Here is a 57,671-nt window from a genome sequence, read left to right as displayed (position 1 = left end):
TGTGGAAAACGACATAAGTGCTTGAATTAAGCCCCCACGGATTGATTTTCTAATGTTAAAATTAGCCAATCGCCGAAGTACCTTGATACGGATAATGCCCGCATTTAAGCCCCACATCAATATTTTGGCTAGAACAAACCTAATTAATATAAATGCTAGCCATGCAGGGAGTAAAAATGTTGCGTATTAACCGCCCCCACCCGCTATTTTGTAGCCTGATCGCCGCCGCGATTTTACAAGGCTGCGCCGCCACGCCCAGCGCAACTTACGAAGACCAACACTTTCAAGGATGGAACAAAAATCTACAGGCATTCAACGACAGTGTTGACAGAACGGTGCTTAAACCGATTGCCCAAGGCTACCAAAAGATCACGCCTAGTTTTGTTGACCAAGGCGTCAGCAACCTGTTCAGCAACGTCAATGACATTGGCGTCACCATCAACGACTTCCTGCAATTAAAATTCAGCCAAGGCAGCGCCGATGCCGGACGTTTGCTGATTAACTCATCACTGGGCTTGGGCGGATTGATCGATGTCGCTGATGCGGTTGACCTCACCAAACACAACGAAGATTTCGGACAAACCCTTGCCGTTTGGGGCGTACCCTCCGGCTCCTATTTTGTCTTACCGTTTTGGGGGCCAAGCTCCCCGCGTGATGCCGCCGGCTTGGTTGGCGACGCCATGTTCAACCCGCTCACCTACGTGTCCATCTTTGGCGGCACAACAGCCAATGCCGCCGTCTACGGGGCAAGAGCCATTGAAATCATCGACACCCGCGCCAATTTGCTGACCACCGAAAAAATCGTCAATGAAGCCAGCGGCGAAGACCATTACGACTTTATTAGAAGCAGCTACAAACAACGCCGCGAATTCTTAATTAACGATGGCAATACCAAAGACGACCTTGATCCGTTAGATATTGACACCACACCCGCCAAACCTTAACCAGCCCATTCATCCAAGCTATTTTTCCCTACAAAAATAGCTTGGAAACAAGCCCAAAACAACAACGGCTTAGCGCAAGCCCCGCAACAACCGCTTCACTGTTAAGCGGTTCGCCCAACCCAAATCGGCATCCACTATCCGCCCGCAACCCGCCAACAACGACACCATGAATATCTACCCGCTGCTTCGCCCATTATTATTTTCGCTAGATCCCGAAACCGCGCACGAAGTCACCTTAAAACTGCTCAAAACCGCGCATCAAACCGGCTTAAGCCGCTTGACCAATCCCCCATTAGCCGACAAGCCCGTCACCATCATGGGCTTAACGTTAAAAAATCCCGTCGGCTTGGCTGCAGGTTTGGATAAAAACGGTGATTATATCGATGCGCTCGCCGCTTTAGGTTTCGGCTTTATCGAAATCGGCACCGTCACACCACGCCCACAGCCGGGCAACCCCAAACCGCGCTTGTTCCGCCTGCCCGAACATCAAGCCATCATCAACCGTATGGGCTTTAATAATTTGGGCATCGACCATCTGCTGGAACAAGTCAAAAACTCACCATACCAAGGCATATTAGGTATCAACATCGGCAAAAACTTCGACACGCCCATCGCTAATGCCGCCGATGATTACCTGATCGGCCTACGCAAAGCCTATCCACATGCCAGTTACATCACCATCAACATTTCCTCGCCCAACACCCAAAACCTGCGCCAATTGCAACAAGGCGATGAAATCAAAAACCTCATCGCGCAATTGAAGGAAGAACAGCTCAAACTGCAACAAGAACACAGCCGTTATGTGCCGCTAGTGGTTAAAATCGCCCCCGATTTAACGGATGAAGAAATCAGCCACATCGGCAGATTATTATTGGAATACGCCATAGACGGCGTGATCGCCACCAACACCACCATCGCACGCGACGCCATCGCCAACCACCCGCTTGCCAACGAAACGGGCGGCTTAAGCGGTGCGCCTGTCAAAGAGAAATCGACGTACGTGGTTCGCGGCTTGGCGGCGGAATTGGGCGGAAAAATCCCCATCATCGCCGCTGGCGGAATTTTAACGGCTGAAGATGCCCAAGAAAAAATCGCCGCTGGTGCGAGCTTGGTACAGGTTTATAGCGGCTTGATTTATCGCGGGCCGGAATTGGTGGCGGATGTTGTGCGGGGCATCCAAGCTTAACAGGCCATTTGCTTATGAATAAGCTGTTCGATGACGCTTTTCTGGCGCAATGGTGTGAACTGTATGTGCGTTTTGTCTGCAAAGACAGCCAGCGGTTGGCGGAAAGTGTCAACCGCTGCGCCCCCAAACAACTACAAACCCATCTTCTACCGAAACAACCTAACATCAAGAAATTATTGACGAAAACCCAATTTTCCGATGACGATTATTTGACTGCCTACGGAATTTTGCTCGATTGGGATAAGCGTTTTTTGCAACAACCTCACCCACATTTGCTTTCAGGCCATATCGAACAGACGCTTAACCAATCACGCTTCCTACTGGTTCGACAAAGCAACAGCCCGATAGCCAATGCCATACCTAAAAATCGACGCTTTAAACCCAACTATAGCCTTGGAACGCAAGGCATTTTAAGCTTGCGCCACCATTGGCAAGAGATAGAGCTATCCACCGATCTACAGATAAGACGCAGCGACATTTTCGATACGCTATTTTCAGAAAAACAGCTAAAAATCGGTCTATCGCCTTATGCGGGTAAGAATGATATGGATTGGGAGCATAATACCGAAGCCGGACGATTGGACGGCAGCATTCCCTTTTGGTGTAGCGGCGCAAAAAATGCGGAAGAATTACAAGAACGCATCATTTCGATATTAACAGCCGCTCATCAACACGGCGTGCATATCCTCATCTTCCCTGAATTGGTGATGACCAAAACCTTGCAAACCACCATCAGCCAATGGCTTTTGCAAAACAACGCCTTCAGTCGCGTTATCCATTTGGTCATCGCTGGCACTTGCCATGTGTTTGAAAACCAAGAAAACAGCCATTACAGCAACCGCTGCACAGCCTTCAACCACATGGGCAAAATTGAATGGCAACAAGACAAACGCCAACGTTTTACATTGACTGCCGATGAAACCTACAAACTTTTCAAGCTTAAATCGCCAGCGTTTGAACCAACCCAGCTCGCCAACCATTTAGTGATCCGCCATTCCGCTTTAGGCAAAGTGGCAACACCGATTTGCTTGGATTTTTTGTGTGATGGGCTTTGGAAAACTATGCCCATTGAGCTGTTTTTAGTGCCTGCCATGTCCGCAGGTTTAAGCCGCTTTATAGATAATTGCCGGATAGCAGGCAATGAACACAGTTCAGCAGTTTTTATTTGCAATACTGACGGTAACAAAGAACCGCTGGTTGCCTATCGCCCCGAAAAACACGATACCTTGCAAATCCAAAAAATAAATCCATTATTGTTCATAGTAGACGTTGATATAACAATGAACCCTGCGTAATATACAATTTCAATTCACACTAATTTTTATAAATAAGTGAACAATGGACAAAATAACAGAACATTGCGATAGCTATAAAAAAGCCCTGCAAAATCAAGATGAAGCCACTTTACACCGCGAAAAGGCTTGGTTAACCGCAGCAGCCACTTCGGCCTTATTGCAACAAGATGCCCAAGCCATGCAGCGTATCAAAGCCTGTTGTGGCGAGTTGTCAGCATTAGCAGACCATTTTGATAATACTGGCAAACCGGGCGACCGTTGGCGGGCATTGGGTGACGTAATGACCTTAGCCTTAGATAGCGGCAAACCGTTGGAGCAATTGCGCTTGGTATTGCCATCAACCGTTTCGGGCTTATTGATGACCCATATCCAAAAAGAAGCTGGCATCACGCCAACGAAATTATCCGAACGTTGTGGCAAAGAAAAAAACCATGTTTCCAATGAAATCAAAAAATTGGAAAGCGCTGGCCTGATTTACCGCTTCAAACGCGGTAGAAACCATGAATTATTTTTGTCTGCTTTAGGCGCAGAAGCTTTGGCGGATGTCGCGCCAATGAAAACTATTATCGATAACCCAAACTTGCAAAAACAAAAACGCGAGTATCCATACATCGATAACAACCGCATAGCGCAAATGGGCAAACCACAACTGGTATTCGCGACAAACAACAAATGACCCCTTCCACAGAAAACCTCCCCAATCTCACCCGCTTCGTCGCCTTTTATTCCTACAAAGGCGGCGTGGGGCGCACACTGGCTTTAGCCAATTGCGCCAGAGCCTTAGCCGCTGGCGGTAAAAAAATCGTGTTGATGGATTTGGACTTAGAAGCCCCTGGCTTACTCAATTTTGATGCCTTCAAACCTAAAAGCGGCGAAAAAAAGCCTGCCGGATTTAGTGAATACATCAAAACTTGCTTACAAGAAGGCCCGCCAGAAACCTTAGATGGCTACATCCACGAATGCCGAGGCGAACCCAACGATGAAGGCAAAGTTTGGCTAATGCCCGCAGGCCGCCATCTGGATGCAGGTTATCTGGATTTTCTTAACGGCTCAACGTGGAACGATTTTTACACCCAACAAGAAGGCTACAAAATCCTCGAAAACCTGCGCGGTCATATCATTAACTGCTTTGAACCGGATTATGTGTTCATCGACTCCCGCACAGGCTTATCAGAAATCGGCGGCATCGCCACCCACCAACTTGCCGACATTATCGTGCTGGTGTTCAACTTAAACGGGCAAAATTTGGACGGTGCCAAGCGCGTGTTTGATTCCATCCGCAAACACGCACCGCTAAACCCGCAAGTGATATTAGTCGCCTCGCCGGTGCCTGTTGTACCGACTGAAAAAGGCACGCCGTTTTTCGACAAAATGCAAAAAATCGCCAAAGATTTTAAAGGCGCTGTTAACCACGAAAAGCCCTTGGTAATTCCTTACCATCCATTATTGGCATTTGCCGATCGCTTACTGGTCGACGAAGGCGATCTATTTAGCACCGATGCACCATATCGACAATTGGCTAAAACCATCCAAAAAATATCCGACGATGCCGATATTTATCTGCAACATATTGGTAAATCGCTGCAACGCGGGGATTTTCAGGAAGTTATAGCCATTGCCCAACAGGGGCTGCATAAAACTCCGGCAAATTTTTATTTATTAGGGAATTTGGCAACGGCCTATTTTGTTAGTGGTTCATTAGAAAAAGGCATCACAGTTACAAATGAATTACTGCAACATCATGGAAACAACAAAGAACCACGTCAGCTTGAATTAATATCACACTCTATGTTCAACAAAGGCTTTGCTTTGGGTCAATTGCAACGTCTTGAGGAAACGATTGCAGCTTATAACGACCTAGTGGAACGCTTTGGCGATGCCACAGACTTAGCTTTACAGGAAGATGTCGCCGCCGCATTAGTCAATAAAGGCGTTGCCTTGGGGCAATTGCATCGGCCTCAGGAAGCCATTGCCACTTATGACGACCTGCTTGGACGCTTTGGCAATACCACAGCGGTGGCTTTAAAGGAACAGGTCGCCAAGGCATTAATCAACAAAGGCGTTACCTTGGGGCAATTGCAACGGCCTCAGGAAGCCATTGCCGCTTATGACGACCTGCTTGGACGCTTTGGCGATGCCACGGCGGTGGCTTTACAGGAACAGGTCGCCAAGGCATTATTCAACAAAGGCTTTGCTTTGGGACAATTGCAACGGCAAGAGGAAGAAATTGCTGCGTATGACGACCTGCTTGGACGCTTTGGCGATGCAACAGTGGTGGCTTTACAGGAACAAGTCGCCAAGGCATTAGTCAACAAAGGCGTTACCTTGGGACAATTGCAACGGCAAGAGGAAGAAATTGCTGCGTATGACGACCTGCTTGGACGCTTTGGCAATACCACAGCGGTGGATTTACAGGAACAAGTCGCCAAGGCGTTAAACAGTAAAGGCTTTATCCTGCTATTAGATGCAAAAAAACACCGTAACAATCTGGAACAAAGCAATCAGCTATTACAAACAGCATTAAGTCATTTTGAACAAGCCATCAATCGTTCAGCACACGAAAATAAAGCGATAAAGCTTGGCAACCAAGCCTACACATTGTTTTTGCTGGGAAAAATAGAAGAAAGCGAAGCGATTTTGAAAGCTGCCTTAAAACAAGGCGGTCAAACACTTTACGATGCTGAATTGGCAGACAGCCACATCAATGAAATCCCCGAAGATGAAGCCTTCCGGGCTTTGCTAGAAAAATGTTGGCAGGCAACCAACACGGATAAACGCGCTTAAGTTAGATGGCGCTTGTACGGCAAATCAAAACCCATCTGGGATTATTCAATAGCGATTGTGCCAGGCTCATTTAATGCGGCTTGCAACAACCCCAGCACTTCTTCATTATCAACCCGGTCATAAATTTCAGCCACAGTCAGGGTCATGCCGACAGACTCAAAACTCACGCTATCGCCCCAGAAATAATGCTCAGACACCCAGCCTTGGCTTTTCCGGCACACTTCCACATCGACAAAATCTTGCTCGATCAGCACATATTCTTGCAAGGTGGGGATGCTTTGGTAAGCCATGCGTTTGGTGGTTTCATCCATACGCCGTGAGGTTTTCGACAACACTTCCACGATGAGCGTAGGCGATTGGCTGTAATAGCTGTGCGGGTTGGGTTCATCACAAACCACCATCGCATCGGGATAGAAAAATTTACTGCCGACTTTGACTTTCAGGTCAGAGCTGAACGGTTCGCAGGGTTTGCCTTGTAAATGGTTGCCTAAGTGACGATAAATATTGCCCGCAATGCGTTCATGGTTACGGCTGGCGCCCGCCATCGCGAACACTTCGCCGTCGATATATTCATGCTTGGTTTCGCTGATTAACTCACCTTCCAGGTATTCCTCTTCACTGATCCAAGTAGCTTTAGCTTGTAAATTGACGGACATGGTTTGCTCCAAATCTTGAAAATTTATTCCCCCGCCACCGACATTTTTTCGACCAATATCGAACCAGTGCGGATATTGCCGCGATAATCCACATCGCTGCCGATAGCGACAATTTGTTTGAACATTTCTTTTAAGTTTCCGGCGATGGTGATTTCTTCAACCGGGAATTGGATCACGCCATTTTCTACCCAAAAACCCGCCGCACCGCGCGAATAATCGCCGGTGACGTTGTTAACGCCCTGCCCCATCAGTTCGGTCACCAGTAGGCCGGTATGCATGTGTTGCACCAAAGCTTGAAAATCCAACGCGCCGGGCGTAATCGTCAAGTTACGGACACCGCCGGCGTTGCCTGTACTTTTTAAACCCAGCTTGCGGGCAGAATAACTGGCTAGCACGTAGCTACGCAGGATGCCATCGCTGACCAGATCGCGGGTTTGCGTGGCGACCCCTTCGCCATCGTAATTGCCGCTACCTAAGGCGCCGCGCAGATGCGGCTGTTCGTAAACATGGACAAAATCGGGAAAAATTGGCGTATCCAATGCATCCAACAAAAAGGAAGATTTACGATACAAGGCACCGCCACTGATGGCACCAATCAGCGACCCCAACAAGCTGGTGGCAATTTCGGCACTGAACAGCACGGGACATTGTTGCGTGGGCAAACGTCTGGCTTCCAAGCGGCGCAACGTGCGTTCAGCGGCTTTTATGCCAACGTCGTTGGCGCTTTCCAAATCGGCAGCATTGCGGGCGACGGTAAACCAGTAGTCGCGCTGCATACTGTCGCCGCGTTGCGCCAATACCGAACAGCTAAGCGAGTGGCGGGTCGATTGATAGCCTTGCAGAAAACCCAAGCTGTTGCCTAAAACGCGGATACCTTGGTGGGTGTTGACCGTCGCGCCTTCGGAATTGCTGATGTCGGCATGGTAAGCGCGGGCGGCATTTTCGCATTCGATGGCAATGGCGATGGCTTCATCGGCATGAATGCCCCACGGATGGTTAACGTCCAAATCGGGAAATTCCGTTGCTAGCAGTTCGGGGTCTGGCAAGCCGGCAAAACTGTCTTCGCTGGTGTAACGGGCAATGCTGCACGCTGCGCTCACGGTTTCTTTGATGGATTCGGGCGACAAATCACTGGTACTGGCAGAACCTTTGCGCTGACCAAAATAAACGGTAATGCCCAAACCTTGGTCGCAATGGTGTTCGATGGTTTCCACTTCGCCCAAACGCGCAGAAACCGACAAGCCGTCCTCTTGGCTTAATCCCGCTTCGGCGGCGGTTGCGCCTTGTTTTTTGGCCTCGTCCAACAAGCTTTGGACCAGGTTTTTCAGATGATTGATGTGTTCTTGGTTTTGCACGGTGTTCCCTTTGTGTAGGTTGGGGTGACGAAGGAACCCCAACACGTCGATGCGGCAATCGTTAGGGATCCTTCGTCACCCCCCGACTGAGTTTTCTCTAAACGCCTGTTCCGCCCACGGTAATATTGTCGATTTTTAAGGTCGGCTGCCCTACCCCGACTGGCACGCTTTGCCCGTCTTTACCGCAAGTACCGACGCCGGTATCCAGTTGCAAATCGTTGCCGACCATCGACACTTTGGTCAGCACATCCGGGCCGTTGCCGATTAGGGTTGCGCCTTTGACCGGGCGGGTAATTTTGCCGTCTTCAATCAGATAAGCTTCGTTGGCGGAAAAAACAAATTTGCCGGAAGTGATGTCCACTTGTCCGCCTGCAAAATTTTTCGCATACAGGCCGTTTTTGACCGATTTGATGATTTCTTCAGGGTCGTGCTGGCCTGGCAACATATAGGTATTGGTCATCCGTGGCATCGGCAAGCAGGCGTAAGATTCACGGCGACCATTGCCGGTGGGCTTGACGCCCATCAAACGGGCGTTGAGCTTGTCTTGCATGTAGCCTTTTAAAATGCCGTTTTCAATCAAGACCGTATTTTGTGTTGGCGTGCCTTCATCGTCCATGCTCAGTGAGCCGCGCCGACCCGCTAACGTGCCGTCATCCACCACGGTGCATAAGCTGGAAGCCACGCGTTCGCCGACGCGTCCGCTAAACGCCGATGTGCCTTTGCGGTTGAAGTCGCCTTCCAAACCGTGACCTATCGCCTCATGCAACAAAATACCGGGCCAACCAGAACCCAGCACCACAGTCATATTGCCGGCGGGCGCTTCACCCGCTTCCAAATTGACCAAGGCTTGTCTGACCGCTTCGCGGGCATAGCTTAAAGCGCGGTCATTTTCAAAGAAGTAGCTGTAATCGCTACGCGCGCCGCCGCCCATGCTGCCTTGCTCACGTCGTCCGTTTTCCACCACGATGACGCTGACGTTCATGCGCACCAAAGGCCGGATATCCGCCGCCAATGCGCCTTCATGGTTGGCTACCAGCACCTGTTCGTAAACGCCTACCAAGCTGACGATGACTTCTTCAATGCGATGGTCAAGCTTGCGGGTTTCCGTATCGACATAGTTCAGCAAGTCAATTTTTTGCTGGTCTTGCAGTGACTTTAACGGGTTGAGCGGTGCGTAATAGCTGATAGGACTGGCTTGCGGGTGTAGTTTGACGCTGGCGTTTTGGCCTTGGCGGACAATGGCTTTGACATTGTTGGCGGCTTCCAACAATACAGGCAATTCAATGCGGTCGCTGTAGGCAAAACCGGTTTTGTCGCCGGACACGGCACGCACACCGGCACCTTGTTCGATGCTATGGCTGCCTTCTTTAATGATCCCGCCTTCCAACACCCAAGATTCGGCATGGCTGGATTGGAAATAAATGTCCGCCACATCCACCGCCGAGCTGAGCAGGCAGTTCATAATTTGTTCTATATCGCTGTCCTGAAGGCTGGCGGGTGTAAGGATGGCCTGTTTGGCAAGTGTCAGTAGTTCCATTTTGCAAATAAGAAAGTGTTCCAAGAAATCAGTCTTACAACCGCAGGGCGGTGAAAACCGGACGTTTTACTCTTCTTTTAAGTCGTCGTGCAAAGTTTCGTACAGGTCACGCAATAAGGATTCTTGGTCGCTGGTGGCAAATCCATCGGCCTCATCCCGATCGGACACGGTAACGGGGATTGCCTTCACTTTCACGAGTCCGTCTTCCGGCTCTACGGTCAGCATGACATTGGCATCATGATGTTCGTCTTTACTGGCAAGCAACACGCTGAACAAACCTTTTGAACTGTAATAGACATAATATAAACCGCGTTCGCGATTGTGGTCGGTTATCTTAATTTCCCTTTGCTTAAGGGCAAGGCCGATGCTGCGCCAAGCGGTTTCGTAATCTTGCCGTATCGTAATGCGCATTGGTTCCGATTCAACAAACGCCACCGCATCACGCAAACCGGGTTTGCTGGATTTTTTAGGGATGACGCTCACATCGGGTTCAACGGCGGGTTCGTCGATGCTTTTTTCAATCGCCAATGTGGGTGGGCGTTCCAACAGTTCGGTATCGCGATAACGGCTGTCTTTACCGCCGCAAGAAGCTAAAACAAGGACGATGACAACAGCTTTCAAGATCAATGGCATATTATTCACAAAACAAACGACGGTGGTTTAATACAGGGAAACTGGCGCGGACTTTTGCCACGCGCTCCCTATCAATATCGGCACAGGCAAAACCATTGCCGGTTTTATAGCAATCCAAGACAATGCCCCAAGGGTCGATCACCATGCTGTGCCCAAAAGTTTTACGGCCATTTTTATGGAATCCGCCTTGGTTAGGGGCTATCACATAGCAGAGGTTTTCCACCGCCCGCGCCCTTAGCAGCAATTCCCAATGCGCCGCGCCGGTTTCGGCAGTGAACGCCGACGGTACGACCAAAATTTCCACGCCTTGTTTACCCATGTTTCGGAAAAACTCAGGGAAGCGCAGATCGTAACAAACCGCCACGCCCAACTTACCAAACGGGGTGTCAATAACCAAAGGCTGGTCTCCTGCCTCGATGGAATCCGATTCGCGGTAGACTTCTTCTGTGCCCGGCACATTGACATCAAACAAATGCATTTTGTCGTAACGCGCCACACGTTCGCCTTGATCGTTGTAGATCAGACAGGCGGCGCGGACTTTATTGGGCGCATCACCCGCTATCGGCATGGTGCCACCGACAATCCAAACACCGTATTTTTTGGCGGTGCTGGCTAAGAAATCTTGGATTGGGCCGGTGCCGTCCGCTTCTTTGACCTTAACTTTGTCCAGTTCATGATCGCCCATTAAGGCAAAATTTTCCGGCAATGCCACCAAGGCGGCTCCAGCTTTAGCTGCTTCGGCAATTAGCCGCTCGGCAATCAATAAGTTGGAGCTAATTTGTGGGCTGGAAGCCATTTGGATCGCTGCACATTTGCTCATTGTTATCTCCCTGTTATTTTTTATTGGCTTCGCCTAACCAAGGAAACGTGGTAATACCTGACCAAGTTTTTTGGAGTAGGCCATCATTCTCGTGTTCGGGGATCACCACCAGATTATCCCACTTGCCTTTGACCTCATAGTGCGAGCCAAAAAACCAGCCTTCTTGGTTTTTACCGGTCAATGTGCGGGCCAGGATAGATGTCACCTTGCCCATGATTGTACCAGCAATGGGTAAGGCATCGGCACTTTTCGGGACGACTTCCACCTGATAATCCATGATGCGTTTTCCAAAATCGGTGTCGCCTTTTAAGGTGATTTTTGCCGGCACGGCATCGACCTGCAAATTGTTGCTGTAGGCTTTCCCTTTGACCATATCGAAATGTCCGCTGATAACGTTAAAAGTCAAGCCTTCGCCAAAAACGTCGCTAAAATCCAGCTGCAAGCGTTTGGTCCATTGTTCCAAAGCCAAAATGCCCAAAATGCGCCCAAAACCGGGTTCAACACTGAGCAAACGCCCTTCCTTAAGTTGCACATCGATTTGCCCCATCAATTTTTTAACGGCAAATTCATGGGGTGCGGCGGCCCAATTGAAAGCAAAATCGAGTTTGCCGCTGGTTTCAGCGACATCTTTGGTGATTCCCAAATCTTTCAACAATTGCCCGACTTTCGCGCTTTGCAATTGCCCACGCCATTGGCTCTGCGATTGTCCGTTGTTAATTTTCCAATCGCCGGTCATCGCCAATTGCTGGCGGATGCCCATCAAATCGGCTTGAGTGAAAGCCAAACCGTCAGGTAAGCGTTCAGTTTCGACTGACAGGCTACCCAAATCTAAACCCTTCCATAAAGTTTGCGCACTTTTAATGCTGATGAGCGGCAAATTTGCCGGTGTAAAGCGGGCTTGGCTGGTCGATGAAGAAAAGTTGGCTTGAACATTAGGCGTTTGCAATTGCTTTAAGGCCGATAAGTTGAGCATGTCCAAATTTAGGCTGACTTTTTCGCTACCCTGAAAATCAACCGGCAGTTTGGCAGTGCCCGAGCCAAAAGCACTTTCAATTTGCGCCGACCAAAAAGAGCCTTGTGGCTGCAACAACATATCCAAACGGCCTAAGGAACTGTCTTGCCATTGCACATCTTGGCTGCGGATATGGATTTGTTTGATGATAGGCAACAGCGCTTTGCCATTGGCGGCATTGTTATTGCCCTCCTCCACATCATTCGGCGACGGCTTTAACCATTCATCCATTTTTAGTGGGGTTTGGTTGAAGGCAATCCAAAGGCCGTCTTTTTCTGGCAGGCGGGCTTCGCCTTTACCGACAAGGATATGGCCTGATTGTATGGTTTGCCCTGGCATGGCAAGTTTGACAGCCGCTTTTAAACGCTGGTCGTAGTTGACGGCAATCGGCAAGACTTGATCCTGATCGAGATCAATCCGTAACCACAATGGTGTTTTTTGGGTACGGGTCTTTGCCAAATCGCCAGGCAAGCGCAGATCCACACCTTGCAGATCCGATTCAATCGTCACACTGGCGTGTGTCGGGTTGGTCTCGCCCACAGCACTATCGGGCAACAGCAACTGCAACTGGTAAGCCAATTCGCCATTCGCCAATTCCCAGCCCGGCATTTTAAATTGCTGCTGCAATTGTTCGATGCCCGCCGAACCTTTGGCATTGATTAAAATACTGTCGGGGTTGGGCGTGCTGAATTTGATCTCGGTGGGCTGACCAAACACTTTGGCGCGGATGTTATCGCTGCTGACGGCATCGCTGGTAAATTTCAACTCACCGACAATGTGTTCCAACCATAAATCCACCGGCTTGACTTTGAAAGCCGCGCCGTTCAGTTGGGCGTTGACCGCTACGCGGTGATCGCCGATACCGCCTAGCGGTATTTCCAAATCGACATTGATGTGGGTGTCGCCTTTAGGCGTTAAGGCGTTGACAAACATGGCGGTCGTGTCTTTCAACTCGGAGTCTTGCAAAAAACCGAACACATCGGTGATGGCCCCATGCAATCCGCCTTTGATGGTGATGGTTTTGCTAATCCCCATATTGGGGTTGACCATCGTAGACTTTTCCAAGCTTAATCCGTGGCTATTGGCGGATTGCAGCTCGCATCGGAGTATGCGATTGTCGATAAAGACGCTGCCGACAATGTCGGTCATGACAGGCCATTCCGGCGCATAAATCAATTGTAATTTCTCAACATCCAATTGCACATGGAACAAACCTTCGTCGGGTTTATTAGGGAATTTGTCCAAATGGCTGGCAAACTGCAATTCGCCGTTTTTAACCACACCGCTTGGAAAGGCCCGACCAAACCAAGTAATGTCATCTTCTTTCATGATTTTGATGGGCAAATAATCCCTCAGCGGGCCGGTGTCATCGCTGGCAAATTGCATTTTGAAATCTAAAAACGGTGGTTTATCTGTTTTTGGCAAATGCAGCCAAAACCGGCTTTGGGTCGTCAGATGGGGTAAGACCAGTTCCATTTCGGGTGTGGAGATTTGCCAATCGTGGGTTTGTTGCCGCCAATGCAGACGTGTTTTCAAATGTTCCAACGGCAACGGTTTTGGCAAAGCGGCAGGAATCGACAAGCGGGTTTTTTCCATAGCCAAGTCGATAAAACCGGCTTGCTCGGTACCCTGCAACTGACCGGACAAACTACTAAAGCCTGGTAGGTTTTCAGTAGCCGTCATTGCCAAACCGTTAAATTGACCGGTCACGGCAAACTGGGCCTTTTCAGCATCCACAAAAGCGCGGACTTGTTGCAGCAGGCCAGTCGGTTGCGCCTGCGCCAAGACGGCTTGATAAGCTTCAGGCAAGCCATCGGCAAATTGCGCCATAGCCGCCAACGCTTGTAAATCTAACTGATCGGCAACCAAAGCCAGTTGCCGCCAACGTCCATCCTGCGGATTTTGCGCCGCGCCAATACTGAAACGGGTTTGAAAGCTTTGGGCTGGCTGACCGACGTCACTCCATTGCAAATCCTTAAAATCAGCCCGCTGCCAATGGCCTTTATGCGTCCATTGCAAACCGGTATGCAAGCTACTTACAGGCAGCAACACATTATTTTTATTGATTATTTTCAGCTTCTGCAAATCGACTTTGGCCTTTAAGGTCACTGCTTGTGAGGCTTCCAGCTTTAACCACGCCTGCAAACTACCCACGCCCGATGCCACCTTGACCGATTCGGGCAGATAGCTTGCCAACCATTGCGGCAAATTCAACTGGTCGCCATCGACAAACACCCGCCCGGTCACCGCTGCTGGCTGGAAGAAGTTGCCGTTTAGCGACATGCTGACCCGTAAAGACTTTCCCCATGTTTCCGGCAAGCGCATCAACATATTGATACGGTGTTGGTCGCCATCGTTAAAGATCGCCATATCGACCGGTTTGATGGTCAGCGGGCGGGCATGCAGCTTGGCATCCAGCCAAGTGATTTCACTGTGCAACAGCTCGTATTGTCGGCCTTGTAGAAGCCAGAGAGGATCACCTTCGGAGGCTTTTAAACCGGCAACACCGATGCTGCCGTCGGCTTTGCGGATGATGGTGAGCTTGACACCCACTAAAGAAACCCATGTGGACGGCAACAAAGCGCGGGTTTGCAGCACATCCCAAACATTAATGCCCAGACGGATTTCTTTCAGCTGGATAACGGGTTTATCAGCTGCATCGGCGAAGGTGATGTCTTTCAGCAAAAGCTCGGGGTTGAAACCGCGCATTTTTGCGCTTAAACGCCCAATTTTGACCGGCAAGCCGACTTTTTCGGACACCTCTTCGGCAAGCAAGGCTTTGTAACTTTCGATGCTGGACAAACTCAGGCGCACCGCCGTCAGGCTGATTGCCAGAGCCAATAAAGTCCAAAAAATGAGATGCCGCGTGGCACGCGTTATATGGTGGATCACTCAGAACAAAGGCAATGGACAGAAGGGCAAAGTTTAGCCCAATTCGAAAAGGCGGGGAATTTACAGCAGCACAACATCGTATTGCTCCTGGTTGTACTCGGCTTCCGCCCGAAACTTGATTTGCACACCCAAAAAAGTCTCCAATTCAGCCAGCATATCGGCTTCTTCATCCAGCAACATCTCCACAACGCCATTTGAAGCCAGCACCAACAGGTTTTTGACTTTATACAAACGCACTTCGCGGATAATTTCACGGAAAATTTCCAGACACACCGATTCAGCAGTCTTCAACACGCCGCGCCCGCCGCAAGCGCTGCACGGTTCGCAGAGAATATGTTCAAGACTTTCGCGGGTACGCTTGCGGGTCATCTCCACCAAACCCAATACCGACACTTCGGTGATCTTGGTTTTGGCGCGGTCTTTTTCCAAGTTGCGTTCCAAGGCCTGCAACACTTGGCGTTTATGCTCATCGCTTTTCATGTCGATGAAATCGATGATGATAATGCCGCCCAAATTGCGGAGGCGCAATTGCCGGGCAATGGTTTGCGCGGCTTCCAAATTGGTCTTGAAAATCGTTTCTTCCAAATTGCGCCCGCCGACATACCCACCGGTATTGACATCAACCGTGGTCATCGCTTCTGTTTGGTCGAACACCAAATGCCCGCCAGACTTGAGCTTAACTTTGCGTTCCAAGGCTTTTTTGATTTCATCTTCGACACTGTAGATGTCGAACACCGGACATTCGCCGGCATAATGCTCAACCACCGGCACAATTTCCGGCACAAACACCTCGGCAAACTCCAGCAAACGCAGGTAAGTTTCGCGTGAGTCGACCCGTATCCGCTCAATGCCTTCTTTGTACACATCCCTTAGGGTTCTGACGCTTAACGGCAAGTCTTTATGGATGAGCTGTTTGGGCTTGGCTTCTGGAATTTTGGCGAAAATAGATTCCCATAATTTGACCAGAAAAGTCATATCCGCCAGCAATACCGATTCTTCCACACATTCGGCAGCGGTACGGGCAATAAAACCGCCGCATTGGTTTTCTTTACGGAAATTGTCCAGACAAGTCCTCAGGCGCAAGCGCTCGGCTTCTTGTTCAATACGCTGCGATACGCCGGACGAGCTGGAGTACGGCATATAAACTTGAAAACGCGACGGGATGGAAATTTCTGTCGTCAGGCGCGCGCCTTTGCTGCCCAGCGGGTCTTTAACCACTTGCACCACTAAGTTTTGACCTTCGTGCAGGTAATGCTCGATATTTTCCGAACCTTTCTTTTCCAAATCTTTGGCGCATAAGTCCGACAAATGCAAAAACGCCGCCCGTGGCAGGCCAATATCGACAAACGCCGCCTGCATCCCCGGCAAAACTCGGCACACCTCACCTTTGTAGATGTTACCGACCAAACCGCGTTCGCGGGTGCGTTCGATAATCAGCTCTTGCAACACGCCGTTTTCAATGACCGCAACGCGGGTTTCCGGCGGGGTGACGTTGATTAAAATTTCTTCACTCATGCAATACGGGAATACCTTGTTGGGTTAATAAAGCGGCAGTTTCAAACAGCGGCAAGCCGACCACACCCGAAAAGCTCCCTTTAATGGATGCAACAAATAAGGCGCCACGACCTTGGATGGCGTAGCTGCCTGCTTTATCGGCCGGTTCACCGGTTTGCCAATACGCCAGCATTTCGGCTTCAGTTAAAGTTTTAAACGTCACCTCTGTGACGCTAACAACTTGACCATGTTCAAGTCCTCGTAAAGAAACCGCCGTGTAAACCTGATGGCTTTTGCCGGACAAGCGCGCCAGCATAGCCAAAGCCTCGGCTTGGTTTTGCGGTTTGCCCATTATCAGCCCGTCTTGTACAACGGTGGTGTCCGCCGCCAGCACTGGCAAATCGCTGCCGATACGCATTTGGCAAGCCAAGGATTTTTCTGCCGCCATGCGTTGGACATAAGCCAAAGGTGGCTCGCCAACCAGCGGCGTTTCGTCAATATCGGCGACATGGACGCGGTAACGGACATTGATTTGTTCAAGCAGTTCACGACGGCGGGGCGAGGCGGAAGCCAAGATAATCTGTGCGGACATTAGCGATGATAAGGATGGTTGTTAAGTAGGCTCCAAGCGCGGTACACCTGTTCGGCAACCACGACCCGCACCAAAGGATGCGGGAAGGTCAGACGTGACAAGCTCCAAGATTGCCGCGCCTTATCTTTGACGGCGTCAGCCAATCCTTCAGGGCCACCCACCATCAGGGCAATGGGTTGGCCTAGGTTTTGCCAAGCTTGCAGGGCTTGCGCCAATTCTTCGGTCGTCCACAACTTGCCCGGAATATCCAGGGTGACCACATGCGCAGCGGACGGCATGGCAGCCAGCATGCGTTCGCCCTCGTCTTTGACAATGCGTGCAACATCACTGTTTTTGCCGCGCTTACCGGCAGGTATCTCTTTTAATACCAGTTCGCACTCGCGGGGCAAGCGTTTGGCGTATTCTTCATAACCGGACTGCACCCAGCTGGGCATACGGTTGCCGACTGAAATCAGATGTATTTGCATGGCTAGGGAGGATACAGACAAGCGTTGCTGTATGCAATCTGTACGACAACGGTTATGGCTTTAACTGTAAGTGGCGCGGTCATGATGACCGCAGCTCACAACTGGATAGGCAGTTGCCGTGGATTACCCAACGGCAAAACAAGGGTAATTTTAGGCAGGTTGGACAGGAATCGCCGAAGCGGAACGGACGACTTCGTTTTTCTCGTTAAAATAAATCAGTGTCGGCGAGTGGCTATCGGCCTCTTGCTGATCTAATACTGCATAAGCACAGACAATAATCAAATCGCCAGGACAGGCCAAACGTGCCGCCGCACCATTTACCGAAAAAATGCCTGTACCGGCTTCGGCACGAATGGCATAAGTGGTAAAACGCGCACCGTTGTTGATGTTGTAAATTTGGATTTGTTCGTATTCTCTGATGCCTGATAAATCAAGGATCGCGCTATCAATCGCGCAAGAGCCTTCATAACCCAACTCCGAACGGGTTACGGTTGCCCTATGTAATTTTGCTTTAAGCATCGTAATTTGCATAATAAAACAATATAAATACGTTAAAAAACGCGTAATTATCCATTAATTTACGCACTGCATCAACATTTAGCCTTTTTATGTGATGGGTTTTGCATCAATAAGTTTTAGCGTTTGCTGATGCTTGCCTACAAAACGACAAAAATAATTTTTTGCAGCTCCTTAATAATCAACCGCTAAAGCACAAAATGCGCCAGTATCTTAAGTTTGGGCAGTATCCGTTAATTTTATGTGTCATGCCTTAAGCAACCCTGCAAAACACCCGACTTTTAGAAAGAGCAGCTTTGTCTTAAGTCAAAAACGGATAATCGGTATAACCGTGTTCGTCGCCCCCATAGTAAGTTGATGCATCGGGCTTATTTAACGGCGCATTTTGCTTGAATCGTCCGACCAAATCAGGATTGGCAATGTACAACTCGCCGTAAGCAACGGCATCGGCTAAGCCGTCGGCAATGGCCTGATGGCCTCGCGCCTGGTCATAACCACCGCAAACCAACAAACAGCCTTGGTACGCGGCGCGCAGTACCGCCAAATCGACCACTTTGGCACCGTGGCGGATGTCCGATTCCAGCGCGTCTACCAAATGCAAATAAGCCAAGTTAAAGCTGTTCAATTGTTCGACCACGTAAGTGAACAACGCGGTTGGATCGGAATCGCTCATATCGTTAAACGTACCGCTGGGTGAAAGGCGCAGGCCGACCTTATCCGCACCCCACACATCCACCACCGCTTGGGTGACTTCCTGCAATAAGCGGTAGCGGTTTTCGAAAGAACCGCCGTAGCTGTCTGTGCGCTGGTTGCTGCCATCGCGCAGGAATTGGTCGAGCAAATAACCGTTGGCACTGTGGATTTCCACGCCATCAAAACCTGCCGCTTTTGCCAATTGAGCCGCGTAACGATATTGGTTGACGATGCTGGGCAATTCTTCCAAAGCCAAAGCGCGTGGCGTTACAAAAGCTTGCATACCATTGAATGTGACCGCTTGGCCTTGCGGGGCAATGGCAGAAGGTGCAACCGGCAGTTCGCCGCCGTGGAAGTCGGGATGGGAAATGCGTCCTACATGCCAGAGCTGCAAAAACACCGTGCCATTTTCGGCGTGGACAGCCGAAGTGATTTTTTGCCAAGCGGCTACGTGTTCTTCGGTAAAAATGCCAGGAATATTCGGATAACCAATCGCTTGCGGCGAAATGGCGGTGGCTTCGGTAATGATTAACCCGGCACTGGCGCGCTGGCGGTAGTAAGTGGCCATCAAATCGGTCGGGGTCGCTTGCGGCGCGCGCATACGTGTCAACGGCGCCATGATGATACGGTTGGGAAGTGTATACGCGCCAACTTGCAGCGGGGTAAATAAAGTGTTTATCATGTTTTTACCAGTGAAATAGCCCGTTTTATCGGGCTGTTATAGGAAATTTACTAGGGGATAGAGCGGAAATCCTATGAAAAGTTTACATCGCTGCAAACAGATTTCCGATCACCCGTCACGCTTTGCCAATTGCCATGATTTAACTGAAGGCTTCTGCTTCATCGGTTGTACCCTCATCCTTCGGCAAGGTATGGGCAGAAGGCCAACGCCAGTTGCGGATTTCAGGCATATCTTCGCCGTATTGGCGGATGTAATGCTTATGGTCGACCAATTTATTCCGTAAAGCCTGTTTCAGATAAACCGCTTTATGCTGCAAAGCCGGAATGCGGTCAATAACATCCATTGCCAGATGGAAGCGGTCCAATTCGTTCATGACCACCATATCAAACGGCGTGGAAGTGGTGCCTTCTTCCTTATAGCCACGGGCATGGAGATTGGCGTGGTTGTTGCGGCGGTAGGTCAGGCGGTGGATCAGCCACGGATAGCCGTGGTAGGCAAAAATGATGGGTTTGTCCAAGGTAAACAAGTCGTCAAAATCGGTGTCGGACAAACCATTGGGATGCTCATTTTTGGGCTGCAATTTCATCAAATTGACAACATTGACGACGCGGATTTTCAGTTCCGGCACTTCACTTCGCAGCCAATCGACCGCCGCCAAGGTTTCCAAGGTGGGTACATCACCCGCACAAGCCATGACCACATCAGGGGCTTCACCAGCATCATTGCTGGCCCAATCCCACACACTGATGCCCGCTTCGCAATGCTTGACCGCCGCATCCATATCCAGCCATTGCGGCGCGGGTTGTTTGCCGGCGACGATAACGTTGACATAATTGCGGCTGCGCAAAACATGGTCGGTCACTGACAATAAGGTATTGGCGTCGGGCGGTAAAAACACGCGGATCACTTCGGCTTTTTTGTTGACGACATGGTCAATAAAGCCAGGGTCTTGATGCGAAAAGCCATTGTGATCTTGCCGCCAGACATGCGAGGTCAGTAGATAATTCAGCGAAGCCACCGGCCTGCGCCAAGGGATGCGGTTACAGGTTTTCAACCACTTGGCGTGTTGGTTGAACATGGAATCGACAATATGGATAAAGGCTTCATAACACGAAAAAAAGCCGTGCCGACCCGTCAGCAAATAGCCTTCCAGCCAACCTTGGCACGTGTGTTCGCTTAAGATTTCCATGACCCGACCGTCGTTCGCCAAACTGGTGTCATCGCTATGGATGGCTTCCATCCACGCGCGGTTGGTCACTTCAAACAAGGCATCCCAGCGGTTGGAGGCGGTTTCGTCCGGGCCAAAAATACGGAAATTGCCCTGCTCCAGATTTTGCCGCATCACATCGCGCAAAAACCGGCCCATGATCCGTGTCGCTTCTTCGTCGATGGCACCCGGTGCGGGAATCTCAACAGCATAATTGCGGAAATCAGGCATCCGTAAATCACGCAATAACAAACCGCCGTTGGCATGAGGGTTGTCGCTCAGGCGTTTATGGCCTTTCGGCACCAATTCACGCAATTTGGCGGCAGGTGCGCCGTATTCGTCAAATAACTCATCGGGACGGTAACTTTTTAGCCAGTTTTCCAATAAGCCGACATGCTCGGGCTTTTCCGCCATATTCGCCAACGGCACTTGGTGCGAACGCCACGAACCTTCGGTTTTTTTGCCATCCACCACCACAGGACCTGTCCAGCCTTTGGGCGTGCGCAAAATCACCATCGGCCAAGTTGGCCTCGGTGTCACTTCGCCGCTGCGGGCGCGCAATTGGATGGCTTTGATTTCTTCAATGCATTGGTCAAGCACGCTGGCTAGGCGGGTGTGGACAATTTCAGGATCATGGCCTTCCACCAAATACGGGCGGTAGCCGTAGCCGTCGAACAAGCTGATAAGTTCATCTTCGTCGATGCGGCTGAGGATAGTTGGATTGGCAATTTTATAGCCGTTCAAATGCAAAATCGGCAACACCGCACCATCAACGGCAGGGTTTAAGAATTTATTGGAATGCCAAGCCGCCGCCATCGGGCCGGTTTCGGCTTCGCCATCGCCCACCACACAACAGGCGATCAGATCAGGGTTGTCGAAAACCGCACCAAAGGCGTGGGAAAGTGCGTAGCCCAATTCGCCACCTTCGTGGATGGAACCGGGCGTTTCCGGTGCCACATGGCTGGGGATGCCGCCTGGGAAAGAGAATTGCTTGAACAGCACTTGCATACCGGCCTTGTCCAGCGACACGTTCGGGTAATACTCGCTGTAAGTGCCTTCCAGCCAAGCGTTCGCCACCATCGCCGGACCGCCGTGGCCTGGGCCACAGATGAAAATCATATTAAGGTCGTAAACATTAATCAGGCGGTTGAGATGGACGTTAATCAGGTTAAGCCCTGGCGTGGTTCCCCAATGCCCCAGCAGGCGCGGTTTGATGTGTTCCAAACTTAAGGGGTTGTCCAGCAAGGGATTGTCCAGCAAATAGATTTGCCCGACCGACAAATAATTGGCGGCACGCCAATAAGCGTCCATCGTCTCTAACATTTCAGCCGTTAACGTCTCTTCCATCATATATCCTCTTGCATGATTAGGCCTGCGCCTGAAAAACCTGGATTTGTCTGGCAATTTCGCGCTCTTCTTCGGCGCGGATCACCAAAATCCGGATTGTACCCGTGTGAGTGCTGATGTCACTGTTATGGCGGGCGACGGCATTGGCTGCCTCATCGAAGACAAAGCCCAACGGCTCCAAGCCCGCCAAAACTTTAGCCCGAATTATAGGCGCATGTTCGCCGACACCGCCAGTAAATATCAGGGCAGAAACCTCGCCCAATACCGCGCAATAAGCACCAATGTATTTTTTGATGCGGTAACAATACATCGCCAGCGCCAGTTTGGCAGCGTCATCGTTTTGTTCGGCACGGTCGATAATGGCGCGCATATCGGTTTCCCCGCAAATGCCTTGCAAGCCGCTTTGCTGATTCAAAAGCCTGTCAAGTTGTTCCGCAGACCAGCCCTGTTTTTGCAAAGCCAAAACAATGGCGGGGTCCAAATCACCGCAACGGCTTGCCATCACCAAACCTGCCATCGGCGAAAAGCCCATCGACGTATCCACGCTCACGCCCGCCTTGATTGCCGTTATGCTGGCTCCGCCGCCCAAATGCAAAACAATCAGGTTTAACGACGACACGGCACAGCCCAAACGTTTTGCCGTCGCCGACACGCTGTGTTGGCAAGAAATGCCATGAAAACCAAAGCGATGGAAATCCACCGTCGCGGACAGATGCGCCGGAATGGCATAACGGCTCGCCATATCCGGCATACTGCGATGGAAAGCCGTATCGAACACGGCAAATTGCGCAACATCAGGGAAGGTCTTATGCGCAGCCACCATGCCCAAGCGATTGGCTGGATTATGCAGCGGTGCATACGCATCCAATGTCGCCAGCTTAGCCAAAAAGCCATCATCAATCGCCGTCAACTGCCGGAACAAACTGCCGCCGTGCACCACCCGATGTCCAATAGCCGTTAAGGCAATCCCGGCTTTTTGCAACAAACATCGCCAATTGTGCAGGAAACTGGCGACAACATTGGAAACCGGCAGCAAAGCCGACTGGCTAACCGCAACCGGCAAACCATTCAAGCCTTGCCCGTCGATGTGCCACACGTGGCTATCATGGCTGGCATTAAGTGCGGCTTTCAGCTGTAAATCATCGCCAAAAAGTGCTGTTTTAACTGACGTGCTGCCAACGTTGATGACTAATGTCCAATTCATTTTCGCTCCGAACGCAACTTTCTGATTGAGTCAAGTGTAAAGGACATCCGCCTGCAACGCCATCAGGTCGCGTAGCTCGTAGGGCGGTTTCGCGAAGCAAACCGCCATCATTAATGGAACATCAAGGCTTCGAAATGGTGGATTGCTGGCGCGAATCCACCTTACGCGTTAGTGCGTCTTGGCTTCGATTGCATTATTCGGATAACCAATCAACCTTTATCTGTCCAAAAACTTCTAAATATCCACCAGTTATACGCAATATTAAACGTTGCTCATCTGCGTATGGGTGGATACTTCCATCCTCAATAGCACCTGCAAAATGATTTTTATTGATTTCAAAAAAATCCCCTATTAGAGAAATCCTAGAGCAATTATTAATAGTGATTACGCACTTGGTTCGATTCTGTACGTCAGCATTTTTGTACAACCCAAGGGTGACTTCACAAATAGATACGTTATCAAATCCCGATATTGAAATAGATACGAAATTACCGTCGTGAAAATATAAATCATCAGTCATATTTGTTTTCTCTGAAATGTTTGGGTTATGGTGCTATGAGTGTTGCAGCGCATACCCAAATAATTACGGTAGCTCCAGCTCGTAGGTTGGGGTGAGGAACGAACCCCAACACATCTGGATGCATCAATCGTTGGGGTTCCTGACGTCACCCCAACCTACGGGCTGACGTGCTGCCAACGTTGATGACTAAAATCCAACCCATTTTCCGCTCCGAGCGCAATTTTCTGATTGAGTCAAGTGTAAAGGACATCCGCCTGCAACGCCATCAGGCCGCGTAGCTCGTAGGGCGGTTTCGCGAAGCAAACCGCCATCATTAATGGAACATCAAGGCTTCGAAATGATGGGTTGCTGGCGCGAATCCACCTTACGCGTTGGTGAATGGGCATTTTGGCTCGTGCATACGGTTTTTGGTTTATCAATTGTCGGCGACCGATTACCGTTTGATTGATATACGCTCGACCATCGAAGCCGACGATGCGGAAGACCGAAGTTTGTTCCGTGCCAATTTAATCAAAGATTGCCATGTGTTGTTTGTGCAATCCATCGGCGGCCCGGCGGCGGCAAAAGTCATCCGCGCCGATATTTACCCGATTAAAGTACCGGATGTGGTTGATGCGGTTGAGCAGTTGAAAGAATTTCAAAGCGTGTTTGCCGCGCCACCCCCTTGGTTTGCTAAGGCGTTAGGGCGTTCGGCAGAGGAAAGCGTCAGGTTTACGCATGATGCGGGGTGTTGAGCAGATAGGCATTTGGTCCAGAAAACCACCCCAACCTACAAGCTAATGGAATATCAAGGCTTCGAAATGGTGGATTGCTGGCGCGAATCCACCTTACATTCATCCGACTTACGGGTTATTGCGCCTACAGCCTTAAGGCTCTGTCTGATTCTTTATATTCTGTAAATGCTCATGTAGACGTTGAGGGGATAAAGGGTCTAATTCTGGGCAAATATCCCCAATATTACTAAGTACGTCGCATGCAGATAAGTAAATGTTCCCCCAAAGACGACGATGTTCCTTAGCTTGCTTTGGGTCTAAGTTTGATGCTCCAATCACTGCTGCGGCCGCATTGAAGCATTCAAGTACTTGCTCGGCAATTTGAGCCAGCTCTGCTAATTCATTTTTTTGGTTCACTTTCACCTCGAATAATTGCAATCAAAAGATTCGGCACATACTGCTATACAGTTCTTGATTGCCTCGTTACCGTTGCTTCCTCCCCACTTTTGAACAAAAAGTGGGTCATCTACCCACTCGTCTACACATCCCTGCCGACATCCGCGTATGATCGTTTTGCACCGTTCCTCCTCATCTTCAGGAGGTGGGCAACTTCCGGATTGAGTTGATGGAGTCGAAATGTCTCTTCCTCTCTCATCATTATCCCTTCCCCTTCCTGTTCTGCCTCTCTGTAATCCATCAAGATCAATATAATTTACTGGATTGCCATTAACATACCCATAAGTATTAATCCCCCCCGCCAAGCCAATCGGGTCACTTTCAAGGTACCTGCCAGTGTTCGGGTCATAATCCCGGAAGTAATTGTAATGCAGGCCGGTTTCTTTGTCGTAATACTGCCCGGGGAAGCGCAGGTTGTTGGTGAAGGCCACGCCGTCACCGTCGGGGGTCTTCGTTGGGCTGGGCAAGGCCGAAGGCGTCGCTGTTGTCCCAACGCCAGACGGCTGTGTTGGCAGCGTTAAGGATAACACGCGGGGCGTTCAGGTGGTCGGCGTGGATAGGGAAGAAGCTGTATACCCCCGCGCTTTTCCTAACAACCGCCACCGGCAGGTCGCCCAACCAAAGGGTTTCTTGGACAACGGCGTTGCTTTTGTTGTATTCGCCGATCAGGTGTCCGGCGGGGTCGTAGAGATAACGGAAGGGGCTGGCTGTAAAACTGGTGCTGCTTTTGATGACCCGTTCGCCGCTTCCGTTAAAGTAGTAGTTGTGGGTGTTTGCGCCAGTGGTCACTGTTGATAGGCGACCATTGGCATTCCAGACGAAGGTTTTGCTGCCATCGCCCAAGGGGTTGCCGGCGGCATCGTAGCTGTAGGTTCGGGTGGCTGGCCCTGTTGTGCTGTTAAGGCGGTTGTTGGTGAGGTCAGTCAGGTAGTTGTAGTGGACATTGCCAACGGTGATGCCGCTGCGGTTGCCGTTGGCGTCGTATTCGTAGCCTTTGCTGACGGTGGTGTCGGTTTCGGTGTAGCCAATTAAGCGGTCATTGTCATCGTAATCAAAGATGCGGTTATTGGTTGTGCCATTGGTGCTGTAGCCGACAATGCGGCCTGCGTTGTCGTAGTTTACAGTACCAAAACTTGATGGATCAAACTATCGCCAACAGTTGACGGGCAAGTTCAACAATGGCCTGCTCGGCAATCTGTCCAATCGAAAAATCCTGCTTATCCAGCTTGTAGGGGTTGACGTGCGACGGCGATTTCAGCACTTTGTTGATGTCAGTTGTGTAGACGCGGCTAACCGGCGTTGGCCCAAACAAGGTAATCGACGGCCTGTTCAAGCCCCAAGCAAAATGGGTGGGGCCGGTGTCGTTGCCGATCAGCAAGTCGGCATGGGCGATCAGGGCTTTTAGGCTGTTCAAATCCAACTTGGGCAAGGCGATGATGTGGGGCGATTGCGCCGCCATCCATTCAGCGGTTTGCCGTTCGCTGTCGTTGCCCCAAACCACCAGGCAATTTTCTGCCAAGGTGTTGGCAACATTCACATATTGTTGCGCCGGATAATTGCGGCTTGGCCAGGTAGATCCGACGACCAACACGATGTTTTTGCGGTCTTTGGCGAGGTAATCGTAAAGCCGGACATCTTCGTTGGCGTAAAACAAAAACGGCTGTTTGGCGAGGATTTGCGCGGGGCTGATGCCAAAACCCAAGGGGGCAGACAAGATTTTGGCGTTGCGGTCGATGGTATTGGCATCGTAGGGGCTGGCGATTTTATCTTGATAAAACCACGCGGCGGCGGCTTCGCGGACAGATTGCTTATCAAAACCGGCAACCCGTTTACCGATCAGCCGCGCGGTGATGGCAGATTTCAGCAAGCCTTGTGCGTCAATCACTAAATCATAGTGGTTATCGGCATAGCGTTGGGTTTTGGCGATTTCAGAAAACAGTGCTAAGCGGTTTTTTTTTAAGGCTTTTAGGTTAACGGTGAGGATAGTGTCGATGTGCGGGTTATGCCTTAACACCTCGGCAAAACCTTGTTCAACCACCCAATCAATTTGGCAATCTGGCTGCTGTGTTTTGATAAATTGCAAGGCCACCATCGCGTGGACGATATCGCCCAATGCGGAAAGCTTAACGATAGCAATTTTCATGCGTGCGGGGTGCGGATGGTGATTAAATCCAAGACTTGCTGCGGCGACAAATCGACCAAACAACGGGTATGGCCTAGCGGACATTCGCGTTTAAAACACGGCGAACAGTCCAGATTTAGCGACAAGATATGCGCTTGGCTGTTAAGCGGCGGTGTAAATCCAGGATCGGACGAGCCGTACAAGGCAATCAGCCGTTTGTTGAGTGCGGCGGCGACATGCATCAGGCCAGAATCGTTGCTGACCACAGTATGCGCCAGCGACAGCAAATCGACCGCTTCGCCCAGCGTCGTCCGCCCAGTAAAATCTTGGCAAAAGCCGGAAACGTCGTGATTGATTTGTGCGGCAACGGCTTGGTCTTTTTCGGAACCGAACAGCCATACTTGCCAGCCTTGGTCGAGCTTGTGACGGGCAATTTCGGCAAAATGACTGGCAGGCCAACGCTTGGCGGGGCCATATTCGGCACCCGGACAAAGGGCGAGGATTTTCGGATGGACGGTATCAAGGTCAAACGTGTCGATAACCGCTTGTTGTTGCGCGGCACTAACGGTGAGCGCAGGTGTCGGGCATGTCGGTGGCAATGGGGCATCAGGCGCTAAGGCCAACGCGACAAAACGCTGCACGGTCATCGTCAGAAGTTGCTTGTCGAGGCTGCGGGCATCGTTCAGCAATCCCCAGCGTGCTTCGCCCAAATACCCCGTGCGTTTAGGAATGCCTGCAAAAAACGGCACTAAGGCCGATTTCCAAGAGTTGGGCAAGACAATGGCCTGATCGTAAGCCTCGGCGCGTAATTTTTTCCCTAAACTAAAACGCTGCCCTACCCCCAATTGCCCATGCGTCAGCGGCATGGCAATGGCTTTACGCACTTCGGGCATGCGCTCCAGCAGTGCGAATGACCAAGCCGGCGCCAACACATCAATTTGGCAATCGGGATCAGCTTGTTTTAAGGCAAGAAACAAACTTTGCGCCATCACCATGTCGCCCACCCATGACGGGCCAATAACTAAGATGGTGGGGGCGGACATGGTGGGCGCGTACTATTAAGCGATGTAAGTCAGCCAATCTTCATGGCCTGGCAAACGTCCATGAACAGCATCGAAATACAAGGTTTGCAATTGTTCGGTGATTTTGCCACGACTGCCACAACCGATTTTGCGGTTGTCCAATTCCCTGATCGGCGTGACTTCCGCCGCCGAACCAGTGAAGAAGGCTTCATCCGCGCAGTAGATTTCATCACGGGTGATGCGTTTTTCAACGACTTCGTAGCCGCATTCCCTGGCGATGGTCATGACTGTGTCACGGGTAATACCTTCCAAGGCGGATGTCGTTTCTGGCGTGTAGATTTTGCCGTTGCGGATGATGAACAGGTTTTCGGCGCTACCTTCGGCGGCAAAGCCTTCGTGGTCGAGCATCAAAGCTTCGTCATAGCCGTTCGCTAAGGCTTCCTGCAAGGCCAAAATGGAATTGATGTAATTGCCGTTAGCTTTGGCTTTGCACATGGTGCTGTTGTGGTGGTTGCGCGTGTACGATGAGGTACGGATGCGGATGCCTTTTTCGATGCTGTCCGCACCCAAATACGCGCCCCATGACCAAGCTGCGACCATGACGTGGACTTTTAAGTTATCGGCACGCAAGCCCATGCCTTCGGAGCCGAAAAAGCACATGGTGCGGATATACGCAGCATCCAAGTTGTTTTTACGCAAAGCGTCAAGCTGCGCCGCATTGATTTCTTCCTTATCAAAAGGCATCGGCATATTCATAATGTGCGCCGAGCGGAACAGGCGGTCGGTGTGGTCTTGCATTTTGAAAATGGCCGTGCCTTTTTCAGCATGATACGCACGAATGCCTTCAAACACGCCCAAACCGTAATGTAAGGTATGCGTCAACACATGGACTTTAGCTTCACGCCATTCAACCCATTGCCCATCCAGCCAAATAGTGCCGTCTCTATCGTCCATCGCCATCGTTTGTTCTCCACCTTGCAGTAGTCAAAGTCATAAAACGGCGTAGTTTACTATAAAGTGCAGGCAAGCAATACCGCGTTATCTTGTAAAACGGTTACGGTAATGCGATGGATGCCACTTTTTTTAAGGCATCAGGCTGCCAATGTAAAATAGCCCACGCCAACAACTCAGCGACCGGCGCTTGTTGTAATTCATCGGGTGGATTTTGCCTTAACCATTGCAACAGCCTAAAGATTGTCAGTTGCGGCACAAACTCATCAACGGGTGCCGCCAGTGTCTGTTTGCTGAGCTTTTGGCCTTGCTGGTCGACAATCACCGGCACATGCATGTAACCAGGCAAAGGCAAACCCAGCAATTGCTGCAAATAGATTTGTTTGGGGGTGGCATCAAGCAAATCGACACCACGGACAATATGGTTAATTTGCTGGCGGGTATCGTCCACGACCACGGCGAGCGGGTAAGCGATGATGCCTTCTTTACGTTTTAAAATGAAATCGCCATGTTGGCTAGCCAAATGATGGCTGACCTCGCCTTGTAGCAGGTCGTTAAAGTGGATTTGTCGGTGGTCGGTTTTGACGCGCCAAGCGAGTGGCTGGTCGGCGCTGTAGTTTTGGTTGCGGCAAATGCCGGGATAAATGGCAGACGATGATATTGCTGCCAATGATTTTCGGCTACAGACGCAGGCATAAACCTGCTGTTGAGCGCGAAGCGTTTCTAGCGCAGCTTGGTAGTCTTCCAGATGCTGGCTTTGGTAATCGACCGCACCATCCCAATGCAAACCAAAGTTATCCAGCGTTTTTAGGATGCGGTCAGCCGCACCGGCAACATTACGCGGTGTGTCCAAATCATCAATGCGGAGCAGCCATTGGCCTTGTTTTGAATGGGCTTGCAAGAAGCTGGCAAGCGCAGTGTACAGTGATCCGAGATGCAAGGGGCCGGTCGGAGATGGGGCAAACCGGCCTCGGTAGACGAGAGATTCAGGCACGGCAAACGCTTAGCCCATTTGTTTTTCCCTAATTTCATCTAAGGTTTTGCAATCAATGCACAGCGTGGCGGTTGGACGCGCTTCCAAGCGGCGGATACCAATTTCGATACCACAAGATTCGCAATAGCCGTAGTCGCCCGATTCGATTTCTTTCAAAGCGTCATCAATTTTTTTGATGAGTTTGCGTTCACGGTCACGTGTGCGCAGCTCTAAGCTGAATTCTGACTCTTGCGTGGCACGGTCATTAGGGTCAGGAAAATTAGCGGCATCGTCTTGCATATGATGCACGGTACGGTCAACCTCATGCATCAATTGGGCTTTCCAATTTTTTAGGATCGTTTCAAAATGTTTTAATTGAGGTTCGTTCATGTACTCTTCGCCTTCAACTTCTACATAAGGTGTAAAACTGAAAGGTGACGCACTCGATTTAGAACTTTCGGTCATCCATTAACTCCTGAAACAAGATTAAATAAAACCGCGCATTTTTAGCAGAATAGCCACCGCATAGCAAGGATTATTGATATGATTCTGCTTTTTTTGAATTGTTGTGAAAAATGGACGAAAAAACGGCAAATAGAATCGAAAACATTTCCCCATTCCATGTCATGGCGATACTGGAACGCGCCGGTCAATTAGCCGCCCAAGGCCGTGATGTCATCCATATGGAAATTGGCGAACCGGATTTTCCAACACCGCCTACTATTATAAAAGCAGGCATCGAAAACCTTGCCTCAGGCGCGGTCAAGTACACCCCGGCAGCGGGTTTACCGGCCTTACGCGAAAAAATTGCCGATTTTTACCAAAAACGTTATGGTGTGGCAGTCAACCGCCAAAACATCTTCGTGACACCGGGCGCATCGGGCGCGTTGCTATTGGCCTTAGGTGTCAGCCTGAACCCTGGCGAAGGTGTCATGATGGCGGATCCTTGCTACCCGTGCAACAGCAACTTTGCCAAATTGTTTGACGGCTACGCGCAAGGCATTGCCGTTGATGCCAGCAGCAATTACCAACTGACGGCAGAACTCATTCGCCAACACTGGACAACCTCAACCAAAGGCGTGTTGATTGCCTCGCCCTCCAACCCAACCGGCACCGTCATCGATGGCGGACAGCTTCAGCAATGCTTGCAAAGCATTGCTGACTTGGGCGGCTGTTTTTATTCCGATGAAATCTACCACGGCTTGGTTTACGATCAACCTGCCCACAGCGCCCTGCAATACAGCCGCAAGGCATTTGTCATCAACAGTTTTTCCAAATACTTTGGCATGACCGGTTGGCGCATTGGCTGGTTGGTTGTGCCTGATGCCTATATTGAAGCCACTGAAAAGCTGGCGCAAAACATCTTTATCGCCACCGCCACACCCTCACAATACGCCGCCCTCGCCGCTTTTGATGCCGACACCTTAGCCGAACTGGAAAACCGCCGTGCCGAGTTTGCCAAAAGGCGGGATTATCTCTACCAGAATTTACTCAATTTAGGCTTCAGCATTGCCAACAAACCCGAAGGCGCGTTTTACTTGTATGCCAACTGCGCGCGTTTTACCGACGACAGCTATCAATTTGCGCTCGATTTATTGGAAGCCGAAGCAGTTGCCATCACCCCCGGTAAAGATTTTGGTAGCCACCAAGCCCAACACTATGTGAGATTTGCCTATACCCAACCCATCGAACGCATGGCGATTGCCATGGAGCGCTTACAACACTTTCTAAAAAAGGGATAAACCATGCCGATCAAACAACTCACCGCACCGGAACTGCAAGCAAAACTGGCGCAGCAAGAGCCACTGCTGCTGTTAGATGTACGGGAAGCTTTCGAATACAATTACGCCCGCATCGAAGGCAGCGTGTTGATACCGCTTAACCAAATCCCGCAGCGCATGGCGGAATTGGACAACGAACAGCCAATCGTGCTGATCTGCCACCACGGTATGCGCAGCCAGCAAGCAGCGAATTTTCTTGACCATCACGGCTTTCAAAACTTGGCGAACCTAGTCGGCGGGATTGACGCCTGGTCTTGCCAATGTGACCCTTCCGTGGCGCGCTATTAACGCCCGTTAGGCGCAAAGCCCAGCACCAATCATGCAAACCCAACACTTTAGCCCCACCGACAGCGCGCTGCTTAAAGGCATCAACTTGCTCGAAGCCAGCGCCGGCACCGGCAAGACCTACGCCATCGCCATGTTGGTGCTGCGCTTTGTGGTCGAGCAAGGACTGCCTATCGACCAAATTTTAGTGGTCACGTTTACCAAAGCCGCCACGGAAGAACTCAAAACCCGTATCCGCGCCCGCCTTGCCGAAGCCAAAAAAGCCTTGCACGGCGCAACGGAAAACATCGACGACAACGTCTTGGCGTGGCTGGAGCGGCTAGAGTTGGAACCGGAAACCATCCAACAGCGCTTGGACTTGGCCTTGCTGGACATCGACCAAGCCGGTATTTTCACCATCCACGGTTTTTGCCAAAAAGTGCTGCGTGAACATGCGCTGGAAAGCGGGCAATTGTTCGATGCCGAACTCACCGACGACCTCAACCGCATCAAGCAAGCCTGCACGGACGACTTTTGGCGGCAACAGATTTATCCGCGCAATGCCTGGCAAGTCGCCGTGCTGACCGCCCACACGCCCACGCCCGATGCTTTGCTGGCGAACGTGGGTGCAATTGCCGCACAAATCGAGATCGTGCCGCCCAACCAAGCCTTGGACACCGTATTACAACAACTGCAACACGCCGCCGACCAAGCCCAAGCGGCACTGTCAACTTGCACCAGCGCCGTACAAGCGGCTTTAGCCGATCAAACCTTTAAACCTGCTTACGGCGCGGGCTTTGCCGTTAACAGCCAACAACTGCACGCTTGGTTGGCGGGCGAAACCTGCGAGCTGCCCAGCAGCGATGCCTTAAGCTGTTTAACCGCACAAGGCTTGCAAGAAGGATTGAACGGCAACAAATTCCGCACTACCAAAGCCATCAGCGGCGAGCAACGCAAGACCGATTATTTGGCGCAACTCAACATCAACACCGTGCCTTTCGATGCCTTAGTACAGGCGCTCAAGCAAATCCCCATCACCTTGCGCCGCAATCTGCTGGAAACCTTACGCCAAGATTTGGACAAGCGATTGCAACAGCTGAATGTGTTGTCGTTCGACGGATTGATTGCACGGCTTGCCGAAGCCTTGCAATCCGATAAAGGCGAGTGGCTGGCGGCGATGTTGCGGCAACGTTTTGCCGCCGCGCTGATTGACGAGTTTCAGGATACCGACGAGCAGCAATGGCTGATCTTCTCGCGCATTTTTGCTACCGACAGCCATTATTTGTATTTGATTGGCGATCCGAAACAAGCCGTGTACAAATTTCGCGGCGCGGACATTTATGCGTATCTGGCTGCCCAGCAACAGGCCGAACACACGTTTACCTTAGGCAAAAACTGGCGTTCGCATCCGCAATTGGTGGCTGCCGTCAATACCCTGTTTGCACGCGAACAGGCTTTTTTTCTTGATGATTTAAGCTTTCACCCCGTCGCTGCCGCCCGCCATGCCGAAGATGGCGAGCTGTATTTTAACGGTCAAGCCGTCGCGCCCCTGCAGCTTTGGCAATTACCGCCCAGTGACAGCAAAAACGGCTATTGGTCTGCCGGAAAAGCCGCCAATGAAATAGCCCTTGCCGTCGCCAACGAAACCGTCAACCTGCTCAACAACAACTTCCGCCTGCAACCGGATGGCAAAAAAGTGCAGCCGCACGACATTGCCATCCTCGTCCGCAGCAATAGCCAAGCGCGTGATTACCAAGAACTGCTGCGCCAAGTCGGCGTACCAGCGGTGCTGAACAGCACCGAATCGGTATTTGCCGCCACCGAAGCGTTCGACCTGTACACCCTGCTGCAAGCCATCGCCCATCCTGGCGATACCGGTTTGTTAAAACAGGCATTGGCTTTGGACTGGTTTGGTTTGGACGGACACACGCTACACCAGTTAAGCGAAGACGAAACCGCGCTGGACAGTTGGCTGACGCGCTTTTTGGATTATTTTCAGGCCTGGCAACAACATGGCCTGATGGCAATGATGCAAACCCTGCTCAAACACGAACACGTCAAAGCCACGCTGGCAAAACTGCCGCTCGCCGAACGGCGGCTGACCAATCTCCATCATGTGTTGGAGCTGGTACAACAAGCCGTGGTTGATGAGCATTTGGGCATCAACAAAACTTTAAATTGGCTGCAAACCGCCATCCACACCAACAGCAGTGCCGAAAGCCAGCAATTGCGCTTGGAAAGCGACGCCAACGCCGTGCAGATCGTCACCATGCACCGCGCTAAAGGTTTGGAATATCCTATCGTGTTTTGCCCTGTGCTTTGGCATCGTAACAACCGTATCGCCAGTGAAAAGGATTTGCTGATTTGCCATGTGAACGGCAGGATGGTTGCCGATTTAGGTTCGGATGATTTCGAAAGCCATCGCCAACAAGCCCTTAAAGAAGAGCTGGCGGAAGATTTGCGCTTGCTCTACGTTGCCATCACCCGCGCCAAAGCCTGTTGCTATCTGGCTTGGGCCGATGTCCGCAGCAATGACAAACCTAATGATTCAGCCCTAGCCTGGTTGCTGGATTTTGCCGATGCTGACTTCGCCGCCCAACAAAACCACCTGCAAAGCTTGGCGCAACAAACCGATACTTTTGCCTATCAACTGCTAACCTCGCCCGCCGAACTCGACGGCCTTTATCAAAAACCCACCAACAGCGCCGAACTGCGCGCGCAAAACCGCCGCCGTTCACTCTACACCACTTGGCAAATGAGCAGCTACACGGCCTTGTCGGCATTAAGCTTACAAGACACCCCCGAACTGCCCACCGACAAAGCCCGCGAAGCCGAACGCCCCGAACCTTCCATCGACGACTTGCCCAAAGGCGCGCACACCGGCAACGTCGTCCATGAACTACTGGAAACCATTGCTTTTAGCGATTTGGCAAGTGGCCTAGACATCAGCGAAGCGCGCGACAAAGCCTGCCAACGCTACGGCCTAAAGCTGGAACAACCCGCCGTGTTGGATGTTTTGCTGCAAACCATTGTGCAAACGCCACTCTCATCAGACGACCTTAATTTTTGCCTGAAGAACCTCAGCGCAACGCAATGCCTAAAAGAAATGCCCTTTTACCTGTCCATGCAAACCCTCGATGCCAGCCACATCAACGCTATTCTGCAAGACCAGCCCAGCTATCAATCATTAACCGCCAAAACCATGAGTGGTTACTTGACTGGCTTTATCGATTTGGTCTGTGAACACCAAGGCCGTTTTTATGTGATGGACTACAAAACCAACACCCTACCCGACTACCAACCCGACACCCTAACCGCCGCCATGCGCGAACATAACTACGGCCTGCAATATTGGCTGTACACCGTGGTTTTGCACCGCTACTTACAAAGCCGCGTGACCGATTATGATTTTGACCAACATTTTGGCGGAATCCGATATTTGTTTGTGCGCGGTATGCAAGCCGATGAACCGATGAGCGGGGTTTATGAAGACAGGCCGGATTTGTTTAGGGTTGAAGCGCTGGCGGGATTGTTTGGTTAATAATGCTCTTAAAGTTTTGTAGGTTGGGGTGAGGAACGAACCCCAACGCAAAGGCTGATGTTTCAGTTGTTGGGGTTCACAAGTTCACCCCAACCTACCTAACTGGCAATCAAACGCTTCACGCCTGCCACCACATTCAGCCAAGCCTCATTTTCATTCTGCCACTGCTTATCCAATACAGGCACACCCTTATTCGGCAAAGCGTTGTATTTGGCAAAATTCAATTCAGTCCAATCGCAAAAATCGACAATCACAGGAGCCAGCTTACATTCCTCAGCCTGACAACGGGCTTCAACCAAAGGCAACTCGACATTTTGAATATAATCAGTCGCCATGCTATGCGCGGAAACCAAATACAAAACCACATCCGCCTTGCCCAATTCTGCTTTAATCCGCGTATCCCACTCTTCCCCAGGCAATAAATCCTGATCGTTCCAAGTGATAATCTTGCCGCGCAAGCCAGATAAATGTTTGAGCAGCATGTCTTTGTGCTGCACGTCGTGTTTGGAATACGAAATAAAAATCTTCAAAGGCACTGTCATCGTTTCCCACTCCCCGTAAAATTTACTACGCTGTCTCAATTCTGGTCGTTTCACACCAGACACGCCAAAAATTTCATCAATCGGCACATCTTCACCGCTCTTTTTGCATTCAGAAGTCACCTTGCCTTTATCAATCCGTTTTTGCAAAGCATCAAACTCATGAAAACCAGGCTCTTCAGCCTTGGCGCACTCGACGCAAGGGCAAGGCACTAACTTTTCCACCTGCAAATTATCATACTTACTGTCCTTGTTAATGTCGTCCATCGTGCGGATGACTTCGTTCAGCATTTCTTCCCGCTTCTCGCCCGCCGCCCGCAATTCAATAATGTTTTCTGCATAAACTTCGCGCACAAACACGCGGCCTTTGTTGTTGGGCAAAGTGAAAATCACCGCATCCCGCCACACCCGCTGCCCCAGCGTCGGTTCGTTTGCAATGCGCGGATGCAAGCGGCAAATAAGCCGCGTCAAAATGCCCTTGGGCATGAATTTATATTCATAACGCACGGGCGTGTTGCCCTGATTATCCCAGCCATAGCTTTTGTTCTCGCTGGGCAGTTGTTGCGGCAGGATGAAAGTGTGGCTCTCGCCAGTAACGCGGTAACACAGCTCAAACTCTTCCATCATGCGGACTAACAAACTGCGCATACCTTGAAATTTCTTGCCCTGCCATATTTCAAAGGTGTCGTTTTCGGTGAAATGGCCGCGTTTGGCTTCCATCGTAGGATGCAAGAGTAAGGAAAACAGTGCGTCGATAATCCACTTCGGACGAAGGAACACATAATCACGTAAACTGGCATCATGGGGGAAATACTGGCACACGCCCAAAAAAGTGAAAGCATTTGCATAATCGCGCAGCAGTTCTTCGGACAGTTCCGGCATCAATTGCAGATAATCGCCCCAGCGCAAAAAATTTTCTTCCTTATCTGCCAAGGCTTCCAGTTGCTTACGCAATTCTGCAAAAGAAGCCAAATATTCGCGTTCAACATGCGGCAGCAGCGCAGCTTGGTGAACTATTTCTTTGTGTAAGTCGGCAAATACTTGCTCAGAAGCGGCTTGTGCCAAGTCAGTTTGGAACACCCGATTATGGACATTGCCAAAACGCGCCCGAATCGCCGCTTCGTTCAACAATGGCTGGCAATGCCCGCCGTCTTTGTTTTGCACCAATATCACCGGGCTTTTTTTGCCCAGCATTTCGATAATGTTCAGCCAATACGGCAAATGCACCGCGTCTTGAATGCGCTCATTAGTCACTAAGGCATAGAGAGAATTGCCCGTGAGGAAAAACTGGTGCGCGTAATGCTGAATGTCCTGCCCGCCAAAATCCCAGACATTGATACGCAAAGGTTCGCCAGTTTGTGGCATGGTCTCGTCCAAGTGGCTGATGACAATGCCGCGTGTGCTGTCGCCCGGTGCTGGCAGTTCGGCGTGAGGGTCGTGCAGTTTGCGTTTTAAAGTAGTCTTGCCCGCCTTGCCTTGACCGACTAAAAGCAACTTGGCTTCGCGGACTTTGATGGTGCCGCTGCGTTCTTTTTCGGCGAAATAACGTAGGATGGCTGCGTTGCCTTGTCGGACGATTTCTACAGGTGGGTTGGTGAGGGGGCAATCTTCAACACAAATACCGCCTTCCCAACTATCCCATTTTACGGGTATACCTTGTTTGATAAGTGGTAGCAGCGGGGACAAGTCGCTGACTTGCGTATGCGAGACATAAAGCGTTTGCAAAGCCACCAAGCCTTGCAGCGGGGACAAGTCGCTGACTGGCGTAAACGAGACATCAAGCGTTTGCAAAGCCGCCAAGCCTTGCAGCGGGGACAAGTCGCTGACTGGCGTAAACGAGACTTCAAGCGTTTGCAAAGCCGCCAAGCCTTGCAGCGGGGACAAGTCGCTGACTGGCGTATGCGAGACTTCAAGCATTTGCAAAGCCGCCAAGCCTTGCAGCGGGGACAAGTCGCTGACTTGCGTATCCCAGACTACAAGCGTTTGCAAAGCCGCCAAGCCTTGCAGCGGGGACAAGTCGCTGACTTGCGCATGCGAGACATTAAGCGTTTGCAAAGCCGTCAAGCCTTGCAGCGGGGACAAGTCGCTGACTTTCGTATTCGTGACATCAAGCGTTTGCAAAGCCGCCAAGCCTTGCAGCGGGGACAAGTCGCTGACTTGCGTATCCAAGACTACAAGCGTTTGCAAAGCCGCCAAGCCTTGCAGCGGGGACAAGTCGCTGACTTGCGTATGCGAGACATAAAGCGTTTGCAAAGCCACCAAGCCTTGCAGCGGGGACAAGTCGCTGACTGGCGTAAACGAGACATCAAGCGTTTGCAAAGCCGCCAAGCCTTGCAGCGGGGACAGGTCGCTGACTTTCGTTTCCGAGACATCAAGCGATTGCAAAGCCGCCAAGCCTTGCAGCGGCGACAAATCAATGACTTGCGTATGCGAGACATCAAGCGATTGCAAATCCTCCAAGCCTTGCAGCGGGGACAGATCAATGAGTTGGCTAGATTTTAGAGTGAGAGATTGCAAGGCAGTCAAACCTTGTAAAGGAGATAAGTTAGAAACTCGGGGATAATTTAACCAAAGTTTTTTGAGATTGCTTAGTCGCCTTAAAGAACTCAAGCCGCGGAAGGAATTAGCTTTACCTTTATTTTGAGATTTATGTTTATTGCCTTCATCCTTCCATTCGCCAGAAAACGACAACTCCTCCAACCAAACCAATTCGCCCAACTCTTCCGGCACAGAGGTCAAACCACAATTACCCAAATCCAAAAACTTGGCTCTGGTCTTTTTGTTTTCTGCAATTAATTTCAGGGCAAGTTCTGACATGGCGGGCTTTCCGTTGTGGGTTTAGGCCAGCCATTATAGTGACTATGCCCTTGGATCGCGACCATCTTGGTCGCCAGTCGCAGCTTTCAAACGTTCTGCTAGTTCCCAAGCTCCAGTCCCCTAAGCTCTAGCTTTTATCGTTCCCACGCGGAGCGTGGGAACGATAAAAACCAACACCCTAACCGCCGCCATGCGCGAACATAACTACGGCCTGCAATATTGGCTGTACAGAGTCGTGCTGCATCTTTACCTGCAAAAACGTGTCGCCGATTATGACTTTGAACAACATTTTGGCGGCATCAAGTATCTGTTTGTGCGCGGCATGGAAGCCGATGTGCCGATGAGCGGGGTTTATGAAGATAAGCCGGATTTGTTTAGGGTTGAGGCGTTGGTGGGATTGTTTTGTCAGGAAAATGGATAAGCGGCAAATCTGTTCGATCAGCGCCATTTCGCCAAGCCAAAATGGCGCTGATAACAACGCATGCTTTACATAATTAAATACTTAAGGCTTTTTCGCCCGATACGGTGTCACCACCACTCGCCGGTTCGAGGCGTAATCTTCATCGGTAGTCCCCATAGTGACCGGATGGGTTTCACCATACCATTTGATTTCAAACCGTGAATCTTCAACCCCTTTAAAGCTTAAATATTGCTGGATGGCGCGGGCGCGGTCTTTGGTGAGCTTTTCGTTAAAACTGAAGTCTGCCCGCTGGTCGGCGTGGGTTTCGATCAGGTAGTTGTAGTTTGGACAGTTTTTCATGGCCTCCGCCAGCTTATCCAAGACAAAATACTTTGACGGCATGATGTCCGATGAATTGGTTTTGAACATTTCGATATACATCATCAATGACGTGTTGCATTCCATATTGCCGGTTTCAGCGGGCGTAACCGCCGCTGGGGCTTGCGCCGGCGTTTGGGGAGCAGCCTGGGCGGTGCCGGTGGCAAACTGATCGCCTTTTTGTTTGTCGGCAATAAAATCGTCTACGGTTTTCAGCACAACCGAACTTAGCCAATTGGCAATATCAGTGCAATCGGTCGTGTCATGGCCTTCACCCCAAGTGGCTGATTTAAAGCGTGTCAACGGTGCACGTAAGACGCTGGCACCTTGCGAGAATGACGTCCAAATTTTGGCAAGGCAACAATCCGCCCGAAACGCAGGCACAGGCTCGTCTTTTTTGAACGGCCCCAAGTGTTTTGGATAACTGGGGAACATCCCCATTTCCGGCTGGCCTGGCGTTTTTTCCATTTCTTCCTTACTTAGCAGCCTTATCCCCGCCGCATTTAGGCGACGGGCTACTTCGGCCTTAAGATTTTCCTGTAATTGCAAATTGTGGCTTTTCGCACCTGCCAGCACGTCATCAATATTAATGTAAACGCCCTTCAATCCTTTCAGGGTTGCCACGTTCTTTTGGTAATTTTCTTCGCCAACCCGTAACGGGGTTTGGCTGGGCAAAGGATAATAAACAGGTTTGCCGCTTGGCGGTTGCGCTGCCGTTTCAGCAGCAAAACTAGCAGCTTGCCAAATCACTAAGAGTCCTGGCAAAAATAAAAATATGCTTAGCTTGATAAATAACGAGTTCATGTTAAGTCCTAAATTATTAAAGATTTAGCTAATACTAGCGTTGTTATACCAAACGGTAAAAAGATTTCGTAAGCCATTAGGTGATCGGGAAAACATTTTCATCACTTGCTTATAAGCCCTGGCTTTTCTTTGCTATATACTTAATCAACATCCTTACAGCTCAGCAAGATTACTAAAACTAAAAATAGACCTATCAACTAATAGGCAGTCACATTCGGGGAAGCTATCCACATGAAAACAATCGCCACATTTTTAACCATTGCCGCTCTTACTGCCTGCGCACCTATGCCAAACCGTGATTCGGCAATGACCCTCCAGTCCGGCGCATTTACTATGAACGCAGAAATTCCCAGACAATACACCTGCGAAGGCGCCAATATTTCACCACCACTCACTTGGAGCCACGTACCCGCTGGCACAAAAAGCTTCGCCTTAATTATGGACGATCCCGGCATCGCCCAAGCAGGCGAACCCGCCTTTAATTTTGTCCATTGGGTGCTGTATAACTTGCCAGCCAATACCACAGAGCTACCGGAAGCCATCAAAGCTTTGCCCAGCGGAACCGGCGAGGGGCTGAACGGCATGAATGCCACGGGTTATGGCGGCCCTTGCCCGCCTTCTGGTCGCCATCGCTATTTCCACACACTTTATGCTTTGGATATTGAACTACCTAAATCCATAGGAAAACCTACCAAAACAGAACTTGTCACTATAATGAAAGGACATGTTTTAGCCACCGCGCAACTGCTGGGTACTTACGAAAAGCAACTCAAATAGCGCCCACAGAATGGCTGGAATTCGGAACATCATAGAAACGTAAGGTTGAAATTATGAAAGGAATGGTCTTCACAGAATTTTTGGAAATGGTTGAAAACACCTTTTCTGCCGAAATGGTCGATGACATTATTGATGCCGCCAACCCGCCTTCAGGCGGCGCTTACACCGCAGTCGGCACCTATGACCACGCAGAATTGGTGTCAATGGTGATCGCTTTGTCAGAGCGTACCGGTATCGCCGTACCGGAACTGATAAAGGTATTCGGCAAGCATTTGTTTTCGGTGTTTTCGCAAAACTACCGCCAATTTTTTGAACATGTCCCTGATGCCTTTACCTTTTTATCGGGCATTGAAGACGTTATCCATGCGCAAGTCATCAAACTCTACCCCGATGCTGACTTGCCTAAATTTGAATGCCAACGTGACGGCAATGTGCTTTTTATGACCTACCATTCTTTGCGGCATTTTGCTGATTTGGCGGAAGGCCTCATCTTAGGATGTGCAGAGTTTTTTGCGGAAGATCTCAGCATAGGACGTGAAGAAATCGATGCCAACACCACCCGCTTTATCATCACCAAGCAATAGTGCTTATGAATCTGCAAATGGCTGATGACTTGGCAACGCTGGAAGCGAGATGGCAACGCCGTTTCGAGCGCGAGCGCAAGGCGCGCAAAGAAGCAGAGCAATTGCTTGAACAAAAAAGCATGGAGTTATACAACAGCAATATTCAACTGCGGGCTTTGGCAGATAACTTGGAAATGATGGTTTCCCAACGCACGCAACAGCTGGCGGTGGCCTTGCAACAAGCACAAAAAGCGACAGCGGCAAAAAGCGATTTTCTTGCCACCATGAGCCATGAAATCCGCACCCCCATGAGCGGCGTATTGGGCATGACCGACATACTTTTAGACACCGAATTAAACGAAGAACAGCTTTATTACACACGGGTCATCAAAAGTTGCAGCCAAACCTTGCTGACCATCATCAACGACATTCTCGACTTCTCCAAAATTGAAGCCGGTAAACTGGAGCTGGAACGCATCCCCTTCAACCCGAAAGAGATGCTGGGGGAACTGTTGGAAGTTTTTCGCCAGCAAACCCGCAACAAAGGCATACAGCTGCTGACCGAAATTGATTTTAAACTGCCTGAAACCTTGCTGGGCGACCCCACGCGCTTACGGCAAATTTTCTTTAACCTGCTTTCCAACGCCATAAAATTCACCAATAGCGGGCATATCCGCATTAGCCTACAAACCACCAATACGCCTGATTTAATCCAAGCAACCATCCAAGATACCGGTATAGGCATTGCCAAGCACGTACAAGAAAAATTGTTTACCGCCTTTAGCCAAGCCGATGCCTCCACCACACGCCAATATGGCGGCACTGGCTTGGGTTTGGCCATTTGCGCCCGCCTGACGCAAATGATGGGCGGAAAAATTTGGGTTGAAAGCGAGGAAGGCCAAGGATCAAGCTTTACTTTCAGCTTTATCGCGCCACAATCCCGGCAGGCCGCCTCTTCACCGGCTCCCAGCCTGGCAAGGAGTTCCTTGGCGCATTTGCGGTTGCTATTGGTTGAAGACAACCTCATCAACCGCACCATTGCCAGCAAAATCATCGAAAAACTGGGCATCATCCCCGACACCGCCAATGACGGCCTTCAAGCCCTGGAAAAAGCGCGGCAACACCGCTACGACATCATTTTGATGGACATGCAAATGCCCAATATGGACGGGCTGACAGCCACCAAACATATCCGCGCCATGGATATTGAACAGCCTTATATCATTGCCCTGACCGCCAATGCTTTTTACGAAGACCAACTCGATTGCCGCCAGGCAGGCATGAATGATTTTTTAAGCAAACCCATTAATTTGGATAAAATTGTTGAAAAATTAAGCTTTTACAACAAATCGTCTCTAAATCGATAAACAACAATGGCTATTTTTCAACCCTATTACACTTCCCCCATTACCAATTGACCCATGAACAAACGGCATAGCGCAACCCAGCAACTCAACCGGCGATTTTTGCTGTCGTTGTTGATGATTAGCTCAACCATATGCTTCGTCGAAGTTTTGGTTATGTTGTTTTTGGATTTTTATAAAGAAAACATAGGCACCTTATCCCCTTACCAAGAAGCCGGAATAGACGCACTATTAATGGCCTTGCTGAGCGCACCGCTGCTATGGTTTTTTGTGCTGCGCAAATTGGTTGTACAAATTGACTTGGAGCAAGGTTCAACGCTGAAACAAACACGACTAAACGCCGAATTACGGAATGCATTGGACAGCCATGCCTTGGTCAGCATCGCCAACGCCAACGGCCGCATCATCCACGCCAACCCTAAATTTTGCGAAGTGTCGGGTTACACCGAAGAAGAACTGATCGATCAGGACCACCGCATCATCAATTCCGGATACCACGACAAAGCCTACATCCGCAACATGTGGCAAACCATTAGCGAAGGCAACATTTGGCACGGCGTGTTTTGCAACCGCCGTAAAAATGGCGAACTCTATTGGGTGGACAGCACCATTACCCCTCTCAAAGACGAATACGGCCTAATCTATCAATACATTTCCATCCGCCAAGACATTACCCCACAAAAACTGGCGAATGAACGGCGCATTATGTTGGAGAGAGCCGTCAACGCAAGCGCCGATATGATCCTGCTTACCGATGCTTACGGCAGCATCCAGTTCGTCAATCCAGCCTTATGTCTCCATACTGGCTGGACGGAAGCCGCCTTAATCGGCAAAAACCCTGATATTCTCGACAGCCCCAATTGTGATAAAACAGCTACCGCCCAATTGCAAGATGCGCTGGTTCGTGGAGACAGCTGGTCAGGCCGTCTGTTACTGAAGCGTAAAGGCATATCGCCTGTTAACATCGCCGGACAAGCCACGCCCCCTAACCCCTTGGAGTTTTGGGTAGAACTCAACATCAGCCCAGTACGCAACTTCGACGGCAGTTTAGCGGGCTATGTGCAAATCCAACGCGACATCAGCGAACAAGTACAAGAAGAAATCGCACAGCAGATGGAAATTGCCGACTCTGCCGTCCGCCTTGGCATTGCCAGCATCCTGCAACAAGAACAGCCTTTGGCAGTCCGTTTTACACAGGCATTAGATATTCTCTTTAGCCTGCAAAACCTCGACCTGCAATGTAAAGGCGGTATCTTTCTGCGTTCACAAACAGACAATTATTTGGAAATGTTTGTCTTACGCGGCGAATTCAGCAAAGAATTCATCGAAAAAGAACAGCGTGTCGCTTTGGGGGATTGCCTATGCGGACGGGCAGCTGCCTCGGGTGAATTGCTGATTTCCGACGACTGCTTCTGCGACCCACGCCATGAACATACTTTCGAGGGCATGAAAGCACATGGGCATTACATTGTCCCCATTGTTGCCGCTGGCGAAGTTTTGGGTATCGCCTTTTTGTATACCATGCCCTACCCCACCCATTCATCAAAGCGTATCGGCATGCTCAAAGAAGTCGGAGAAATGCTGGGGCTTGCCGTATTACAAGACCGCGCCAAAACCTCATTAGAAAACGCCCGTGATATGGCGATGCAAGCCGCCCTATCAAAAAGCGAGTTTTTGGCCAATATGAGCCACGAAATCCGCACCCCGATGAATGGCGTTTTGGGCATGCTGGACTTGCTGCGCGACACAGACATGTCCAACACCCAATGGAATCTGGTGGAAACCGCTTATGATTCGGCAGAGGCTCTGTTAGCCATTCTTAATGACATTTTGGATTTTTCCAAATTGGAAGCCGGTAAAGTTGAACTGGAACAAATTGACTTTCACTTACTGGGTTTAGTGGAAGATGTCTGTTCATTATTGGCAAACCATGCCCATGCCAAAGAATTGGAACTCACTTGCTTTATCGCCAATGACATACCCTGTTTTTGGCAAGGCGACCCTGCCCGTATCCGGCAAATACTTACCAACCTAATCGGCAATGCCATAAAATTTACTGAACAAGGCGAAGTTTCCATCACCGTAAAACACTTGCGCGGCCCTAACGGATACAGCCGAGTGCTATTTGAGGTTTGTGACACGGGCATAGGCATTACCGAAACGGCGCAAGCGCAACTGTTCCAGGCTTTTTCACAAGCAGAAAGCAGTACCTCAAGACGTTTCGGCGGAACAGGCCTGGGCCTTTCAATTTGCAAAAAAATGGTTGAATTAATGGAAGGTGAGATTGGCGTGCAAAGCACCTTGGGGAAAGGCTCTTGTTTTTGGTTTTCCTTGCCTTTGACTTTAGGCCAAGCCATTGAAAACTACAGCACGCCCATAGACATAATTGGTAAGCGTGCGTTAATTGTCGATGACAACGCTACCAACCGCACTATCTTGCACCATTACTTAACGCACTGGGGTTTCATCGCCACAGAAATGGACGGCAGCCTTGCGGCTCTGGAAGAATTGCACTATACCCTCGCGAAAGACAAGCCCTACGATTTAGTGCTGATGGACATGCATATGCCACAAATGGATGGCTTAGCATTAGCGCGTACCCTTTCCGAAACGCCACTGTTAAACGAAATTCCACGCATTATGCTAACTTCCGGCAGCTTGCTCAGCGAGAGCGACCGCCGTCGCTTAGGTTTAGCACAAAGCCTGTTGAAGCCTGTTAAGCAAAGCCAATTGTTTGATGCCATCCTCAATGCTTTAAACCATTCAGAACAACCTATCACCGCCAGAAGCAAGCACCCGCCCATCAGCACAAAATATGAAGGCAAAAAAGTACTGGTGGTGGAAGACAACAAAGTCAACCAAAAAGTCATCATCGGTATGCTTGCCAAATTCAACTTGGTGCCAGAAATTACCGACAACGGTCAGTTAGCTTTTGATTTATTGATTCAAAACACTTACGACCTGATCCTAATGGATTGCCAAATGCCGGTTATGGATGGTTACCAAACCACGCGTGAACTGCGGCTAATGGAATCAGGATGTGGTTTTCCGCGTCAGATTGTGGTCGCTCTGACCGCCAACTCGAATACGGGCGAGCGGGAAAAATGTTTGGAGGCAGGTATGGACGATTACTTATCAAAACCTTTCAACCAAGAACAATTGGCAGCCAAACTGGAACGTTGGTTTAATCCGAACAACGCACCAGACCAAGAAATCGTCGCTGACAACTCTGCTGAACCAGTTGCACCATTAGACACTCTGGTTTGGGATAAGGCCGCCGCACTGGAAAACTTAACCGGCGATGAAGAGTTGTTACAGGCCATGCTGGGGGCGTTTCTTGAAGAAGCGCCAGGACAGTTGTCCGATGTTCAAACCGCTGCCGCCGCCCATAACTTACCGGAACTGGCGAAAGCTGCGCACAGCTTAAAAGGATCGCTCAGCTACCTGGGTTCAGAAACAACAAGAGCATGTGCCGCCAATATCGAAGCCCTTGCACGAACAGCCGAAAGCGCCGACTACCCACAATTGGCGGAAACTTTACTAAACGAAACAAATAGCTTAATGGCCATTTTCAGGCAGTTTTTAACTAACAAAAATAACTAAATTAAAAACGCCCCCAATCCTAGGGAATTGGGGTGAACACCTTAACCATTTATTGAGACCCGTTTATATGCGTATATTAATAGTCGATGATTCCGCAATGATTCGGACGATGTTAGCAGGCGCTTTAAAAAAATGGGGGTATGATGTCCTTAGCGTTGACAACATCGACAAAGCAACCGCCGCCATTGTGAATGAGAGCTTGCAGTTTGTGCTGACGGATTGGGTAATGCCCGGCGGCAACGGCCCGGAATTGTGCCAACGTATCCGCGACTTGAACCTCCCCTTCTATGTTTACATGATTCTTATCACGTCACTAGAAGGCTCCGAATCCCTCGTTGAAGGTATGGATGCTGGGGCAGACGACTTTATCCACAAACCCATCCAAATGGAAGAATTGCTGGCACGCATCCGTGCCGGTGAACGTGTCTTACAATTGGAGCGATTCTTACAAGAACGCAATGAAAAACTGGCGGAACTTAGCAATAACTTGCTGACGGCACAAAACCTCATCAATGCCGATTTAAAAATTGCCGAACGTATCCAACGCCGGCTTTTACCAACCGTCTACTCCAGCCTTTTAGGCGTCAAAATAGACGGTTTATTTTGCCCTTCCAGCCATGTTTCCGGGGATATTTACAACTTCTTCCGCCTCGACGAACACCATATCGGCTTTTACAGCATTGACGTTTCAGGACACGGTGTTGCCGCCGCCATGATGTCGCTTACCTTAAGCCAACTGCTGACACCCGAAATAAAACCTGGCAACCCACTAAAATACAGCTTGCCCGTATCGCCTTACTATGCAATTACCTCGCCGCCTTCATTAGTTTTAGATAAACTTAATGAACAATTCCAGACCGACACCACGAACACCTTGTATTTCACCATGGTCTACGGCGTTATCGATACGGAGGCGCAGACCTTGGATTTATGCCAAGCCGGACATCCCAACCCCATTTACTTGCCTAAAAACGGTCCAGCCCAGTTTTTTGGCGATGGCGGATTTCCAGTCGGCATCACCTTAATGGCTCAATACGAAACCCTGCACATCCAATTCCAAGCGGAAGACCGCTTCTATTTTTACTCGGACGGCATTACCGAATGCGAAAACAACGAAGGGGAAATGTTCGGGCAAGAGCGGCTGCTTCAATTTATTGAACAAACACGGGCATTACCGATAGCCGAGGTATTATCGGGGCTTGAAGAACATATCGCAGCATGGAGGGGCAACAAAAATTTCGATGACGACATTTCAATGCTGGCAATGACGATGGCTAGTAACTAACACCATTGTCAAAAATACCAATATTTATGGATACATTATTAACAAACAGGGGATTTTATATGCAAATGACAACCATCAATTTAAATGGCGTTTTGATATTAGCTATCGCTGAAAGCCGTTTAGATGCCAAACTTGCCGTCACATTTAGGGAAACACTGGAAAAACTGATTGATGAGGGTCAACATGCCATTGTATTGGACATGACCAAAATCATATTTATTGATAGCAGCGGCTTAGGTGCAATCGTTTCTTGCCTGAAAAAGCTAGGGCCAAAAGGAAAACTGGTGTTGTTTGGCATCAATGCCCCTGTTGCGTCCATGTTTAAACTAACCCGTATGGACAAGGTGTTCACTATTTGCCAAAACCAAGAAGAATCACTGCAAACTTTTGAAATTTAATTCCATCACGTTTATTTAACGGAATCTATGTTGCTCGCGGCAAATAGATTCCGTTAGGGTGGGCATCACTTTTTAGGCTTGCCGCTGGCGTGTTTGGGTTTCTCTGCTGGCACCGCCATTGGCATTACCGCTGGCGAAATTTTAGACTCGGCAGTGTCGTGGCTATCGCTGTAAAGGGCCAGCAGCTTGCCGTATTTTTTAAAGCACAATGCCTCCAAAATAATAGCGTTGGTATTGGCGGTAATCGCATCGTTAGCTTTTTTGCTCGTTTCAAAGACTCCCGAATACCACCCTTTTGCCGGATCGTATAAATTTTTAACCGCATCAATCAGATTGTTGCGGTAAGGCGTTTGATATAACACGCTCCAACCTAAAGCCGCTTTAGTGCTGATGGTTTTGTATTCGGATGCGTCCACCCCTTCTTCCGTGATGGCATTCCACACCTTACCATCGGTGTACACCGTGTTATAAACAAAGTATGGCGCGCCATTGATGTTATCTTCGCTAACCGCAGTAACTTGTCCGGTATTCTTAAAGCGCGCTTCTTGGGCTTGGTAGACGCGATAGGCAAATTCTTTAGAAATGGAATCCCAGCCATATTCCAAGCCGTCCAAAATATATGATTCACTGACTACATAGTTATGGGCATTAAATTGTTCGGGTGAGCGTTTGTCGATAGGAATTTTTAAGCCATACAATTCAACATAAGCAAGATAATCCTTATAGCTATTGGATTTTCCGACATCTAAAGCCAGCAAGTTAAATGATTTTGCACTGTACTCTTCGTACCCCAAACGGCCTTCCTGAACATAAACCGTTTTAGCCGCCGCATCCACCGTTGCTCCGTGTAACTCTCCCTCTTTTAAGGCTTTGGAAAGTTGCCAACGATTAAGAATGGCTTTTACTTGCGGCATAAATTTAGGGTAATTCCAAGTGATGATATTCATGGGAACCAAAATGCGCCCAATGTCGATGGCAGACCAACCAATACCACGTTCGGTAGCGACGTTTTTTAGCGTGACCATTTGTAGGTTTAAGGTGTTATAAGCCTTGTTGGGCAGCTGTCCATCAAACAGCGGCAGTTTATCCAATGCCGACAAGGCTTTACCCAATTTGTCTTCAAATTCTTGGGTACTGATAATGTCCAATCGGTAAGCGGAAATGATCGCCATCAGGTAAGAAGCGGTATCCCACATGGTAGAAACAGGGTATTTTTCCACCGAATCGACTAAACCGGTACTGGCTTGATAGTTGTTGGCAAAATACACCCAAGCAGTTTTGGCCCATTGCTTTTCTTCCTCGGTCAGATCACCATGTAAGGCTTGCGGAATACTGGGTGTTACGGTGATTTCTTCTTGATTAGGTGCTTTCAATTCAAGTTCTGCCGTTTCCAGCTTGTATACCAAACCGAAAGCGGCAAGCAATCCTAAAATGAAAATAATATGGCCACGGGCGCGGATTAATCCTTGTGTAAAAGTCATCGTGAGTCTCTCTCGCTAAAATTGATAGGTTTAACCAGCATCCGTGTCATCAGGCTTCCAAAACGCCGCCATCACTATGCCACTCATTGCTAAGACATTATTGAGCCCCCAAAAAGTATTGGTCATGACACCACCCAAGTTAGTGATGGTGCCAAAATAATAACCCAAGCCTGCATAAATAATACCCAGTAACGTCAATACAATAATTGCAAATTGTGGGATAACCAAATGGAAGAAGTTACCTTCTTGACGCTCTTTGGGTGTTGTAGGGAACTTGATTTGCTTACCGCGCAACACCGTCCAGATGGCTTGAAAATTGACCGCAAAAAATGACAGGTAAGACGCTTTGGCCTGATAGCCTGCAATTCCCCACATGCCGACCATCATACTCAGCTCGTTCAGCACCAAAAAAGGCAAAATGTGTTTGACGAAATCAAACGTGTAGCAAGAGACGGGGGAGGCTTGGGTAAACAGGAAAATGATCGGCGAAGTCAGAAACAGGAAATTCCAGATACCGCCAAAATATGACCAAAAAGTAGCGGTGTACATAATACGTTGCTTCCAATCCAGACCTTTTTGGAACACCGGATTATCGTTTAAACAAATATCCAAAGAGCCGCCGGCATATTTGAAGCGTTGTACCGTCCAAGTCTGTAAATCTTGTGGCGACAGCATCTTGCATTCCACCGTAGGGTGCATAACTGATTTCCAACACCTTTCGGTATCGGAATGTAAGACGATGGAGGTATAAATATCTTCGGAAACATGAAATTTATACGGTGTCATTTCTATTTCATGAATTATTTGGGTAGTCGCCACTTCGCGGATACGGTCTTTTAGGCGCATGTCAGCATCTTTTTTGCCCATGACCTTGGAAATCTTCGGCATGGCTTTGGCAATTTCCCCCATCACCTCGTCAACCGCTTTGTCGATGCTTTTGGCATAGGCTTTTAAGGCCGATTCCATAACCGCCTCGCGGCGATGGACAGAACCTGCGCCACAGCAGAAAGACGCGTTAGCCCAATTCCGGCGGCGTTGGATAATGTCGTAAAACATTTTTGGATCATTAACAAAAGGGTCTGCGCCGACATTAATCGGGCCACAGACTTTTTCCATCATCCAACCAAAAGCAAACCCCGGATACCACAAGTATTTTTTCAGCACGTCCCGTAAAGGCTTGCCTTCGGGCAAATCAAAAAACCATTGTGGCGTTTGCACCCAAGCCACTTCAGGGTCGCGGAAATAGCCTAAAGTATGCTCCAGCAAAGTAGGAAATACCCGTGTATCGGCATCGCAAATGACAATAAATTCACCGCCAGAGCGTTCCATGGCATTACGCATATTGCCAGCCTTAAAACCCACATTGTTATCGCGGGTGATGTAATTTACGCCTTCTTCTTCCGCTAATTGCTTCATAGAAGCCCGTTTGCCGTCATCCAAAATATGGATTTTGATGTCAATCGGATGCGGATACGTTAGCTTTTTAGCGTCAAGAATGCTTAATCTAACCAACTCCTCTTCTTCGTTATAGGTAGGAAAGAACACATCAACCGTGAGTGGGCGGTCTTCTGGCAAGGGGTAATCAAGGGTTTGCGATAAAAACTCTGGTGGTGGCTGTTGTGGGTAATCTTTGGTTTTCCATAGATTGACAGTGAATAATATCAGGCCAATGTAAGCGTAAGTTTCTGCCAACGCTAAGGGGATCGAAAACCATAAGGCATCAAAGTTTAAAGAATGCATCCAACGCCAGCCAATATACCAACCCCCAACCACCAGTGTGATGGTGGCAAGAAATTGGTATAACGATTCTTGTATGGGTGAATAAGGTAATGGATCGGGTGGTTTACGATGTTCAAATTTATCAAAATAGAATGACATGCTATTTTTCCCCTTAACTGATACGTTAGCTATTCCGTTTGAATTATTGTTTAGATCAGACATACCCTAAACTCATCTATTAGTTAGTATAGCTAATGATTACGGATCGACATTAAAAGTGTGGGTGTTGATACCTAAAGGCTTGCCATCGGCCTGCTCCACTTTGGCGACCAGCTCGTAATGGCCGGCGGGCAAATGTTGCCATGCCAAATTTTTTACCAACCGTCCACTATCATCGGCAATATCAATCTCCAATGTGGAGGTTTCCAACAAGGCTTTTGCGTTGCGCAGACTGTAGATCAAATGGGCATTCGGGAATGCCTTATGCAAATCGTTAATGACCCATAACCCTAAACTAACCACCTCCCCTTGCTTGAAATTTTCTTGCTGCCAAGCGATGCTTGGTAAAACCGGTTGATAAGCTTGTTGCAACGCGTAATAACCCGTTTTAGGCATTCGCCAATAATCCACCACACCCCAGTTCATCGATGGCCAGTCTTCCACAAACATGAATTGGAAAATACTGTTGACAGGCTGGTAACGCTGGCGACGGTAAGATTCTGCCGCCAATTTGATCACTTTTACTTGATAAGCTTGGGTGTTGTTGACAAATTCTGCAGGTGTTGCCCCCATTGGCACTTTGGCAAGCTTGAATGTCTCCTTACGTTGGAAATTGTGGTATTCCCATTTTTCCCACTGCGCTTCCTTTGTCGGCCATAACTCTTCTTCGGTAAAAATTTTGCGTAGCGACATCAGATTGGGTAAGGCTTGTGCGCCGTATTCGGTGATGATGTCGAAAGCGGCAGGTTTGTTGTAATCTTGCCAATCGCCCGAATACCAACCCAACCAAGGATGCTCCAAGGTTCCCGAAAAGGCGTGGACATGGCGCGTCCTATCTAATGGTTCAATAGTTGAATAAAGCTTATCAGTCAATAATTTGTTGTAATTTTCCGTATAGCTTTTGTATTTGTATTTCATCCATTTGGCATCCCAAGCAGGCTCGTTGATGAGGCTCCAAGCAATAATGGACGGATGGTTATAGTAGCCGTTGACCATATCTTTGGCCTGGCGTACGGCATTATTGCGGAATTCGGCGTCATCGACATAACCCCATTGCAAAGGGAAATCTTGCCAAACCAACACCCCTTCCTCGTCGCAACGGCGGTAAAACGCTTCGCCGGTAATGTGGGCATGGATGCGTACGGTGTTGATATTGGCAGCTTTCATCATCGCGACATCGTTAGCATAGCGGGATGGATTCATCTCGCTTAACCATTGCGTAGCAATGTAGTTGGTGCCCCTTAAAAACAGCCTTTTCCCATTAATCAGCCAAATTTTTTGCTTGGCATCGTAAACCACTTCGCGGAAGCCAAAGGTCTCGATTTTATTGTCGATAACCTTATCGCCCACCAGCACGGCAATTTCCAAAAGATAAAGGTTGGCATCGCCATGCTCCCAAGGCCACCACAACTTAGGTTCGCTAACGGTGATCGGCAGGCTTAGGTAATTGTTACCCGGCTTAAGTGTCTGTTCGCTTTGGCTGGAAAGGATGTCGGTTGCAGCAAAATTATACGGCTTGAGTGTCAAGCGCACTTTTGCGCCCACCGGGGCGGCTTGCTGGACATTGATTTGCAATGCCACATTCGCAGTGGCTTGGTGATGCGGCAAATCTAAAACCGGGCTGACTTTCGCTTGGCTAATGCTAACGGCGTCGTGGATTTGCAACGCGACTGAAGCCCAAATGCCGCCGGTATTATGTTCTTGCCCACGCGCCGACCACGCGCCGCCAGGACGCGTATCGTGATGACTAAAAATGCCTTTTATCAGGCGCTTATGCAAAGACCAATCTTCACCCGCCGCTTCCAATGGGCTATTGACCTTCACCGTCAGCACATTGTCTTTAACAAACAACGCCGCATCGGTGGCATCAAACTGGAAATGCTGGAAATAGCCTTCATGGAAGCCCAAGTAGCGACCGTTAAGCCAAACATCAGCCTGATAATCAACACCGTCAAAGTTCAGGCTAATACGCTTGCCTTTTAAAGTTTCGGGCAAACTGAAATGCTTTTTGTACCAAGCAACGCCGCTTATATCATAGCCTTGCAGATACCAATTGGCGGGGACTTGAATATCCGACCAACTCTTGTCCTTAAAAAAAACATCGTAGCGTTGCTCGCCTTTTGCCTCACCCACCTTAAATTTCCACGTGCCGTCCAGTGGAATTGTTGTGCGCACCGAACGCACTTCGCTTTGGAAAGGCTCACTGTGGATATTAGCAGCGGCTGAGGCCAGCAGCGGCAAGCCTAAGCACATACCCAACATTAAGAATTGGTATTTTGCCGCCCTTTTTTTACGATGTTTCATTTGTTCTCTCCTGATTAAGACGCGCTTTCCGCTGGCCGATATTTGACCAATATCCAACGGTTCTGATCTTCTGTATTTTGATAATGCACTTCATCCATGCAGCTTTTTATAATTTTTAATCCCATCCCACCTTCAGGCAAATTATCAAAATCCGTCGGATCAAAATCAAAATCTTTTTCCAATCCAAGCAAATAATCTGCCTCCAAAACCTTACCGCTATCCGATACCTCAATAGAAAGGCGGTCATCCGCCAATAAATAAGCAATGGTAATCTTATTTTCTTCCGAACCGGCACAAGCGTGTTCTATACAATTGTTGACGGTTTCAACCACTGCCACTTCAATTTCCGCCAAAGCTGTTTCATCGAAGGACGGACTGGCAATTTCCCTGGCGCACAACGCCGCTAATCTGGCATTAGCCAATTGGCTCATAATCGTAAGCGTTATTCGGTTCATTAATTTTACCTATATGGTTTAGCGATTTAGCCCGCCCTTAAGTCAAAGCAATATGCCGACATCGGCAAGTGCCAACCAATATTACCTTCACTATCTGCTAGATAATAGCTACACCCTAGAATTTTTCACGCTTTTGCCGGTATTTTATTCAATCCTTGTGCATCCTTTCACATCAAGGAGGACTTTGCCGGCAATCCGTGAATAAAGCCCGAATTTATCCATGCTGAAATTGATTTCCTAAGGGATGATGACTAAACTCAAGAAAGATTGCTGGTTTACCTTGAGTGCGGGTTGTTTAAACGGCTAAAAAATCTAACACTGTCGTTTCAAAAGACAAACAAATCCGTAAAGATGTATGGGAAGACCTGTAACCCACAATGTGCGGCTTCCCGCCGCGCCCCATTCAACCATCTCAATCGGGGACATTCATGAAACTAAGCCATCTCACCGCCATAATCGTCAATTCACTGGCAATTGGTGCGGTCGAAGCCAATAGCATTGCAGTCAACCAAGTCGGCTATTTACCCGCTTGGCCTAAAACCGCTTTGCTTATCAATCCCGACCAAAAGGCTAAAGAAGTCGAAATCATCAACGCCGACAATAAAAAAAGTGTTTTCAAAACAACCGTCGGGGCAGAACAAAAAGACCTGCAAACAGGTGACCGTATCCAAACTATCAACTTTTCAGCTTTCAACGCCAAAGGACGCTATTGGCTCCGTGTCGGCAAATTAGAGTCTGCACCTTTCCAGATTGCTGATGATGTCTACCAAGAACCCCTCAAACTGCTATTGCGATCCTACTATTTACAGCGTTGCGGCGTGAAAATTGACGATGCGGCAACCGGTTTGCGGCACGAAGCCTGCCATTTGCACGATGCCCGCATTAAGCACGATGACCCAATCCACAAAGCCGGTGACGAAGTTGGCAGTGTCGGTGGTTGGCACGATGCCGGGGATTACGGTAAATATGTCGCGACAACGGCGGTAGTTGTCGGGCGTATCCTTGCCGTTTATGAAGCCCATCCTAACTTCTTCACAGATATGGCGTTAGATATTCCCGAAAGCGGTAATAAACGAGCCGATGTCCTGAATGAAATGCAGGTTGGACTCGATTGGCTGTTGACCATGCAACGTGCCGATGGCGCGGTTTACCGAAAATTATCGGGCGAAATCTGGTCTAAAGGCTTAACACCCGACCAAGACCAGCAACCGCGTTTCATCTACGGCATTACCACGCCAGAAACCGCCAAAGCGGCAGGCGCATGGGCAATGGCGGCACGTATCTATCAAGCTAGCCAGCCCGAGTTAGCGGCGCGTTATATCGCCGCCGCCGAAAAAGCTTGGCAGTATTTGGCAACGGTAAAAGACCAGCAATTTGATTTTAAAGAAGGTGACAACAAAGGCTCTGGGCCCTACATGTACAACAAAACCGACAATGACGAATCGTTGTTGTACGACTGGGATGACCGTTTATGGGCTGCCAGTGAATTGCTGATCACTACAGGTAAAGATGTTTATAAAAGCTACGTAGCCGAGGTGTTGCCGAAAGCCCCGCTCACACCGTTTGAATGGAAAGACCCCTCCAGCATGGCATTTGCCCATGTTTTGTTCCATCCGGCGATGCCCAGTAACGAAGCTTGGCGTAACGATGCCAAAGCGAAAGTTTTGGAACGCGCCAAAGCCACGTTAGCCAACGTAAAAAACAGCGGCTACCGCATCGCCAATGCACGTTTCGTGTGGAGTTCCAATAAATTGACCATTGAAGAAGGCGTCATTTTGCTGTATGCCTATCGCCTAAGCGGCGACCGCGCTTATTTGGATGCTGCCATTGAGCAACTGGATTACATTTTTGGACGCAACCATTTCAAACAAACCTTTGTGACCGGCATAGGCACGAATCCGGTCAAGCATCCTAGCCATTTGTTCTTATCAACCATCAACGGCAAATTACCGGGATTATTGGTGGGTGGCCCTAACGAGTTGGAGCAATCGGGAATTGGCCCTAGAAATCAAGGCCCGTTAAGTTATGTGGACGATGCCCGCTCTTATGCCACCAACGAATATGCCATTGATCTGAATGCCTCGTTGATTGGATTGATTAGCCTATTGCTATCAACACCATACCCCTTATCACACTAACAGGGAGTGATTATTATGAAATTGTTCCCTAGCCGTTGGGCTTATCCAGAAACTGCCGCCACCCGAGATTTGCGCTTGGATTTAATGCGCGGCTTCGTCATTCCCTTATTACTGATTTCCCATTTCGACTATTTTTCCTTATACATGTACATCGGCTGGGAACGCATAGGCGTAGTGTCCACCGCCGAAATTTTCGTCTTGCTTTCAGGCATGGTCGTCGGGATGGTTTATGGCAAAAAAATGCAACGGGATGGCTTGGGGTCTTGTATGACGGCATTGCTTAGCCGGGCATCCCAGCTTTACCGGGTGAATGTGTTTATGATCTTGCTGATCGGCCTATTGCGTTACCAGCCGTTTTTGAATATGACTGCGGTCACCAGTTTCCATGATCCGTACCGCAATATTGACTATCCGTTGTACCCTCCTGTCACTGACAACATCTTCCATCTGCTCAGCCAAGCCTTGTTGCTGCGCTGCGGGCCCCATCAGTTCCAGATTATCGGGCTCTATGTCGTGCTGTTCGCAGTGGTCACACCGCTCGTGTTTTTCATGTTGCAGAAAAAACAAACCCCGCTACTCTTGGGCATCAGCTGGATACTTTACCTCATCAATTTTGGCACGCCCGACTCGCAACCCTCCACCGCGGAAATCCGTCTGACCGGTGCGCAATTTGAATACGCGTTTCCGTCAATTGCATGGCAATTGCTTTATGTCCACGGCATTGTCGCCGGTTATTACAAAAAAGAACTGTTGGATTTTTTCGCCACA

At 49.5% G+C, this 57,671-nt stretch carries 46 protein-coding genes (1 of these 46 only partly in view); 18 read left to right on the top strand and 28 right to left on the bottom strand.

Going from position 1 to position 57,671, the window contains the following annotated elements; all coding sequences use genetic code 11:
* Window positions 1–176: 176 nt before the first annotated feature.
* The 5 genes from ACYQ1O_RS06220 (at window position 177) to ACYQ1O_RS06200 (ending at window position 6,209) form a co-directional block, all read left to right on the top strand.
* On the top strand, window positions 177–944 hold the full coding sequence (locus ACYQ1O_RS06220; RefSeq protein ID WP_459990791.1) for an MlaA family lipoprotein: 768 nt from the start codon (window positions 177–179) through the stop codon (window positions 942–944).
* A gap of 166 nt (window positions 945–1,110) precedes the next feature.
* Complete coding sequence (locus tag ACYQ1O_RS06215; RefSeq protein ID WP_459990790.1) at window positions 1,111–2,130, top strand: quinone-dependent dihydroorotate dehydrogenase; 1,020 nt, start codon at window positions 1,111–1,113, stop codon at window positions 2,128–2,130.
* Between the two features lie 14 nt (window positions 2,131–2,144).
* Window positions 2,145–3,425, top strand: coding sequence for a hypothetical protein (locus tag ACYQ1O_RS06210; RefSeq protein ID WP_459990789.1), 1,281 nt, complete (start codon window positions 2,145–2,147; stop codon window positions 3,423–3,425).
* Window positions 3,426–3,468: 43 nt separating this feature from the next.
* Entirely contained in the window at window positions 3,469–4,101 is a 633-nt protein-coding gene (locus ACYQ1O_RS06205) for a winged helix-turn-helix transcriptional regulator (protein WP_459990788.1), read from the top strand.
* Window positions 4,098–6,209 carry a KGGVGR-motif variant AAA ATPase gene (locus ACYQ1O_RS06200; RefSeq protein WP_459990787.1) on the top strand — a complete coding sequence of 704 codons (2,112 nt, stop codon included), beginning with the start codon at window positions 4,098–4,100 and terminating at the stop codon, window positions 6,207–6,209. Before ACYQ1O_RS06205 ends, ACYQ1O_RS06200 begins: the two co-directional genes overlap by 4 nt.
* A gap of 41 nt (window positions 6,210–6,250) precedes the next feature.
* Here ACYQ1O_RS06200 and ACYQ1O_RS06195 read toward each other — a convergent pair whose 3' ends face one another.
* From ACYQ1O_RS06195 to ACYQ1O_RS06130, 14 genes are all read right to left on the bottom strand, one after another.
* Window positions 6,251–6,865, bottom strand: coding sequence for a Uma2 family endonuclease (locus ACYQ1O_RS06195; protein WP_459990786.1), 615 nt, complete (start codon window positions 6,863–6,865; stop codon window positions 6,251–6,253).
* Between the two features lie 23 nt (window positions 6,866–6,888).
* The gene (gene pmbA, locus ACYQ1O_RS06190) at window positions 6,889–8,220 is read right to left on the bottom strand and encodes a metalloprotease PmbA (RefSeq protein WP_459990785.1); all 1,332 of its coding nucleotides are present in this window, start codon (window positions 8,218–8,220) and stop codon (window positions 6,889–6,891) included.
* Between the two features lie 97 nt (window positions 8,221–8,317).
* Window positions 8,318–9,757, bottom strand: coding sequence for a metalloprotease TldD (gene tldD / locus ACYQ1O_RS06185; RefSeq protein ID WP_459990784.1), 1,440 nt, complete (start codon window positions 9,755–9,757; stop codon window positions 8,318–8,320).
* 66 nt (window positions 9,758–9,823) lie between these two features.
* A complete protein-coding gene (gene bamC / locus ACYQ1O_RS06180) occupies window positions 9,824–10,390 on the bottom strand; it encodes an NlpB/DapX family lipoprotein (RefSeq protein ID WP_459990783.1) in 567 nt (188 codons plus the stop codon).
* A gap of 1 nt (window position 10,391) precedes the next feature.
* A complete protein-coding gene (locus ACYQ1O_RS06175; RefSeq protein WP_459990781.1) occupies window positions 10,392–11,210 on the bottom strand; it encodes a carbon-nitrogen hydrolase family protein in 819 nt (272 codons plus the stop codon).
* 13 nt (window positions 11,211–11,223) lie between these two features.
* A complete protein-coding gene (locus ACYQ1O_RS06170; protein WP_459990780.1) occupies window positions 11,224–15,114 on the bottom strand; it encodes a YhdP family protein in 3,891 nt (1,296 codons plus the stop codon).
* A gap of 60 nt (window positions 15,115–15,174) precedes the next feature.
* Window positions 15,175–16,629: a ribonuclease G gene (gene rng, locus ACYQ1O_RS06165; protein ID WP_459990779.1), complete on the bottom strand. Its 1,455-nt coding sequence runs from the start codon at window positions 16,627–16,629 to the stop codon at window positions 15,175–15,177.
* Window positions 16,622–17,200, bottom strand: coding sequence for a Maf family protein (locus ACYQ1O_RS06160; RefSeq protein WP_459990778.1), 579 nt, complete (start codon window positions 17,198–17,200; stop codon window positions 16,622–16,624). Before ACYQ1O_RS06160 ends, rng begins: the two co-directional genes overlap by 8 nt.
* Window positions 17,200–17,667 (bottom strand): 23S rRNA (pseudouridine(1915)-N(3))-methyltransferase RlmH, encoded by a 468-nt coding sequence (rlmH, locus tag ACYQ1O_RS06155; protein ID WP_459990777.1) that lies wholly within the window; start codon window positions 17,665–17,667, stop codon window positions 17,200–17,202. Before rlmH ends, ACYQ1O_RS06160 begins: the two co-directional genes overlap by 1 nt.
* 150 nt (window positions 17,668–17,817) lie before the next feature.
* Complete coding sequence (gene panD, locus ACYQ1O_RS06150; protein ID WP_459990776.1) at window positions 17,818–18,198, bottom strand: aspartate 1-decarboxylase; 381 nt, start codon at window positions 18,196–18,198, stop codon at window positions 17,818–17,820.
* Window positions 18,199–18,484: 286 nt separating this feature from the next.
* The gene (locus tag ACYQ1O_RS06145) at window positions 18,485–19,558 is read right to left on the bottom strand and encodes an alkene reductase (protein ID WP_459990775.1); all 1,074 of its coding nucleotides are present in this window, start codon (window positions 19,556–19,558) and stop codon (window positions 18,485–18,487) included.
* Between the two features lie 139 nt (window positions 19,559–19,697).
* The gene (locus tag ACYQ1O_RS06140; RefSeq protein WP_459990774.1) at window positions 19,698–22,115 is read right to left on the bottom strand and encodes a phosphoketolase family protein; all 2,418 of its coding nucleotides are present in this window, start codon (window positions 22,113–22,115) and stop codon (window positions 19,698–19,700) included.
* 16 nt (window positions 22,116–22,131) lie between these two features.
* Window positions 22,132–23,316, bottom strand: a complete 1,185-nt coding sequence (locus ACYQ1O_RS06135; RefSeq protein WP_459990773.1) for an acetate/propionate family kinase — start codon at window positions 23,314–23,316, stop codon at window positions 22,132–22,134.
* A gap of 193 nt (window positions 23,317–23,509) precedes the next feature.
* Window positions 23,510–23,836 carry a hypothetical protein gene (locus ACYQ1O_RS06130; RefSeq protein WP_459990772.1) on the bottom strand — a complete coding sequence of 109 codons (327 nt, stop codon included), beginning with the start codon at window positions 23,834–23,836 and terminating at the stop codon, window positions 23,510–23,512.
* Between the two features lie 374 nt (window positions 23,837–24,210).
* Here ACYQ1O_RS06130 and ACYQ1O_RS06125 point away from each other — a divergent pair, with 374 nt between their 5' ends.
* Entirely contained in the window at window positions 24,211–24,570 is a 360-nt protein-coding gene (locus tag ACYQ1O_RS06125; RefSeq protein ID WP_459990771.1) for a NifB/NifX family molybdenum-iron cluster-binding protein, read from the top strand.
* Window positions 24,571–24,702: 132 nt separating this feature from the next.
* Here the strand turns inward: ACYQ1O_RS06125 and ACYQ1O_RS06120 are convergent, their stop codons facing one another.
* The 8 genes from ACYQ1O_RS06120 to dksA form a co-directional block, all read right to left on the bottom strand.
* Window positions 24,703–24,966, bottom strand: a complete 264-nt coding sequence (locus tag ACYQ1O_RS06120; protein WP_459990770.1) for a hypothetical protein — start codon at window positions 24,964–24,966, stop codon at window positions 24,703–24,705.
* Window positions 24,967–24,968: 2 nt separating this feature from the next.
* Window positions 24,969–25,436, bottom strand: a complete 468-nt coding sequence (locus ACYQ1O_RS06115) for an RHS repeat-associated core domain-containing protein (RefSeq protein ID WP_459990769.1) — start codon at window positions 25,434–25,436, stop codon at window positions 24,969–24,971.
* Window positions 25,437–25,440: 4 nt separating this feature from the next.
* A complete protein-coding gene (locus tag ACYQ1O_RS16895) occupies window positions 25,441–26,103 on the bottom strand; it encodes an RHS repeat domain-containing protein (RefSeq protein ID WP_488199429.1) in 663 nt (220 codons plus the stop codon).
* Between the two features lie 43 nt (window positions 26,104–26,146).
* On the bottom strand, window positions 26,147–27,148 hold the full coding sequence (waaC, locus tag ACYQ1O_RS06105) for a lipopolysaccharide heptosyltransferase I (RefSeq protein WP_459990767.1): 1,002 nt from the start codon (window positions 27,146–27,148) through the stop codon (window positions 26,147–26,149).
* A complete protein-coding gene (gene waaF, locus ACYQ1O_RS06100) occupies window positions 27,145–28,170 on the bottom strand; it encodes a lipopolysaccharide heptosyltransferase II (RefSeq protein WP_459990766.1) in 1,026 nt (341 codons plus the stop codon). Before waaF ends, waaC begins: the two co-directional genes overlap by 4 nt.
* Before the next feature lie 15 nt (window positions 28,171–28,185).
* The gene (locus ACYQ1O_RS06095) at window positions 28,186–29,109 is read right to left on the bottom strand and encodes a branched-chain amino acid transaminase (RefSeq protein WP_459990765.1); all 924 of its coding nucleotides are present in this window, start codon (window positions 29,107–29,109) and stop codon (window positions 28,186–28,188) included.
* A 94-nt stretch (window positions 29,110–29,203) separates the two neighbouring features.
* Window positions 29,204–30,094, bottom strand: a complete 891-nt coding sequence (gene gluQRS / locus ACYQ1O_RS06090; RefSeq protein WP_459990764.1) for a tRNA glutamyl-Q(34) synthetase GluQRS — start codon at window positions 30,092–30,094, stop codon at window positions 29,204–29,206.
* Between the two features lie 9 nt (window positions 30,095–30,103).
* Entirely contained in the window at window positions 30,104–30,538 is a 435-nt protein-coding gene (gene dksA / locus ACYQ1O_RS06085; protein ID WP_459990763.1) for an RNA polymerase-binding protein DksA, read from the bottom strand.
* Window positions 30,539–30,648: 110 nt separating this feature from the next.
* Between dksA and ACYQ1O_RS06080 the strand changes: the two genes are divergently transcribed.
* From ACYQ1O_RS06080 to recB, 3 genes are read left to right on the top strand one after another with little or no spacing between them, the layout of a single operon-like run.
* A complete protein-coding gene (locus tag ACYQ1O_RS06080; protein WP_459990762.1) occupies window positions 30,649–31,815 on the top strand; it encodes a pyridoxal phosphate-dependent aminotransferase in 1,167 nt (388 codons plus the stop codon).
* Between the two features lie 3 nt (window positions 31,816–31,818).
* Window positions 31,819–32,142 (top strand): rhodanese-like domain-containing protein, encoded by a 324-nt coding sequence (locus ACYQ1O_RS06075; RefSeq protein WP_459990761.1) that lies wholly within the window; start codon window positions 31,819–31,821, stop codon window positions 32,140–32,142.
* A gap of 31 nt (window positions 32,143–32,173) precedes the next feature.
* Complete coding sequence (recB, locus tag ACYQ1O_RS06070; protein WP_459990760.1) at window positions 32,174–35,659, top strand: exodeoxyribonuclease V subunit beta; 3,486 nt, start codon at window positions 32,174–32,176, stop codon at window positions 35,657–35,659.
* A 98-nt stretch (window positions 35,660–35,757) separates the two neighbouring features.
* Here the strand turns inward: recB and ACYQ1O_RS06065 are convergent, their stop codons facing one another.
* Window positions 35,758–39,015 carry a leucine-rich repeat domain-containing protein gene (locus ACYQ1O_RS06065; protein WP_459990759.1) on the bottom strand — a complete coding sequence of 1,086 codons (3,258 nt, stop codon included), beginning with the start codon at window positions 39,013–39,015 and terminating at the stop codon, window positions 35,758–35,760.
* A 154-nt stretch (window positions 39,016–39,169) separates the two neighbouring features.
* Between ACYQ1O_RS06065 and ACYQ1O_RS06060 the strand changes: the two genes are divergently transcribed.
* Window positions 39,170–39,436 carry a PDDEXK family nuclease gene (locus ACYQ1O_RS06060; RefSeq protein WP_459990758.1) on the top strand — a complete coding sequence of 89 codons (267 nt, stop codon included), beginning with the start codon at window positions 39,170–39,172 and terminating at the stop codon, window positions 39,434–39,436.
* Window positions 39,437–39,517: 81 nt separating this feature from the next.
* Here the strand turns inward: ACYQ1O_RS06060 and ACYQ1O_RS06055 are convergent, their stop codons facing one another.
* Entirely contained in the window at window positions 39,518–40,597 is a 1,080-nt protein-coding gene (locus ACYQ1O_RS06055; RefSeq protein ID WP_459990757.1) for an OmpA family protein, read from the bottom strand.
* A gap of 231 nt (window positions 40,598–40,828) precedes the next feature.
* On the opposite strand from ACYQ1O_RS06055, the gene ACYQ1O_RS06050 reads away from it, so the two are divergent.
* The 6 genes from ACYQ1O_RS06050 (at window position 40,829) to ACYQ1O_RS06025 (ending at window position 48,587) form a co-directional block, all read left to right on the top strand.
* Window positions 40,829–41,374 carry a YbhB/YbcL family Raf kinase inhibitor-like protein gene (locus tag ACYQ1O_RS06050; protein ID WP_459990756.1) on the top strand — a complete coding sequence of 182 codons (546 nt, stop codon included), beginning with the start codon at window positions 40,829–40,831 and terminating at the stop codon, window positions 41,372–41,374.
* 53 nt (window positions 41,375–41,427) lie between these two features.
* Entirely contained in the window at window positions 41,428–41,958 is a 531-nt protein-coding gene (locus tag ACYQ1O_RS06045; protein WP_459990755.1) for a heme NO-binding domain-containing protein, read from the top strand.
* 5 nt (window positions 41,959–41,963) lie between these two features.
* Window positions 41,964–43,304: an ATP-binding protein gene (locus ACYQ1O_RS06040; RefSeq protein ID WP_459990754.1), complete on the top strand. Its 1,341-nt coding sequence runs from the start codon at window positions 41,964–41,966 to the stop codon at window positions 43,302–43,304.
* A 54-nt stretch (window positions 43,305–43,358) separates the two neighbouring features.
* Complete coding sequence (locus ACYQ1O_RS06035) at window positions 43,359–46,904, top strand: response regulator (RefSeq protein WP_459990753.1); 3,546 nt, start codon at window positions 43,359–43,361, stop codon at window positions 46,902–46,904.
* A gap of 67 nt (window positions 46,905–46,971) precedes the next feature.
* Entirely contained in the window at window positions 46,972–48,189 is a 1,218-nt protein-coding gene (locus ACYQ1O_RS06030; protein WP_459990752.1) for a PP2C family protein-serine/threonine phosphatase, read from the top strand.
* A 59-nt stretch (window positions 48,190–48,248) separates the two neighbouring features.
* Entirely contained in the window at window positions 48,249–48,587 is a 339-nt protein-coding gene (locus ACYQ1O_RS06025; protein ID WP_459990751.1) for an STAS domain-containing protein, read from the top strand.
* Window positions 48,588–48,652: 65 nt separating this feature from the next.
* Here ACYQ1O_RS06025 and ACYQ1O_RS06020 read toward each other — a convergent pair whose 3' ends face one another.
* The 4 genes from ACYQ1O_RS06020 to ACYQ1O_RS06005 all read right to left on the bottom strand — a co-directional run bounded on the left by ACYQ1O_RS06020 (window position 48,653) and on the right by ACYQ1O_RS06005 (window position 54,765).
* The gene (locus ACYQ1O_RS06020) at window positions 48,653–50,068 is read right to left on the bottom strand and encodes a DUF3131 domain-containing protein (RefSeq protein WP_459990750.1); all 1,416 of its coding nucleotides are present in this window, start codon (window positions 50,066–50,068) and stop codon (window positions 48,653–48,655) included.
* A gap of 30 nt (window positions 50,069–50,098) precedes the next feature.
* Window positions 50,099–51,946, bottom strand: a complete 1,848-nt coding sequence (locus tag ACYQ1O_RS06015) for a glycosyltransferase family 2 protein (protein WP_459990749.1) — start codon at window positions 51,944–51,946, stop codon at window positions 50,099–50,101.
* 99 nt (window positions 51,947–52,045) lie between these two features.
* A complete protein-coding gene (locus ACYQ1O_RS06010) occupies window positions 52,046–54,310 on the bottom strand; it encodes a glycoside hydrolase family 2 protein (RefSeq protein WP_459990748.1) in 2,265 nt (754 codons plus the stop codon).
* 14 nt (window positions 54,311–54,324) lie between these two features.
* Entirely contained in the window at window positions 54,325–54,765 is a 441-nt protein-coding gene (locus ACYQ1O_RS06005; protein ID WP_459990747.1) for an ATP-binding protein, read from the bottom strand.
* Between the two features lie 428 nt (window positions 54,766–55,193).
* On the opposite strand from ACYQ1O_RS06005, the gene ACYQ1O_RS06000 reads away from it, so the two are divergent.
* Complete coding sequence (locus tag ACYQ1O_RS06000) at window positions 55,194–56,903, top strand: glycoside hydrolase family 9 protein (protein WP_459990746.1); 1,710 nt, start codon at window positions 55,194–55,196, stop codon at window positions 56,901–56,903.
* Between the two features lie 15 nt (window positions 56,904–56,918).
* Window positions 56,919–57,671, top strand: the 5' portion of a protein-coding gene (opgC, locus tag ACYQ1O_RS05995) for an OpgC domain-containing protein (protein WP_459990745.1). Its footprint extends 456 nt past the window's final position; only the first 753 of its 1,209 coding nucleotides appear in the window; the start codon lies at window positions 56,919–56,921; its stop codon lies off the right edge, out of view.

The organism is Methylosoma difficile (assembly GCF_054657615.1).
This window is presented reverse-complemented; position numbering and strand designations above follow the sequence as displayed.

Bases quoted from the DNA above. Each gene is read 5' to 3' on its own strand.
- ACYQ1O_RS06220 (WP_459990791.1), top strand. From the start codon at position 177: ATGTTGCGTATTAACCGCCCCCACCCGCTATTTTGTAGCCTGATCGCC.
- ACYQ1O_RS06215 (WP_459990790.1), top strand. From the start codon at position 1,111: ATGAATATCTACCCGCTGCTTCGCCCATTATTATTTTCGCTAGATCCC.
- ACYQ1O_RS06210 (WP_459990789.1), top strand. From the start codon at position 2,145: ATGAATAAGCTGTTCGATGACGCTTTTCTGGCGCAATGGTGTGAACTG.
- ACYQ1O_RS06205 (WP_459990788.1), top strand. From the start codon at position 3,469: ATGGACAAAATAACAGAACATTGCGATAGCTATAAAAAAGCCCTGCAA.
- ACYQ1O_RS06200 (WP_459990787.1), top strand. From the start codon at position 4,098: ATGACCCCTTCCACAGAAAACCTCCCCAATCTCACCCGCTTCGTCGCC.
- ACYQ1O_RS06195 (WP_459990786.1), bottom strand. From the start codon at position 6,865: ATGTCCGTCAATTTACAAGCTAAAGCTACTTGGATCAGTGAAGAGGAA.
- tldD (WP_459990784.1), bottom strand. From the start codon at position 9,757: ATGGAACTACTGACACTTGCCAAACAGGCCATCCTTACACCCGCCAGC.
- bamC (WP_459990783.1), bottom strand. From the start codon at position 10,390: ATGCCATTGATCTTGAAAGCTGTTGTCATCGTCCTTGTTTTAGCTTCT.
- ACYQ1O_RS06175 (WP_459990781.1), bottom strand. From the start codon at position 11,210: ATGAGCAAATGTGCAGCGATCCAAATGGCTTCCAGCCCACAAATTAGC.
- rng (WP_459990779.1), bottom strand. From the start codon at position 16,629: ATGAGTGAAGAAATTTTAATCAACGTCACCCCGCCGGAAACCCGCGTT.
- ACYQ1O_RS06160 (WP_459990778.1), bottom strand. From the start codon at position 17,200: ATGTCCGCACAGATTATCTTGGCTTCCGCCTCGCCCCGCCGTCGTGAA.
- rlmH (WP_459990777.1), bottom strand. From the start codon at position 17,667: ATGCAAATACATCTGATTTCAGTCGGCAACCGTATGCCCAGCTGGGTG.
- panD (WP_459990776.1), bottom strand. From the start codon at position 18,198: ATGCAAATTACGATGCTTAAAGCAAAATTACATAGGGCAACCGTAACC.
- ACYQ1O_RS06145 (WP_459990775.1), bottom strand. From the start codon at position 19,558: ATGATAAACACTTTATTTACCCCGCTGCAAGTTGGCGCGTATACACTT.
- ACYQ1O_RS06140 (WP_459990774.1), bottom strand. From the start codon at position 22,115: ATGATGGAAGAGACGTTAACGGCTGAAATGTTAGAGACGATGGACGCT.
- ACYQ1O_RS06135 (WP_459990773.1), bottom strand. From the start codon at position 23,316: ATGAATTGGACATTAGTCATCAACGTTGGCAGCACGTCAGTTAAAACA.
- ACYQ1O_RS06130 (WP_459990772.1), bottom strand. From the start codon at position 23,836: ATGACTGATGATTTATATTTTCACGACGGTAATTTCGTATCTATTTCA.
- waaC (WP_459990767.1), bottom strand. From the start codon at position 27,148: ATGAAAATTGCTATCGTTAAGCTTTCCGCATTGGGCGATATCGTCCAC.
- waaF (WP_459990766.1), bottom strand. From the start codon at position 28,170: ATGTCCGCCCCCACCATCTTAGTTATTGGCCCGTCATGGGTGGGCGAC.
- ACYQ1O_RS06095 (WP_459990765.1), bottom strand. From the start codon at position 29,109: ATGGCGATGGACGATAGAGACGGCACTATTTGGCTGGATGGGCAATGG.
- dksA (WP_459990763.1), bottom strand. From the start codon at position 30,538: ATGACCGAAAGTTCTAAATCGAGTGCGTCACCTTTCAGTTTTACACCT.
- ACYQ1O_RS06080 (WP_459990762.1), top strand. From the start codon at position 30,649: ATGGACGAAAAAACGGCAAATAGAATCGAAAACATTTCCCCATTCCAT.
- ACYQ1O_RS06075 (WP_459990761.1), top strand. From the start codon at position 31,819: ATGCCGATCAAACAACTCACCGCACCGGAACTGCAAGCAAAACTGGCG.
- recB (WP_459990760.1), top strand. From the start codon at position 32,174: ATGCAAACCCAACACTTTAGCCCCACCGACAGCGCGCTGCTTAAAGGC.
- ACYQ1O_RS06065 (WP_459990759.1), bottom strand. From the start codon at position 39,015: ATGTCAGAACTTGCCCTGAAATTAATTGCAGAAAACAAAAAGACCAGA.
- ACYQ1O_RS06055 (WP_459990757.1), bottom strand. From the start codon at position 40,597: ATGAACTCGTTATTTATCAAGCTAAGCATATTTTTATTTTTGCCAGGA.
- ACYQ1O_RS06050 (WP_459990756.1), top strand. From the start codon at position 40,829: ATGAAAACAATCGCCACATTTTTAACCATTGCCGCTCTTACTGCCTGC.
- ACYQ1O_RS06045 (WP_459990755.1), top strand. From the start codon at position 41,428: ATGAAAGGAATGGTCTTCACAGAATTTTTGGAAATGGTTGAAAACACC.
- ACYQ1O_RS06040 (WP_459990754.1), top strand. From the start codon at position 41,964: ATGAATCTGCAAATGGCTGATGACTTGGCAACGCTGGAAGCGAGATGG.
- ACYQ1O_RS06035 (WP_459990753.1), top strand. From the start codon at position 43,359: ATGAACAAACGGCATAGCGCAACCCAGCAACTCAACCGGCGATTTTTG.
- ACYQ1O_RS06030 (WP_459990752.1), top strand. From the start codon at position 46,972: ATGCGTATATTAATAGTCGATGATTCCGCAATGATTCGGACGATGTTA.
- ACYQ1O_RS06025 (WP_459990751.1), top strand. From the start codon at position 48,249: ATGCAAATGACAACCATCAATTTAAATGGCGTTTTGATATTAGCTATC.
- ACYQ1O_RS06020 (WP_459990750.1), bottom strand. From the start codon at position 50,068: ATGACTTTTACACAAGGATTAATCCGCGCCCGTGGCCATATTATTTTC.
- ACYQ1O_RS06015 (WP_459990749.1), bottom strand. From the start codon at position 51,946: ATGTCATTCTATTTTGATAAATTTGAACATCGTAAACCACCCGATCCA.
- ACYQ1O_RS06010 (WP_459990748.1), bottom strand. From the start codon at position 54,310: ATGAAACATCGTAAAAAAAGGGCGGCAAAATACCAATTCTTAATGTTG.
- ACYQ1O_RS06005 (WP_459990747.1), bottom strand. From the start codon at position 54,765: ATGAACCGAATAACGCTTACGATTATGAGCCAATTGGCTAATGCCAGA.
- ACYQ1O_RS06000 (WP_459990746.1), top strand. From the start codon at position 55,194: ATGAAACTAAGCCATCTCACCGCCATAATCGTCAATTCACTGGCAATT.